This window comes from Streptomyces purpureus, from assembly GCF_014648195.1.
Lineage (GTDB): Bacteria > Actinomycetota > Actinomycetes > Streptomycetales > Streptomycetaceae > Streptomyces > Streptomyces purpureus.
In genome coordinates, this window is sequence record NZ_BMQQ01000002.1 from 172,564 (window position 1) to 230,234 (window position 57,671).

The 57,671-nt window shown below is 71.0% G+C and carries 46 protein-coding genes (1 of these 46 running past the window's edge); 25 read left to right on the forward strand and 21 right to left on the reverse strand.

Annotation, left to right across the window (positions count from 1 at the left end):
* The first annotated feature begins 22 nt into the window (after nt 1–22).
* Both IEZ01_RS04550 and IEZ01_RS04555 read left to right on the forward strand, forming a co-directional pair.
* Nucleotides 23–934, forward strand: a complete 912-nt coding sequence (locus tag IEZ01_RS04550; protein ID WP_019890195.1) for a PPK2 family polyphosphate kinase — start codon at nt 23–25, stop codon at nt 932–934.
* 37 nt (nt 935–971) lie between these two features.
* Nucleotides 972–1,853: a polysaccharide deacetylase family protein gene (locus IEZ01_RS04555; RefSeq protein ID WP_189200018.1), complete on the forward strand. Its 882-nt coding sequence runs from the start codon at nt 972–974 to the stop codon at nt 1,851–1,853.
* Nucleotides 1,854–1,880: 27 nt separating this feature from the next.
* On the opposite strand, the gene IEZ01_RS04560 is transcribed toward IEZ01_RS04555, so the two are convergent.
* The 4 genes from IEZ01_RS04560 to IEZ01_RS04575 all read right to left on the reverse strand — a co-directional run bounded on the left by IEZ01_RS04560 (nt 1,881) and on the right by IEZ01_RS04575 (nt 4,316).
* A complete protein-coding gene (locus IEZ01_RS04560) occupies nt 1,881–2,060 on the reverse strand; it encodes a hypothetical protein (protein ID WP_106960012.1) in 180 nt (59 codons plus the stop codon).
* Nucleotides 2,061–2,128: 68 nt separating this feature from the next.
* On the reverse strand, nt 2,129–2,797 hold the full coding sequence (locus IEZ01_RS04565) for an ABC transporter (protein WP_189200020.1): 669 nt from the start codon (nt 2,795–2,797) through the stop codon (nt 2,129–2,131).
* The gene (locus IEZ01_RS04570) at nt 2,794–3,582 is read right to left on the reverse strand and encodes an ABC transporter ATP-binding protein (protein WP_229832679.1); all 789 of its coding nucleotides are present in this window, start codon (nt 3,580–3,582) and stop codon (nt 2,794–2,796) included. Before IEZ01_RS04570 ends, IEZ01_RS04565 begins: the two co-directional genes overlap by 4 nt.
* Before the next feature lie 56 nt (nt 3,583–3,638).
* Nucleotides 3,639–4,316: an AIM24 family protein gene (locus IEZ01_RS04575; RefSeq protein ID WP_189200022.1), complete on the reverse strand. Its 678-nt coding sequence runs from the start codon at nt 4,314–4,316 to the stop codon at nt 3,639–3,641.
* Between the two features lie 83 nt (nt 4,317–4,399).
* On the opposite strand from IEZ01_RS04575, the gene IEZ01_RS04580 reads away from it, so the two are divergent.
* The 6 genes from IEZ01_RS04580 (at nt 4,400) to IEZ01_RS04605 (ending at nt 11,085) form a co-directional block, all read left to right on the forward strand.
* Nucleotides 4,400–5,122, forward strand: coding sequence for a peptidyl-tRNA hydrolase (locus tag IEZ01_RS04580; protein WP_373287562.1), 723 nt, complete (start codon nt 4,400–4,402; stop codon nt 5,120–5,122).
* 148 nt (nt 5,123–5,270) lie between these two features.
* Nucleotides 5,271–6,047, forward strand: coding sequence for a DUF4142 domain-containing protein (locus IEZ01_RS04585; RefSeq protein WP_019890188.1), 777 nt, complete (start codon nt 5,271–5,273; stop codon nt 6,045–6,047).
* A gap of 134 nt (nt 6,048–6,181) precedes the next feature.
* The gene (locus IEZ01_RS04590) at nt 6,182–7,486 is read left to right on the forward strand and encodes an MbnB/TglH/ChrH family RiPP precursor modification enzyme (RefSeq protein WP_028798098.1); all 1,305 of its coding nucleotides are present in this window, start codon (nt 6,182–6,184) and stop codon (nt 7,484–7,486) included.
* A gap of 7 nt (nt 7,487–7,493) precedes the next feature.
* A complete protein-coding gene (locus tag IEZ01_RS04595; protein ID WP_019890186.1) occupies nt 7,494–8,480 on the forward strand; it encodes a TIGR04222 domain-containing membrane protein in 987 nt (328 codons plus the stop codon).
* Between the two features lie 85 nt (nt 8,481–8,565).
* The gene (locus IEZ01_RS04600) at nt 8,566–9,327 is read left to right on the forward strand and encodes a TIGR04222 domain-containing membrane protein (RefSeq protein WP_189200024.1); all 762 of its coding nucleotides are present in this window, start codon (nt 8,566–8,568) and stop codon (nt 9,325–9,327) included.
* Between the two features lie 147 nt (nt 9,328–9,474).
* The gene (locus tag IEZ01_RS04605; RefSeq protein WP_189200025.1) at nt 9,475–11,085 is read left to right on the forward strand and encodes an alpha/beta hydrolase; all 1,611 of its coding nucleotides are present in this window, start codon (nt 9,475–9,477) and stop codon (nt 11,083–11,085) included.
* A 60-nt stretch (nt 11,086–11,145) separates the two neighbouring features.
* Here IEZ01_RS04605 and hemQ read toward each other — a convergent pair whose 3' ends face one another.
* Nucleotides 11,146–11,859 carry a hydrogen peroxide-dependent heme synthase gene (hemQ, locus tag IEZ01_RS04610; protein WP_189200026.1) on the reverse strand — a complete coding sequence of 238 codons (714 nt, stop codon included), beginning with the start codon at nt 11,857–11,859 and terminating at the stop codon, nt 11,146–11,148.
* Between the two features lie 4 nt (nt 11,860–11,863).
* On the reverse strand, nt 11,864–13,327 hold the full coding sequence (gene hemG / locus IEZ01_RS04615; protein WP_189200027.1) for a protoporphyrinogen oxidase: 1,464 nt from the start codon (nt 13,325–13,327) through the stop codon (nt 11,864–11,866).
* A gap of 127 nt (nt 13,328–13,454) precedes the next feature.
* Here hemG and IEZ01_RS04620 point away from each other — a divergent pair, with 127 nt between their 5' ends.
* Nucleotides 13,455–14,438 (forward strand): DUF4349 domain-containing protein, encoded by a 984-nt coding sequence (locus tag IEZ01_RS04620; RefSeq protein WP_019890181.1) that lies wholly within the window; start codon nt 13,455–13,457, stop codon nt 14,436–14,438.
* A 27-nt stretch (nt 14,439–14,465) separates the two neighbouring features.
* Nucleotides 14,466–15,851, forward strand: a complete 1,386-nt coding sequence (locus tag IEZ01_RS04625; RefSeq protein WP_019890180.1) for an FAD-dependent oxidoreductase — start codon at nt 14,466–14,468, stop codon at nt 15,849–15,851.
* Between the two features lie 181 nt (nt 15,852–16,032).
* Here IEZ01_RS04625 and hemE read toward each other — a convergent pair whose 3' ends face one another.
* Nucleotides 16,033–17,097, reverse strand: coding sequence for a uroporphyrinogen decarboxylase (gene hemE, locus IEZ01_RS04630; protein ID WP_019890179.1), 1,065 nt, complete (start codon nt 17,095–17,097; stop codon nt 16,033–16,035).
* 91 nt (nt 17,098–17,188) lie between these two features.
* Between hemE and IEZ01_RS04635 the strand changes: the two genes are divergently transcribed.
* The 11 genes from IEZ01_RS04635 to IEZ01_RS04685 all read left to right on the forward strand — a co-directional run bounded on the left by IEZ01_RS04635 (nt 17,189) and on the right by IEZ01_RS04685 (nt 32,148).
* Nucleotides 17,189–17,872, forward strand: coding sequence for a DUF3000 domain-containing protein (locus tag IEZ01_RS04635; protein ID WP_028798097.1), 684 nt, complete (start codon nt 17,189–17,191; stop codon nt 17,870–17,872).
* A 301-nt stretch (nt 17,873–18,173) separates the two neighbouring features.
* Entirely contained in the window at nt 18,174–18,836 is a 663-nt protein-coding gene (locus IEZ01_RS04640; protein WP_019890177.1) for a helix-turn-helix transcriptional regulator, read from the forward strand.
* A 78-nt stretch (nt 18,837–18,914) separates the two neighbouring features.
* Nucleotides 18,915–20,207: an HRDC domain-containing protein gene (locus IEZ01_RS04645; RefSeq protein ID WP_019890176.1), complete on the forward strand. Its 1,293-nt coding sequence runs from the start codon at nt 18,915–18,917 to the stop codon at nt 20,205–20,207.
* Nucleotides 20,208–20,427: 220 nt separating this feature from the next.
* Nucleotides 20,428–21,654 carry a thiolase family protein gene (locus IEZ01_RS04650; RefSeq protein WP_019890175.1) on the forward strand — a complete coding sequence of 409 codons (1,227 nt, stop codon included), beginning with the start codon at nt 20,428–20,430 and terminating at the stop codon, nt 21,652–21,654.
* Entirely contained in the window at nt 21,651–23,780 is a 2,130-nt protein-coding gene (locus tag IEZ01_RS04655; protein ID WP_019890174.1) for a 3-hydroxyacyl-CoA dehydrogenase NAD-binding domain-containing protein, read from the forward strand. The genes IEZ01_RS04650 and IEZ01_RS04655 overlap by 4 nt, the downstream gene beginning before the upstream one ends.
* Nucleotides 23,781–24,100: 320 nt before the next feature.
* Nucleotides 24,101–25,003, forward strand: a complete 903-nt coding sequence (locus IEZ01_RS04660; RefSeq protein WP_373287566.1) for a phage baseplate protein — start codon at nt 24,101–24,103, stop codon at nt 25,001–25,003.
* 305 nt (nt 25,004–25,308) lie between these two features.
* Nucleotides 25,309–27,321, forward strand: a complete 2,013-nt coding sequence (locus tag IEZ01_RS04665; protein WP_189200028.1) for a hypothetical protein — start codon at nt 25,309–25,311, stop codon at nt 27,319–27,321.
* 57 nt (nt 27,322–27,378) lie between these two features.
* A complete protein-coding gene (locus IEZ01_RS04670; RefSeq protein ID WP_189200029.1) occupies nt 27,379–28,881 on the forward strand; it encodes a bifunctional cytidylyltransferase/SDR family oxidoreductase in 1,503 nt (500 codons plus the stop codon).
* 34 nt (nt 28,882–28,915) lie between these two features.
* A complete protein-coding gene (locus IEZ01_RS04675) occupies nt 28,916–29,731 on the forward strand; it encodes a rhamnogalacturonan acetylesterase (protein WP_019890170.1) in 816 nt (271 codons plus the stop codon).
* Nucleotides 29,728–30,537: an Ig-like domain-containing protein gene (locus tag IEZ01_RS04680; protein ID WP_019890169.1), complete on the forward strand. Its 810-nt coding sequence runs from the start codon at nt 29,728–29,730 to the stop codon at nt 30,535–30,537. Before IEZ01_RS04675 ends, IEZ01_RS04680 begins: the two co-directional genes overlap by 4 nt.
* A 9-nt stretch (nt 30,538–30,546) precedes the next feature.
* Complete coding sequence (locus IEZ01_RS04685; RefSeq protein WP_019890168.1) at nt 30,547–32,148, forward strand: glycosyltransferase family 2 protein; 1,602 nt, start codon at nt 30,547–30,549, stop codon at nt 32,146–32,148.
* On the opposite strand, the gene IEZ01_RS04690 is transcribed toward IEZ01_RS04685, so the two are convergent.
* Nucleotides 32,125–33,297 (reverse strand): hypothetical protein, encoded by a 1,173-nt coding sequence (locus tag IEZ01_RS04690; RefSeq protein ID WP_158685718.1) that lies wholly within the window; start codon nt 33,295–33,297, stop codon nt 32,125–32,127. The two genes, IEZ01_RS04685 and IEZ01_RS04690, sit on opposite strands and share 24 nt — an antisense overlap.
* Before the next feature lie 228 nt (nt 33,298–33,525).
* Between IEZ01_RS04690 and IEZ01_RS04695 the strand changes: the two genes are divergently transcribed.
* Nucleotides 33,526–34,623, forward strand: coding sequence for an LCP family protein (locus IEZ01_RS04695; protein WP_189200030.1), 1,098 nt, complete (start codon nt 33,526–33,528; stop codon nt 34,621–34,623).
* 76 nt (nt 34,624–34,699) lie between these two features.
* Here the strand turns inward: IEZ01_RS04695 and IEZ01_RS04700 are convergent, their stop codons facing one another.
* Nucleotides 34,700–35,758, reverse strand: a complete 1,059-nt coding sequence (locus IEZ01_RS04700; protein WP_019890165.1) for a PLL family lectin — start codon at nt 35,756–35,758, stop codon at nt 34,700–34,702.
* A gap of 194 nt (nt 35,759–35,952) precedes the next feature.
* Here IEZ01_RS04700 and IEZ01_RS04705 point away from each other — a divergent pair, with 194 nt between their 5' ends.
* Entirely contained in the window at nt 35,953–36,336 is a 384-nt protein-coding gene (locus IEZ01_RS04705; RefSeq protein ID WP_019890164.1) for a PIN domain-containing protein, read from the forward strand.
* 15 nt (nt 36,337–36,351) lie between these two features.
* On the opposite strand, the gene IEZ01_RS04710 is transcribed toward IEZ01_RS04705, so the two are convergent.
* The 9 genes from IEZ01_RS04710 to ngcE form a co-directional block, all read right to left on the reverse strand.
* On the reverse strand, nt 36,352–37,827 hold the full coding sequence (locus IEZ01_RS04710) for an amino acid permease (RefSeq protein WP_040875710.1): 1,476 nt from the start codon (nt 37,825–37,827) through the stop codon (nt 36,352–36,354).
* Between the two features lie 186 nt (nt 37,828–38,013).
* Nucleotides 38,014–39,942 (reverse strand): 1-deoxy-D-xylulose-5-phosphate synthase, encoded by a 1,929-nt coding sequence (gene dxs, locus IEZ01_RS04715; protein WP_019890162.1) that lies wholly within the window; start codon nt 39,940–39,942, stop codon nt 38,014–38,016.
* 195 nt (nt 39,943–40,137) lie between these two features.
* Nucleotides 40,138–41,484: a sugar ABC transporter permease gene (locus tag IEZ01_RS04720; protein WP_019890161.1), complete on the reverse strand. Its 1,347-nt coding sequence runs from the start codon at nt 41,482–41,484 to the stop codon at nt 40,138–40,140.
* Nucleotides 41,481–42,275 (reverse strand): ATP-binding cassette domain-containing protein, encoded by a 795-nt coding sequence (locus IEZ01_RS04725; protein ID WP_040875210.1) that lies wholly within the window; start codon nt 42,273–42,275, stop codon nt 41,481–41,483. Before IEZ01_RS04725 ends, IEZ01_RS04720 begins: the two co-directional genes overlap by 4 nt.
* A gap of 255 nt (nt 42,276–42,530) precedes the next feature.
* A complete protein-coding gene (locus IEZ01_RS04730; protein ID WP_028798095.1) occupies nt 42,531–43,640 on the reverse strand; it encodes a substrate-binding domain-containing protein in 1,110 nt (369 codons plus the stop codon).
* Nucleotides 43,641–43,762: 122 nt separating this feature from the next.
* Nucleotides 43,763–44,974: an ROK family transcriptional regulator gene (locus IEZ01_RS04735; RefSeq protein ID WP_019890158.1), complete on the reverse strand. Its 1,212-nt coding sequence runs from the start codon at nt 44,972–44,974 to the stop codon at nt 43,763–43,765.
* A gap of 195 nt (nt 44,975–45,169) precedes the next feature.
* Nucleotides 45,170–46,102 carry a carbohydrate ABC transporter permease gene (locus IEZ01_RS04740; RefSeq protein ID WP_019890157.1) on the reverse strand — a complete coding sequence of 311 codons (933 nt, stop codon included), beginning with the start codon at nt 46,100–46,102 and terminating at the stop codon, nt 45,170–45,172.
* A gap of 5 nt (nt 46,103–46,107) precedes the next feature.
* On the reverse strand, nt 46,108–47,034 hold the full coding sequence (locus IEZ01_RS04745; RefSeq protein WP_019890156.1) for a carbohydrate ABC transporter permease: 927 nt from the start codon (nt 47,032–47,034) through the stop codon (nt 46,108–46,110).
* 48 nt (nt 47,035–47,082) lie between these two features.
* Nucleotides 47,083–48,534, reverse strand: coding sequence for an N-acetylglucosamine/diacetylchitobiose ABC transporter substrate-binding protein (gene ngcE / locus IEZ01_RS04750; protein WP_019890155.1), 1,452 nt, complete (start codon nt 48,532–48,534; stop codon nt 47,083–47,085).
* A 442-nt stretch (nt 48,535–48,976) separates the two neighbouring features.
* Here ngcE and IEZ01_RS04755 point away from each other — a divergent pair, with 442 nt between their 5' ends.
* Nucleotides 48,977–52,789 carry a GH92 family glycosyl hydrolase gene (locus tag IEZ01_RS04755; protein WP_189200031.1) on the forward strand — a complete coding sequence of 1,271 codons (3,813 nt, stop codon included), beginning with the start codon at nt 48,977–48,979 and terminating at the stop codon, nt 52,787–52,789.
* Here the strand turns inward: IEZ01_RS04755 and IEZ01_RS04760 are convergent.
* The 3 genes from IEZ01_RS04760 to IEZ01_RS04770 form a co-directional block, all read right to left on the reverse strand.
* A complete protein-coding gene (locus IEZ01_RS04760; RefSeq protein ID WP_019890153.1) occupies nt 52,786–53,085 on the reverse strand; it encodes a hypothetical protein in 300 nt (99 codons plus the stop codon). The two genes, IEZ01_RS04755 and IEZ01_RS04760, sit on opposite strands and share 4 nt — an antisense overlap.
* Nucleotides 53,086–53,168: 83 nt before the next feature.
* Nucleotides 53,169–55,883, reverse strand: coding sequence for an aconitate hydratase AcnA (acnA, locus tag IEZ01_RS04765; RefSeq protein ID WP_308427132.1), 2,715 nt, complete (start codon nt 55,881–55,883; stop codon nt 53,169–53,171).
* A 151-nt stretch (nt 55,884–56,034) separates the two neighbouring features.
* A complete protein-coding gene (locus tag IEZ01_RS04770) occupies nt 56,035–57,120 on the reverse strand; it encodes a LacI family DNA-binding transcriptional regulator (RefSeq protein WP_189200033.1) in 1,086 nt (361 codons plus the stop codon).
* 191 nt (nt 57,121–57,311) lie between these two features.
* Here IEZ01_RS04770 and IEZ01_RS04775 point away from each other — a divergent pair, with 191 nt between their 5' ends.
* A protein-coding gene (locus IEZ01_RS04775) for an amidohydrolase (RefSeq protein ID WP_229832681.1) crosses the window boundary here: on the forward strand, nt 57,312–57,671 show its 5' portion. 1,569 nt of this gene lie beyond the right edge of the window; the window shows 360 of its 1,929 coding nt (coding positions 1–360); its start codon is at nt 57,312–57,314; its stop codon lies off the right edge, out of view.

Here is a 57,671-nt window from a genome sequence, read left to right on the forward strand (position 1 = left end):
AGCGCGCGAGCGGAGGAGCCCCATGGCCAGGAAGAAGGACAGCCGCCCAGCCGGGCCACAGCACTCCGCGCGCCTCGGTGACCTGCTGCGCGTACCGGCCGGCGAGCGCCCCGACCTGGCCGCGTATCCGGCCGACGCCCTCCCGGCCGGGCCCACGGACAAGACGGCGGGTGTCGCCGCGACGGACGCGCTCGGCGGGCGCCTCGCCGGGCTCCAGGAGCGGCTGTACGCGGCGAGCACGGCGGGCGACCGCCGACGTCTGCTGCTGATCCTCCAGGGCATGGACACCAGCGGGAAGGGCGGCACGGTCAAGCACGTCATCGGCCACTTCAACCCCTCGGGCTGCCGGATCAAGGCGTTCAAGGCCCCCACCGAGGAGGAGCAGAGCCATCCGTTCCTCTGGCGGATCATGCGGGAGCTGCCGCGCCCGGGCGAGATCGGCATCTTCGACCGCTCGCAGTACGAGGACGTGCTGGTCGCCCGGGTCCGTGAGCTGGTCCCCCGCGCCCAGATCGACCGCCGCTACGAGCAGATCAACCGCTTCGAGCAGTCCCTGACCGAGGACGGGGTGACCGTCGTCAAGGTCTTCCTGCACCTCTCCTACGAGGAGCAGCGCCGCCGTCTGCTGGCCCGGCTCGACAATCCGGACAAGCACTGGAAGTTCAGCCCGGGCGACATCGACGAGCGGGCACTGTGGCCCGCGTACCAGAAGGCGTACGCGCTCGCGCTGGAGCACTGCTCGACGGAGGCGGCGCCGTGGTACCTCGTCCCGGCGGACCGTAAGTGGTACCGCAACTGGGCGGTCAGCACGCTGCTCCTGGAGCATCTGGAGGCGCTGGATCCGAGGTATCCGCGGGCGGACTTCGACGTCGAGGCGTGCAGACGGCGGCTGCTCGCCCAGGAAGGTGACGAGCCGGGCCACAGCGGGGTGTGACCACACGGGAAAGATGATGATCGGATACTTTCCGTGAGTGACCCATTCTGTACGTACGCTCTCCAGCCTGCTGGCTGTGCTGGGGGCCGCCCTCCTCGTCGGCTGCGCTGGTAAGGCGCCCGACACCGCCACACCTCCCGGCCCCGCGCAGCCGTCGGCCGCCCCTTCGGCGTCGGCCTCCGCCTCGGTACCGACATCGGCCGGCGAGCGTCGGCCGCCCACCATGGCGCCTGGCCCCGCCGGGCTGACGCCCGTCTTCGAACGGGCCCCTCAGGGCACGGAGAAGCGGGTCGCGCTCACCTTCGACGCCGACATGACCGCCGACCAGGGCCCGCGCGCGGCGGCCGGTGAGCGCTTCGACAATCCGGCGCTCATCGAGACCCTGCGCAGGCTCAAGGTGCCCTCGACGGTGTTCATGACCGGCCGCTGGGCGGAGGAGTACCCGGACCAGGCGAAGGCGATCGGGAACGACCCGGTCTTCGAGATCGCCAACCACTCCTACAGCCACTACTCCTTCAAGCCCGACTGCTACGGCCTGCCGGTCCTGCCGCAGAAGGAGATGGCCGCCGACGTCGAGCGTGCATTCGCCGCCTTCCGCGCGGCGGGCGCGCGCAATGTGGTGCCGTACTTCCGCTTCCCGGGCGGCTGCTACGACGACCGGGCGCTGCAGTCGCTGGCTCCGGCGAAGGTGACGGCCGTGCAGTGGGACGTGGTCAGCGGTGACGCCTTCGCCAAGGACGGCGACGCGGTCGCCGAGCAGGTCCTGGCCGGCGTGAAACCCGGATCGCTGGTGGTCATGCACTGCACGCGCAGCGCCGCCCCGGTCACGGAGGCGGCGATCCGCAGGATCGTGCCGGAGCTGCGCGCGCGGGGCTACCGCTTCGTGAAGGTCTCCGAACTGATGGCGGAGCGGGGCTGAGCGCCGAGGTCGGCCCGAGGCCTGGGCTCAGCCTGAGCAGGCCGTGCGCTCGGCCTCCCGCCATTCGCAGACCGGGCAGAGCGTGATGCCCTTCGTCGACTCGGGATACTCGGTCGGCTCGCGGCACAGAACGCACTCCGCCCACGGCGGCCCGGCGTCCGGCTGCGGGGCGCCTTCGGCGGCCGTGGGAGCGGGCGCGCAGTACAGGTCTTCGCGCGTGTCGTCTATGTATTCGAGCGTACTCGCCGCCGGACGCGTCTTCCGTACGCCCGTCGTCACTCGCGCCACGCCGTGAGCCGGCAGGCGAGTGCGACCGCGGCGGCCGCGAGGGCGCCAGCGCCGAGGAGGGCGAGCCAGGGGATGTGTACGGTGCCGTCGCGCGAGCCGGTCACCAGGGCCGTCACGGCGTGGTGTGCCGGCGAGCCGGTTGTCACGAGGACCAGCAGCGATCCGAGCAGGGTCGCCGCGGTCGACCAGCCGCGGCCGAGGACGAGCGGTCTGGAGCACAGCGTGCCGAGGGCCGTACCGGTCAGCACCGCGACGCCTGCGGCGACCGCCCCGGCGAGCCCGGCGGGCAGCGGAGCCACGTACGCCGAGTAGTCGGCGCTCGTCGGCCGGCTGACGTAGGTGACCAGGGGGGTCGCGAGGAGGGCGAGGAGTCCCGTGGTCGTGGCGGCGGTCAGTACGGCCGCCAGGTGGCCCCGCTGACGCCCGGCCGCGGCGGCGACGACGTGCCGGGCGGCGGGCGGCTCCTGGTCGAGGCAGATCCGTACCAGCCAGGCGGTGACCGGCACGAGCGCGGCGGCGGCCCAGCCGAGCGCGCCGAGCACCGGCTCGCCGACGCGGACACCGATCCCCAGGAAGATCACGTACAGCAGGACCGGGGGCAGCCAGCGCTGGGAGCGCAGGAGGAGGCCCGTCTGGTAGCGGAGGAGTGCGGTCATCGGGGGCGCCCGGTGGTCGTGGGGGCGCCGGCGGCGCCCACCTGGTGGATGTGCCAGAACGGCCGCGCCGTCAGCAGCGCCCGGAGCAGGGCGTCGGATTCGCTCGCGGCGACGGTGAACACCACCGTGCCGTCCGGGCCGGGGGTGTACGAGGGTGCGCCCGGCAGCTCGTCGGGCAGCAGCGGGCCGGAGGCCACGATCCGTACGCGCGGGACGGGTGCCGGGCCGGGCTCGCTCGCCGCCGTCAGCCGGCCGTGCTCGACGGCGTACACCGCGTCCGGGGCACCGGCGAGGCGCCGCGGGTCGTGGTCGACGAAGACGGCCGTGCCGCCGGCGGCGACCCGTTCGGTGACCGCCCGGTCCAGCTCCCCGCGGGCCGCCGTGTCGAGGCCGGTCCAGGCCTCGTCGAGGACGATCAGGCCGGGGTCGGCGAGCAGGGCCTGGGCGACGGCGACCTTCTGGCTGGTGCCCTTGGAGAGTTCGGCGAGCGGCGTGTGGGCGTGGGCGCCGGCGCCGAGCCGCTCCAGCCACTCGTCGGCGCGGGCGGCCGCGGCCGCCCGCCCGAGTCCCTGGATGCGGCCAAGGTGGACCAGATAGCCGGACGCGGTGAAGGGCAGGGCGGCCGGGAAGCGCTCGGGGACGTACGCCGTGCGGGGCGGGCGGCCCGTGATCCGGCCCTCGGTGGGGGCGTCGATCCCGGCGATCAGCCGCAGCAGTGTGGACTTTCCGGTGCCGTTGGTGCCCTGGATCCGGATCAGCCGGTGCGGGGGCAGGTCGAGTTCCATGCCGCGCAGCACCCACGGCCCCCGGGAACCGTAGCGGCGGCCGACGCCGTCGAGTTTCAGTTTGCCGACGCCTTCTGCGGGGTGAGCTCGCTCGGCCGGACGATCACGAAGCCGTCGCCCTCCAGCTTGAGCTGGACGGCTTCGCCGGATCCGCCCCGGAGCATCGAGCCGACGGACTGGGAGCGGTGCAGTGAGGTGTGCAACTGCGCGCTCCAGCCGACGACGGCGTCGGTGTCGGCGAAGACCGGCGCCTGCGGGCTCACGGGTATCACGATCGGGGTGCCCTCGCAGATCACGGCGAGCTTGCCGTAGCCGGTGAAGAGGCTGTTGAAGAGCCCGCCGCCGGTCATGCCGGCGCCCTTCACCGTCTTGATCTCGTAGGAGAGGGTGGCGTCGAAGCAGAGGACGTTGCGGCCGTTGACGGTGAGGGCGTCGCCCTGGTCGATCTCGACGATGAAGCAGTTCTGTGCCTCGTGGGCGAACCACGCCTCGCCCTGGCCGCGGACGGCCATCAGCGGCAGTCCCTCGCCGGTGACCGCGCGCTTGAGCATGCCGCCTATGCCCTGGCCCTTGCGCTCGAACTGGAGATTGCCACGGAAGGCGATCATCGATCCCTGCCGGGCGTGCATCTCGCCGTTGACGGCGTACTTGACCGACTTGGAGTTCTGCAGGGTCATGCCGGGGGTGGTGGCCTGCTGTGCGAGGTTCTCGGTGGAGAAAAGATCACTCTTCATGCCGGGCATCGTCGCCCGGAATGCTCTGTTCCGCCAAGAACGGCCCCGCTCGCCCGGAAATCGGCGGGTGGCAGACTGGCCAGGTGAGCAGCGACGACACCTCCACCATCCCGAACACCCACGGCGCCCAGGACGCGGCGGCCCGCTCCCGCGACGAGGCACCGCAGTTCGTCCTCCCGCTGGTCGTACGGATCGAGAAGGACGCCCCGCCGGCCCGTACGGACGCGATGGAGACCGCGGCCCGCGCGGTCCTGGAGATCCTCGCCGACGAGCGGTCCCACGGCGAGGGCGAGTGGGCCGAGGCGATGCGGGACTGGCAGGACGCCCGGATCCGCAAGGTCGTGCGCCGGGCGCGCGGCGCGGAGTGGCGCAAGGCGTCGGCGCTGCCCGGTATCACGGTCACCGGTGACACCGCGGAGGTCCGCGTCTTCCCGCCGGTCCCCCTCGACGGCTGGCCGAAGGAACTGGCCAAACTCCAGGTCTCCGGCACGGAGCTGGACGACCCGGCGGAGCCGGACGACCCGGAGTCCGACAAGGCTGCCGTGCTCTGGCTGAACCCCACGCTCGACATGTCGGCGGGCAAGGCGATGGCGCAGGTCGGCCATGGCGCGCAGCTGCTGTGGTGGGAGATGACGGACGCCGATCGGACCTCCTGGCAGGCGGCCGGCTTCCCCCTCCACGTGCGCACCGCGCCCCCGGAGCGCTGGGCGGCGCTGACCACGAGCGGCCTGCCGGTCGTCCGTGACGCCGGTTTCACCGAGATCGCCCCCGGCAGCTGCACGGTGGTGGGGAGTTTCCCGGCGTAGCGGATGAACTGCTCAGTCTCCCCGGGCCGTTGAACGGGATCGTAGAGAAATCCGTACCTCCCGGTACTGCGAAGTAGGTTCTTCGCCCACCGCGGCAGCGGTTGCGTGCACACTGCGGTGTCACACTTCGGATCGGGAGGCAGACTTGTTGCGGCGCATCAACGGGACGGCACTCATCATCGCGGCGCTCGTCGCCACAGTGGGGGCACTCGCTTTCCCCGTCTGGTCCTACGCCGACCGCTCCGGCACCGGCCAGGCCAACCTCAACGCCTCGACGGTCGCCACGCAGTGGGGGCCGCTCTCGGCGACGGACCGGGACTTCCTCGTGAAGGTACGGCTCGCGGGGCTGTGGGAGCTGCCCGCCGGGCAGCAGGCGATCGAGCGGGCGCCCAGTCAGGCGATCAAGGACGCCGGTGACCATCTGGTCGTCGGCCACGCCGACCTCGACCGGCGGGCCCGGGACGTGGCGGCGAAGCTGGGGGTGGAGCTGCCCAACCAGCCCACCGAACAGCAGCAGGGATGGCTGCGGGAGATGTCGGCCGCCCAGGGACGGGAGTACGAGCGGAAGTTCGCCAATCTGCTGCGCAACGCGCACGGCAAGGTGTTCTCGCTGATCGCGCAGGTACGGCACACCACCCGTAACACGCTGATACGGCAGCTGGCGTCCGACGCCAACCAGACGGTGCTCGACCACATCACCATGCTGGAGCAGACCGGGATGGTCGACTTCGACGCCATCGCCAACGAGGCGGCGGGCGGCGCGACCGCGAGCCCGACCGGCCCGCCGCCGCCCAACGGCAACCTTCCGCCCGCGCCGTCCCCGGCCGTGCCGACCGGCGAGGACCAGTCCTTCACCTCCCGGCCCTCCACCGGCCCCGGCGCGCCGACGGCGATCAACACCAACCGGCCGCTGATGGAGCACTGACGCGCCGAACATTGGTGCGGAACCTCAAATGAACCTCTGAACGTCCCCTTGTTCGGATTCACCGCCGCCCGGCGGGGCCATTACCCCTGCACCGCCGCACAACGGGGCGCAGAGGAGGGGACATGACGGGGACCATGGAGCTCGGTATCGGCATCGGCTGGCGTCCGGAGATCGCGGACGCGGTGGAGGCGCTGCCCGGTGTCGACTGGGTGGAGGTGGTCGCGGAGAACATCTGCGCCGGCCACCTCCCCGACTCTCTGGCGCGACTGCGCGCCCGCGGCACGAAAGTGATCCCGCACGGTGTCTCGCTGGGCCTCGGCGGCGCCGACCGCCCGGACCCGGGGCGGCTCGCGGAGCTCGCCGGGAAGGCCACGGCGCTCGGCGCGCCGCTGGTCACCGAGCACATCGCCTTCGTACGGGCCGGAGGCGCGCTCACCGCGACGCCGGCGCTGGAGGCCGGCCACCTGCTGCCGGTCCCGCGCACCTGGGACGCGCTGGACGTGCTCTGCGAGAACGTCCGTATCGCCCAGGACGCGCTGCCGGTGCCGCTGGCACTGGAGAACATCGCGGCGCTGATCTCCTGGCCGGGCGAGGAGCTGACGGAAGGCCAGTTCCTGTCGGAGCTCGTGGAGCGGACCGGCGTACGGCTCCTGATCGACGTGGCCAACCTGCACACCAACCACGTCAACCGTGGCGAGGACCCGGTGAAGGCGCTCGCCGAGCTGCCCGCGGAGGCCATCGCCTATGTCCATGTGGCGGGCGGCGTCGAACGCGACGGCGTCTGGCACGACACCCACGCCCACCCGGTCCCCCGCCCGGTCCTCGACATCCTCCACGAGCTGCGCACCCGCGTGGCGCCGCCGGGGGTCCTGCTGGAGCGGGACGACGACTTCCCTCCGGCGGACGAGCTGGACTCGGAGCTGACGGCGATCCGCGAGACGCTGGCGCGAGCCGCCGACGGGCAGAAGGCCGAGGCAGCGGGCCCGAAGCGGGAGACCACACCCGGGCCGGGCCCGGCCCAAGGCACCGACGCCGCGCGTGAGCGGCTCGGCGTCGCCCAGGCCGCGTTGCTGTCCGCCCTGGTCGCGGGGACGCCCACGCCCGAGGGGTTCGACGCGGGGCGGCTGCGGGTGCAGAGCCGGGCCCTCGCCGCCAAGCGGGCGGACGTGGTGGCCAAGGTGGCGCCGGAGCTGCCGGAGATCCTCGGCGGCGGGTACCGCCCGGCCTTCCTCGCGTACGCCAGGAGCCGGCCGATGCGCGGCGGCTACCGCCGGGACGCGCTGGACTTCGCCGAGCGTCTGCTGGTCGCCGGGGAGCCCGCCGACGCCGCCGCGCGGCGGCGGCTCACCCGCTGGTGGCAGGAGCGCGCCGGGGCCCGCCCGCCCGGCCGGGCCACCCGGATCGTGCGGGCTGCCCGCGCGGCGCTGGTGCGGGGGTGACGGGGCCATGGACGCTCTGCCCGTTCTGATCTTCTTCGCCGTCGTCATCAGCTCCGTCGTCCTGATCGTCCAGGTGCGGTCGGTGCGCCGCGGGTCCGGCGGTTCGGTCCACGACCTGTCCGAGGTCGCCTTCCTCAACGGCGGCCCGGCCAGGGTCGTGGACACGGCGCTCGCCGCCATGCAGGCGGACGGCCGGATCGCGGTCGGCGGCCCCGGGATCCTGACCGTCGTACGCCCGACCGCCTACCACCCCGTCGAGCGCGCCGTCCTCCAGGAGCACGCGACCGCCCCGAACGGCGCCCTGCACACCCTGCGCCTCGCCGTCATGCGCCATCCGGCGGTGCAGGAGATCGGCGACGGGCTGGCCGCCCGCGGGCTGCTCGTCCCGCCGGACGCACGGCGCCGGGGCGTGCGCTGGGCGGCCTGGCAAGGGTTCGGCTGTCTCGGGCTGCTGCTGGTGTCGTTCGTCGCCACCCTCACGGGGGCGAAGGCCGGCGGGGTGCCGTTCGTCGTGATGGTGCTGCCGTCGCTGCTGCCCGGCGGCGTCATCGCGCTGATCTGCGCGGGGTACGCCTCCGGCCGGATCACCGCGGCCGGCCGGCGCGCCGCCCTCCAGTACTACCGGGACAACGTCTACCTCGCCGACGCCGGACACCTCGTGGCCCTGCGCGGACTGCGGGCGCTGCCGGACCCGGTGATGCGCGAGCAGCTGACGGCGGCGGCCCGCCACTACGCCCCCGCGTCCGGCGGTGGTTCGTCGTCGTCCGACGCCGCGTTCCCGGTGGTGGTGTGGTGCGCCGCGAGCTCCGGCGGCTCCTCCTGCGGCGCGTACGGCGGCGGTGGCGGGGGCGGCGGTTCGTCCTGCGGGGTCGGCTCGGGCGGCGGCGGTGGCTCCAGCTGCTCCGGTGCCGGCTCCAGCTGTTCGAGCTCCAGCGGTGGCTCCAGTTGCTCAAGTTCCAGTGGTGGCTCCAGTTGCTCGAGCTCCAGCTCCTGAACCCACCCGCTCCAGATCCCCAACTCTGTCCGGATCGTGGAATATCGGTGGCGCCCGGACCCTTGGGTCCCGTAGAAACTCCGCCATGCTCCTCTGGGTCCCGCTCCTGCTGGTGGCATGTGCCATCGCCGCCCTCAGCTGTGCCCGGCTGTGCCTGGCCGCCGTGGAGGCGGCCGCGCGTCCCGCCCCGCCGCCGGAGCCGGAGCGGGCCCGCGCGCTGAGCCTCGCCGAGGCCGCGTATCTGTCCGGCGGGCCCCTGCGGGTCGCCGATCTGACCCTGCTGTCCATGCACCGCCACCGCCGCCTCCTGCTGGCGCACACCGGCTGGGTCACCGTCGTCGACCCTCGCGGGCGTGACCCCCTGGAGCGTGCGGTGCTCGGGGCGATAGGCCCCGAGGAGCAGTGCCGTACCGCCCCGATACGGCCCCTGGTGGCCGCCGCCGACCCCGTACGTGTGCTCGCGGACCGGCTGGTCGCGAACGGTCTGGCCGTGCCGGACGGCGGGCGGCGCAGCGTGGCGGGCGGGGTCCGCGCCGTGCGCGGCGCGCTGGCGCTGGCCCTTCTGCTGGGCGCGGCCGCACTGCTGACGGCCCCGCAGGCGGACATGGCATCGGTGCTCGGCTGGTTCACGATGCCGGTGGTGCTCACGGGCGGCTGTCTGCTCATCGCCCGCATGGAGGTGTACCCGTACACCCGCTGGGCCTCCCCCGCCGGACAGGCGCTACTGGGGGCGCTGCCCCCCGACGATCCGCTGGCGGTCGTCGCCACACGCGGCGTCCGGGCCCTGGACGACCCGGAGTTGCTGGCGGCGCTCACGGCGGGCCGGGGGGCGCGGCCCGGTCACTGAGCGCCGCGCGCACGACCCGGCCGGGGGCGCATCGGGGGCATTGGCCCCGACACCGTCCGTAGATCCTTTACTCGCGGGGCCGCGCTGCCGACGATCCCTGTGTCCGCGGTGCCGCCAGACGGTGCCGTACCGCACGAAGGGAGCGCGATGCGAGCCGTCGCCCTGTATGGAGTCATCGGATCGCTGGTGCTGTCGGCACTCGCCGCAACGCCCGCCGGGGGGCTCGACACCGGCTCGGCCGAGGCGGCCGGTACGAGGATCGCCACGGCGCGCGCCGCCGAGGCCGGTATCACCTTCGGTCCCTGCCCGGCGGTGGAACAGCTGCCGTCGTCCGTGCGGTGCGGCACGGTCGAGGTCCCGCTCGACTACGCCCGCCCCGACGGCCGCCGTATCTCCCTGACCGTCAGCCGGATCGCGGCGCGCGGCAAGGCCGCCGAGCGGCAGGGCGCGCTGGTGTACAACCCGGGCGGCCCCGGCGCCTCCTCGATGTACTTCCCGATGACCGCCGACCTGCCCGCGTGGAAGCGGCTCGCGGGGGCGTACGACTTCGTGGGGTACGCGCCGCGCGGGGTGGGCCGGTCGGCGCCCGTGTCGTGCCAGGAACCGAAGGAGTTCGTGAAGGCGCCGACGCAGGCGCCCACGCAGCCGTCGGAAGCCTTCAAGCGGGCGCGGATCGCGGACGCCAAGGCCTACGCGCAAGGCTGTGCGCGCCGCACCGGGGACGCACTGCGCCACTACACCTCGCTCAACAACGCCCGGGACCTGGAGGTGCTGCGGGCAGCGCTGGGCGAGGAGAAGATCACGTACATGGGGGCGTCGTACGGCACGTACATCGGCGCCCTGTACGCGACGCTCTTCCCGGGGCATGTGAGGCGGATGGTGTTCGACTCGGCGGTGCATCCGGGCACGGAGCAGGTCTGGTACCGCAACAACCTCGACCAGTCACCGGCGTTCGAGCGGCGCTGGGGGGACTTCCGGGCCTGGGTCGCCAAGCACCACCGGACGTACGCCCTCGGGGCCACGCCCGAGGCGGTGCTGAGCAGCTACGAGAAGGCGGCCGCCCGGCTCGCCAAGGAGCCGGCGGGCGGGAAGGTCGGCCCCGGGGAGCTGCAGGCCGCGTTCCTGACGACCGGGTATTACGACGAGATCTGGCCGACGCGGGCGCGGGCGCTGTCGCGGTATCTCAAGGGTGACCCGAAGCCGCTGATCGAGCAGGCGGCGCCGGACGAGGCAGGCGCCCAGGAGTCCGAGAACGGAAACGCCGTCTACACGGCGGTCGAGTGCAACGACGCGCCCTGGCCGACGGACTGGGAGGTCTGGGACCGCGACAACACCGAACTGGCGAAGGTCGCGCCGTTCGAGACCTGGGACAACGCGTTCCTGAACCTGCCGTGCGCCTACTGGCCGGCGCCGCGGCAGCGGCCCCTGGAGGTCGGTACGGAGCCGGGTGCGCTGCCGCCCGTACTGATCCTCGCCGCCGAGCGGGACGCGGCCACGCCGTACGAGGGGGCCGTGGAGCTTCAGCGGCGGCTGTGGGGCTCGGCCCTGGTGACCGAGGAGGACGCGGGGACGCACGGGATCGCCGTGGGCGCCAACAAGTGCGTCAACGGCCATCTGGAGAACTACCTGCTGAACGGCGAGACGCCGGTGCGGCGCGCGTCATGCGCGCCGCACCCGGAGCCGGACCCGGTGTCGCTGGAACGGCGAGGGGCGCGTGAGCCGGGCATGGCTCTGCCCGGGCGTCCGCCCGCCGTCTGATCTTCCGGGTCAGGAGGTGACGGGGCCCCACCTCCGCGTGGGGCCCGCCACCAGGTCTCGCTAGGCCAGGCCGGCCACGAGGTCCGCGACCGACTTGCGCCGGCCGGTGTAGAACGGGACCTCCTCGCGGACGTGCATACGGGCCTCGGAGGCGCGCAGATGGCGCATCAGGTCGACGATGCGGTACAGCTCGTCGGCCTCGAAGGCGAGGATCCACTCGTAGTCGCCGAGGGAGAACGAGGCGACCGTGTTGGCGCGGACGTCGGGGTAGCCGCGGGCCATCTTGCCGTGGTCGGCGAGCATCCGGCGACGGTCCTCGTCCGGCAGCAGGTACCAGTCGTAGGAGCGCACGAAGGGGTAGACGCTGACGTAGTCACGCGGCGTCTCGTCGGCCAGGAAGGCCGGGATGTGCGACTTGTTGAACTCGGCGGGGCGGTGCAGCGCCATGTTCGACCAGACCGGCTCCAGAGCGCGGCCCAGCTTGGTGCGGCGGAAGAGGTTGTACGCCTCCTGGAGCTCGTCCGAGGTCTCGGCGTGCCACCAGATCATGACGTCGGCGTCGGCGCGCAGACCGGAGACGTCGTAGGTGCCACGGATCGTGATGTCCTTGGCGGCGAGCTGGTCGAACAGCTCCTGGACCTCGTCGGCGTAGCCACCGCGGTCCTCGGGAAGAACGTCGCGCAGCTTGAAGACGGACCACAGGGTGTAGCGGATGACCTCGTTGAGGTCCTTCGCCTTCTTACCGGCGTTCGGGATCTTTTCGGGCGCACTCATACAGCTATTCTCGCCTGTCTCTCCGCGTGCCCCGCGCCAGGGTCGGCGTGGCGATGATCTCGTCCGCGGCGTGGTGCGCGCTCGCGACGCACGCGGGGATGCCGACGCCCTCGTAGACCGCGCCGCAGACCCGCAGTCCGGGCAGGGCGGCGACGGCCTCGCGGATGCGGGCGACGCGCGTGAGATGACCGACGGGGTACTGCGGCAGGCCGCCGATCCAGCGGGTGACCTCGGTGGCGACGGGCCGGGCGGTGAGGCCGGTGGCGGCGGCGAGGTCCTTGAGGGAGGCGGCGACGAGATCGGCGTCGTCGCGGTGCAGCTGCTCCTCCTCGCCGTGGCGGCCGACCGAGGTGCGCAGCACGAACAGGTCCGGGGAGCGGTCGGTGACCCACTGCCACTTCTGGCTGGAGAACGTGGAGGCCTTGATCGTGCGGCCGTCGACGGGCGGTACGAGGAAGCCGGAGCCGGGCAGGCCCTCGATGTCGGCGCGCCGGAACGCGAAGGTGACCAGCGCCATCGACGCGTACTCGACCGCGCCGAGCTCGGCGGAGGCGGTGGGCGAGACGTCGGCGAGGAGCGCGGCGGCCGACCAGGCGGGGGTGGCGAGGACGACGGCGTCGGCGTGGAGGGTCCGTCCGGCGGCGGTGATCTCCCAGCGGTCCTGCGCCGGGGAGCCGTCGGCCGCGGTCCGGCGCAGGGCCGTCACCGGGGCTTCGGTGACGATCTCGCCGCCCGCGGCGCGTACGGCGTCGGCGACCGCGCCCGGCAGGAGGCCGATGCCGCCGTCGATGCCCATGAACGCGGCGGCGGGCTGGGCCGCGCCGGACCCGGCGACGTCGGCGGGCTGGGCACCGGAGCGCTGGACGGCCCGCACTGCGTCGCCGAGGGTGCGGTGGGTGCGGGCCTCGTCGAAGAGCTTCGGCACCGCCGCCCGCATGGAGATCCTGTACGCGTCGCCGGCGTAGACCCCGCCGAGCAGCGGTTCCACGAGCCGGTCCACGATCTCGTGGCCCATCCGCTCGGCGACGTACGCGCCGATGGCGATGTCGTCGCCGATCTCGGAAGGCGGCAGGTCGCGGTCCCGCTCCACCCGGCGCAGGCCCTCCTCGGTGAGCAGGTCGCCGAGGACCGTGGCGTCGGCGGGGACGCCCATCACATGGCCCTTGGGCATCGGGCGCAGCGCGTCACGGGTCCAGACGGCGGCGGAGGTGGTGGCGGGTGCCTGGAGCCGGTCGCCGAGGCCCACGGCGCGGGCGAGGGCGACGGCCTCCGGGCGGCGGGCGAGCATCGACTCGGCGCCCAGGTCGACGGGGGCGCCGGCGATCTCACCGGCCTGGAGCTTGCCGCCGAGCTGGTGGGTGGCCTCCAGCAGGGTCACCGGGACCCCGGCGGTGGCGAGCCGGTGGGCGGCGGCGAGACCGGCGATGCCGCCCCCGATGACGACGACATGACCCGTACGTGTGTGCATGAGCCCACTCTCTCAAACCCGAAACGACTCCTGACCGTGACCGCTTCGGGACCGCCGGAGGGCAACCCGGTGGTGTGGCCTGTACGTCGAACCGGCAACACCCACATCCACCCCAGGGGGAGCACAGATGCGTGGACCGGGAATCGCCGCCGCGGCGGCGCTGGCGGCGGTGCTGGCACTGGCCGGCTGCGGCGCGTCGGACGACACGGGCGGCGACGCGAAGCGGGACCTGAGCGCGGCGGCGCCCGAGCGGGCCGGGCAGGGAGCGGGCGCCGACGAGGGGTACGCGTCCTCCGGCGAGCGGGGCGGGAAGGGGGCGCCGGCCACGTCCGCGCCGAAGAAGCCTGCGCTGCCGCAGCAGCACATGATCCGGACGGCCGAGCTGTCGGTGGAGGTCGACAACGCCGCCAAGGCGCTGGCGCGGGCCCGTACGGCCACCGAGAACGCCGGCGGCCATGTGGCGAGCGAGACGACCGAGCGGGTCGACGGGACGCATGTGACCTCGCGGGTGGTGCTGCGGGTCCCGCAGGCCGGGTACGACTCCGTCCTCAAGGAGCTGGCCGGCACGGGCACGCTGCTGTCCCGCAAGGCGGACGCGAAGGACGTCACCGAGCAGGTGGTGGACGTACAGAGCCGGATCGCCACGCAGCGGGCCAGCGTGGAGCGGGTCCGCAAGCTGATGGACCAGGCCACGCAGCTGAGTGACGTGGTGACGCTGGAGAGCGAGTTGAGCCGCCGTCAGGCGGACCTGGAGTCGCTGCTCGCCCAGCAGGCCTCGCTCAAGGACCGCACGACGCTGGCGACGATCACGCTGGAGCTGTCCGAGCGGGGGAAGACCGCGCCGGAGACGGAGGACGAGGGCCCCGGGTTCCTGGACGCGCTGAGCGGCGGCTGGAACGCGCTGGTGACGGTGGTGACGTGGATCGGGATCGCGCTGGCGGCACTGGCGCCGTGGGCGGCGGCGCTGCTCGTGCTGTTCGCGGTGTGGCGGTGGCTGGTCCGGCCCCGGCTGACCAGGCGCCGTACCGCCGCGGACAGCGCCCCGGCGCCCGCACCGGCAGCCGTCCCGGCACCCGCCCACGCCCCCGACCTGACACACAAGGAGGACTGAACGCCCGCCTCGTCGTAGCGTGTTCGCATGAGCGAGCGACTGGTGGTCATCGGCGGCGACGCGACGGGCATGTCCGCCGCGTCGCAGGCCCGTCGGCACAAGAGCCCGGAACAGCTGGAGATCGTCGCCTTCGAGCGGAGTCACTTCACGTCGTACTCCGCCTGCGGGATTCCGTACTGGGTCGGCGGGGACGTCGAGGACCGCGACGACCTGATCGCGCGGACCCCGGAGGAGCACCGCGAGCGGGCCATCGACCTGCGGATGCGGACCGAGGTGACCGAGCTGGACGTGGCCGGGTCACGGGTACGCACCCGGGATCTGGAGTCGGGCGCCGAGTCGTGGACGGGCTACGACCATCTGGTGATCGCGACCGGGGCGCGGCCGGTGCGGCCGCCGCTCCCGGGGATAGACGCGCCGGGCGTGCATGGGGTGCAGACCCTGGACGACGGTCAGGCGCTGCTCGACTCCCTCTCCGCGCTGGAGCGCACGGACGGCCGCCGGGCGGTCGTGGTCGGCGCCGGATACATCGGTGTGGAGATGGCCGAGGCGCTGCTGCACCGCGGCTACGAGGTGACGGTGCTGAACCGCGGCGAACAGCCGATGGCCACCCTCGACCCGGACATGGGCCGGCTGGTGCACCGGGCGATGGACGGCATGGGCATCACCACCGTCGGCTCGTCGACGGTCACCAAGATCCTCACCGGGGACGACGGCCGGGTCCGCGCGGTGGCGACGGACGACGCCGAGTACGCGGCGGACGTCGTCGTCCTCGGCATGGGGGTGGAGCCGGAGACCCGCCTCGCGCAGGCGGCCGGGCTGCCGCTGGGGACGTACGGCGGGCTGCTCACCGATCTCGCCATGCGGGTGCGCGGCCACGAGAACATCTGGGCGGGCGGCGACTGCGTCGAGGTCCTCGACCTGGTCTCGGGCCGCGAACGCCACATCGCACTCGGTACGCACGCCAACAAGCACGGCCAGATCATCGGGGCGAACGTGGGCGGCGGCTACGCCACGTTCCCGGGCGTGGTCGGCACGGCGGTGTCGAAGGTCTGCGACCTGGAGATCGCGCGCACGGGCCTGCGGGAGAAGGACGCCCGTGACGTCGGCCTGAGGTATGTGACGGCGACGGTCGAGTCGACGAGCCGCGCCGGCTACTTCCCGGGCGCCGCCCCCATGACGGTGAAGATGATCGCCGAGCGGCGTACGGGACGGCTGCTCGGGGTGCAGATCGTGGGCCGCGAAGGCGCGGCGAAGCGGGTGGACATCGCGGCCGTGGCGCTGACGGCGGGGATGACGGTGGAGCAGATGACGGCACTGGACCTGGGGTACGCGCCGCCGTTCTCGCCGGTGTGGGACCCGGTCCTGGTCGCGGCGCGCAAGGCGGTGGCGGCGGTGCGGGCGGCCGGGGTCTGAGAGCCGGGCGGGGCCGCGGGATTCCCCCCGGCCCCGGCCCCCGGCTCAGCGCGCCGCCGCCGTTCTCGCCGGTGTGGGACCCGGTCCTGGTCGCGGCGCGCAAGGCGGTGGCGGCGGTGCGTGCGGGCGGGGTCTGAGAGCCGGGCGGGGCCAGGGGATTCCCCCGGCCCCGGCCCCCGGCTCAGCGCGCGGTCTGCGTGTGGACGTAGTCGACCAGGCGCGTCAGAGCGTCCGGGTCGGTGGTCGGCAGCACGCCGTGGCCGAGGTTGAAGACATGGCCCGGGAGGTCCTTCGCGGCGGCGAGGACCTCGTCGGTCTTGGCCTGGACGGCCTCGGTGGTGGAGAAGAGGACGGCCGGGTCGAGGTTGCCCTGGAGCGCCTTGCCGGGGCCGACGCGGCGGGCCGCCTCGTCGAGCGGGACGCGCCAGTCGACGCCGACGACGTCCGCGCCGGCCTCGCCCATGAGACCGAGCAGCTCGCCCGTGCCGACGCCGAAGTGGATGCGCGGGACGCCGTACGACTCGACCGCCTGGAAGACCTTTGCCGAGGCGGGCATCACGGAGCGGCGGTAGTCGGCGGGGGCGAGCGCGCCGACCCAGGAGTCGAAGAGCTGGACGGCGGAGGCGCCGGCCTCGATCTGCACCTTGAGGAAGGCGGCGGTGATGTCGGCGAGCCGGTCGAGCAGGTCGGCCCACAGCTGCGGGTCGCCGTACATGAGCGCCTTGGTGTGCTCGTGGTTGCGGGACGGGCCGCCCTCGACGAGGTAGCTGGCGAGGGTGAAGGGGGCGCCCGCGAAGCCGATGAGCGGGGTGGCGCCCAGCTCGCCGGTGAGCATGCCGATCGCCTCGGTGACGTAGTGCACGTCCTCGGGGGTCAGGTCGCGCAGCCGGTCGAGGTCGGCGCGGCTGCGGATGGGCTCGGCGACGACGGGGCCGACACCGGGCTTGATGTCCAGGTCGATGCCGATGGCCTTCAGCGGGACGACGATGTCGCTGAAGTAGATCGCCGCGTCCACCTTGTGGCGCCGTACGGGCTGCAGGGTGATCTCGGTGACAAGCTCGGGCATCATGCACGAATCGAGCATCGGGATGCCCTCGCGCACCTTCAGGTACTCGGGGAGCGAACGTCCCGCCTGCCGCATGAACCAGACCGGCGTGTGCGGTACGGGCTCGCGCCGGCACGCCTTCATGAACGGGGAGTCGTAGGTCTGCGTCTGCTGGCCCGACGGCCTTTCGTTGGCACTCACGCCCAGAATCTTCGCATGTGCGCGCAAGCGGCTCGGCCGGGCCGGGTGTCCCTCCCTGCGCGCGGCCCGCGTTCCGCCTACTCTTCCCCGCATGGCTGCGGCTCAGGGACAGTTTTCCGATCATTCCGACGGCGTCGAGGGCACGGAGAGCACGGAGCGGGATTCCGTCCCGCCGGTCTTCCGGCTGGCGGTGGACGCGCTGCGTACGGCGCGGCTGCGGCCGGAGATCGAGGTCGACCCGACCCGCCCGCCGCAGCGGCTCGCCCCGTACGCGTACGCGCTGGAGGCGGCGGTCGTCGACGGCGAGGAGGACCTGGCGGACGGGCGGCTGGTGCTGCTGCACGATCCGGACGGCCACGAGGGCTGGCGGGGCACGTTCCGGCTGGTGACGCTGGTCCGGGCGGAGCTGGAGCCGGAGATGGCGGCGGACCCGCTGCTGCCGGAGGTGTGCTGGTCCTGGCTGACCGGGGCGCTGGAGGCGCGCGGGCTCACGTACGGGGAGGCGAGCGGGACCGTCACCCGGGCCGGGTCTCACTATTTCGGTGGACTCGCCGAGCGGCTGCCGGCCACCCAGATCGAGATCCGGGCCTCGTGGAGCCCGCGTGAGGGCCGGGGCGGAGCGCCGGACACGGCGGCGCACCTCGCGGCCTGGTGCGATCTGCTGTGCCAGGTGGCGGGGCTGCCGCCGTCGGGCACGGGAGGCGGGGAGCCGGCCGGCGGGCCGGGGGCGGGTGTGGTGTCGCTGCCGCAGCGCCGGGGGCCGCACCAGCCGTAACCATGTGTCCGGGCGAGAGGCCCGGCCGGCCGGACCGGCCTACGATGCCGCCGCGGGGCCCTGGCGGGCCTTCCCCCGGCGGCATTCTGCTGCCCGGACCGGCCGTGGACCACGAGGCTCACTCGTAGGATGATCGATCGCCCGTCCGAATTGCCCCGATTGTTACTCACTAAATCGTGATCTTTCTCTAAAGGCGGACGAGGTACCTGCCGAAGAGGTCAATGACCCCTTCAAAGCACGGGTTCCCCCCCCGGCTTCTTCCCCGAGCCGGCTCCGTCCCGCATCCTTCCCAGGAGGCCTGGTGTCCGTTCTCCTCGAGCAGCCCGCAAGCCTGGTCGCCTACCGCCCGAACAAGCCGACGGCCATGGTCGTCGTGGCCGACCCGCGCGTCCGTTCCACCGTCACCCGCCACCTGTGGGCCCTTGGAGTACGTGACGTCATCGAAGCGTCGTCCATCGCGGAGGCCCGTCCCCGCGTCGGCAACCCGCGCGACATCTGCGTGGCCGACGTCCACCTGCCCGACGGTTCCGGGCTGACCCTGCTGTCCGAGACCCGCGCCGCGGGCTGGCCCAACGGTCTGGCCCTCTCGGCCGCCGACGACATCGGCGCCGTGCGCAACGCCCTCGCCGGCGGCGTCAAGGGCTACGTCGTCACCGGCACCCGCACCAACATCGGCCACCCCAGCCGCCCCGGCGCCGCCCCCATCGGCGCGGCCGCCGCCCGGATGCACCGCCGTCCCCCCGGCGCCCCGAGCCATCCGGGCGGCTACCGCGAGCTCTCCGGCCGTGAGGTCGAGGTGCTCCGGCTCGTCGCCGAAGGCCAGTCCAACAAGGCGATCGGCGTCTCCATGGGCCTGTCCGCCCTGACGGTCAAAAGCCACCTCGCCCGGATCGCCCGCAAGCTGGGCACCGGCGACCGCGCCGGGATGGTCGCCGTGGCCCTGCGGACGGGGATCATCCACTGAAAGGTTGACGCAACACCGGCGCCTGTCGACGGAACGTTCCGTCGACAGGCGCTTGCCGTTCACAGATACCCTTGACAGGTGACCGACGCCCAAGAGACCGCAGCAGAGTCAGCACTGCGAACCGCCGGGGGCGCTCCCCCGGACGACGGCGTCGCAGGCGTCATCGTCGGGGAGGCGCCCATTCCCCTGCTCGAGCCCCGCGAGGGCATCCCGCCCGTCGTGGCGAGCGAGGCCGCCCTCGCCGAGGTGATCGCCGCGTTCGCCGCCGGTTCCGGGCCGGTCGCCGTCGACGCCGAGCGGGCGTCCGGCTACCGCTACGGACAGCGGGCCTATCTCGTCCAGCTCCGCCGCGGAGGCGCCGGCAGCGCGCTGATCGACCCCGTCGGCTGCCCCGATCTCTCGGCCCTCGGCGACGCGCTCGACGGCACCGAATGGATCCTGCACGCGGCCACCCAGGACCTGCCGTGCCTGCGTGAAATAGGCATGGTCCCCACCCGGCTCTTCGACACCGAGCTGGCCGGCCGGCTGGCGGGGTTCCCGCGGGTCGGCCTCGGCGCGATGGTCGAGAGCGTGCTCGGGTACGCGCTGGAGAAGGGCCACTCCGCGGTGGACTGGTCCACCCGCCCGCTGCCCGAGCCCTGGCTCCGGTACGCCGCGCTGGACGTCGAGCTCCTCGTCGACCTGCGTGACGCACTGGAGGAGGAGCTCGAGCAACAGGGCAAGCTGGAGTGGGCGCTCCAGGAGTTCGACGCGATCGCCTCGGCGCCGCCGGCCCCGCCGCGCAAGGACCCCTGGCGTCGTACGTCCGGGATGCACAAGGTCCGCCGCCGCCGGCAGATGGCGGTGGTACGGGAGCTGTGGACGGCCCGGGACGCGGTGGCGCAGCGGCGCGACGTCTCCCCCGGGAAGGTGCTGAGCGACGCGGCGATCGTGGAGGCGGCGCTCGCCCTGCCGGCCAACGTGCACGCCCTGACGGCGCTGCCCGGCTTCGGGCACCGCATGGGCCGGCGCCAGCTGGAGCAGTGGCAGGCGGCCGTGGACCGGGCGAGGGCCCTGTCCGACGCCGAGCTGCCGCAGCCCGGCCAGCCGGTGACGGGTCCCCCGCCGCCGCGCGCGTGGGCGGACAAGGACCCGGCCGCGGCGGCCCGCCTGTCGGCGGCCCGGGCGGCGGTCTCGGCGCTGGCCGAGGAACTGAACCTTCCCCAGGAGAACCTGATCACGCCGGACACGGTCCGCAGGATCTGCTGGGAGCCGCCGGTGCTGCCGACGGGCGAGTCGGTCGCCGCGGCGCTGACCTCGTGTGGGGCCCGGCCGTGGCAGGTGGAGCTGGTGACCCCGCTGCTGGTGACGGCGCTGAGCTCGACGGCGTAGCGGCTCGCGCGGCGTTTCGGCGCCGCCGAGGACGGTCATAGGGAAGGGGGCCGGGGGGAAGCCCCCGGCCCCCTTCCGCGTCCGCTCGGGTGTGACCTTCACCGCTCCCGCCACAGGGACTGGGCAGCATGGTTACCCGCAAGTAGCATGGGGGCCAGCAAGCGCACGCTTAGCCGTGCGCCCGCAGCAGTGCCACCCCGCACCCTGGAGGAGAGCCATCGTGCCTCGTACCGTCAGGGACGTCGTCTTCGTCGACGGCGTCCGCACCCCGTTCGGCAAGGCGGGCCCGAAGGGCATCTACCACGAGACCCGCGCCGACGATCTCGTCGTGAAGGCGATCCGGGAGCTGCTGCGCCGCAACCCGGACCTCGACCCGAAGAAGATCGACGAGGTCGCCATCGCCGCCACCACGCAGATCGGCGACCAGGGTCTGACCCTCGGCCGCACCGCGGGCATCCTCGCGGGTCTGCCGCAGTCCGTGCCGGGCTACTCCATCGACCGGATGTGCGCCGGCGCGCTGACCGCCGTCACCTCCGTCGCGGGCAGCGTGGCCTTCGGTGCGTACGACATCGCCATCGCCGGCGGTGTCGAGCACATGGGCCGCCACCCCATGGGTGAGGGCGTCGACCCGAACCCGCGGTTCGTCTCGGAGAAGCTGGTCGACGAGTCCGCCCTCTTCATGGGTATGACGGCGGAGAACCTCCACGACCGCTACCCGACCATCACCAAGCAGCGCACCGACGAGTACGCCGTGCGCTCGCAGGAGAAGGCCGCCAAGGCGTACGCCGACGGCAAGATCCAGCAGGACCTGGTGCCGATCTCGGTGCGCCGCACCAGCCCGGAGGCCGGTGAGACCGGCTGGGGCCTGGTCACCGCCGACGAGCCGATGCGTCCGGGCACCACGCTGGAGAACCTGTCCGGCCTGAAGACGCCGTTCCGTGTGCACGGCCGCGTCACCGCGGGCAACGCCGCCGGTCTCAACGACGGCGCCACCGCCTCGCTGATCGCCTCCGAGGACTTCGCCCGGGAGAACAACCTCCCGGTCAAGATGCGCCTGGTCTCCTACGCCTTCGCCGGCGTGGAGCCCGAGGTCATGGGCTACGGCCCGATCCCGGCGACCGAGAAGGCCCTGGCCCAGGCCGGTCTGTCGATCTCCGACATCGGCCTGTTCGAGATCAACGAGGCCTTCGCCGTCCAGGTGCTCGCCTTCCTTGAGCACTACGGCATCGCCGACGACGACGCCCGCGTCAACCAGTACGGCGGCGCCATCGCCTTCGGCCACCCGCTGGCCTCCTCCGGTGTCCGTCTGATGACGCAGCTGGCCCGCCAGTTCGAGGACCAGCCCGAGGTCCGCTACGGCCTGACCACCATGTGCGTCGGCTTCGGCATGGGCGCGACGGTCATCTGGGAGAACCCGCACCACAAGGACGCCGGAGGCAACAAGTGAGCACCACCGCTGAGCTGCTGAAGGGCGCGGCCGAGCTGTTCCCGGACGAGGTCGTCACGAGCGCCCACGTACGTCACTTCGAGCTGCCCGCGGGTGCGGGCCGGTTCGCGCTGATCACCCTGGACAACGGCTTCGACCACACCAAGCCGACCACCTTCGGCCCCCAGTCGCTGGCGAACCTGAACGCCGCCATCGACCAGGTCGAGAAGGAGGCCGCCGAGGGCGCGATCGTCGGTGTCGGTATCACCGGCAAGCCGTTCATCTTCGCGGTCGGCGCCGACCTCAAGGGTGTCGAGCTGCTGAAGCAGCACTCCGACGCGCTGGCCATCGGCAAGGGCGGTCACGACGTCTTCAAGCGGCTGTCGTCGCTCGCCGTGCCGACCTTCGCGTACTACAACGGCGCGGCGATGGGTGGCGGTGTCGAGGTCGGTCTGCACTGCACCTACCGCACCGTCTCCAAGGCGCTGCCGGCGTTCTCGCTGCCCGAGGTCTTCCTCGGTCTGGTCCCCGGCTGGGGCGGCTGCACGATCCTGCCGAACCTGATCGGTGCCGACAAGGCCGTCTCGGTCATCATCGAGAACTCGCTCAACCAGAACCGCCAGCTCAAGGGCGCGCAGGTCTTCGAGCTCGGCATCGCCGACGCGATCTTCGAGGGCGCGGACTTCCTGGAGCAGTCGCTCATCTGGACGGCGTCGGTCCTCAACGGCTCCGTGACCGTCGAGCGTCCCGAGATCGACCGCGGCGAGGCCTGGGACCAGGCCGTCGCCAAGGGCCGGTTCATCGCCGACTCCAAGGTGCACGGCGCGGCTCCGGCCGCGTACCGCGCCCTGGACATCATCGAGGCGGCCAAGGACGGCGACCTGCAGAAGGGCTTCGACGCCGAGGACACCGCGCTGGCCGACCTGATCATGGGTGGCGAGCTGCGCTCCGGCATCTACGCCTTCAACCTGGTCCAGAAGCGTGGCAAGCGCCCGGCCGGTGCCCCGGACAAGTCGCTGGCCCGTCCGGTCTCCAAGGTCGGTGTCGTCGGCGCCGGTCTGATGGCCTCGCAGCTCGCGCTGCTGTTCCTGCGCCGCCTGGAGGTGCCGGTCGTGCTGACCGACATCGACCAGGAGCGGGTCGACAAGGGTGTGGGCTACGTCCACGGCGAGATCGACAAGCTGCTCGGCAAGGGCCGGATCAACCAGGACAAGGCCAACCGCCTCAAGGCCCTGGTCACCGGTGTCCTGGACAAGGCCGAGGGCTTCGCGGACGCGGACTTCATCATCGAGGCCGTGTTCGAGGAGATGACGGTCAAGCAGAAGGTGTTCGCGGAGGTCGAGGCGGTCGCTCCGGCGCACGCCATCCTCGCCACCAACACCTCCTCGCTCTCCGTCAGCGAGATGGCCTCCAAGCTCCAGCACCCGGAGCGTGTGGTCGGCTTCCACTTCTTCAACCCGGTCGCCGTCCTCCCGCTGCTGGAGATCGTCCGCGGTGAGAAGACCGACGACGCCTCCCTCGCCACCGCGTTCGGCGTGGCGAAGAAGCTGAAGAAGACCGCGGTGCTCACGAAGGACGCCCCGGCGTTCGTGGTGAACCGCATCCTGACCCGCTTCATGGGCGAGATCCAGAACGTCATCGACGAGGGCACCCCGGTGGCCACGGCGGAGAAGGCCATCGAGCCGCTGGGTCTGCCGATGTCCCCGCTGGTCCTGCTGGAGCTCGTCGGCCCGGCGATCGGTCTGCACGTCTCCGAGACGCTCAACCGCGCCTTCCCGGACCGCTTCACGGTCTCCCCGAACCTGAAGGCGGTCGTCGAGGCCGGCAAGCGCGGCTTCTACGTCTACGACTCCGGCAAGCCGGAGCTGGACCCGGAGGTCGCCGCTCTCCTCAAGCAGGGCGACAGCGTCCTGACCGAGGAGCAGGTCCGCGACCGCGTCCTGGACGCGGTGGCGCAGGAGATCGGCCTGATGCTGGAGGAGGGTGTCGTCGCCGAGGCGCAGGACATCGACCTCTGCCTGATCACGGGCGCGGGCTGGCCCTTCCACCTGGGCGGCATCACGCCGTACCTGGACCGCGAGGGTGTCTCCGAGCGCGTCAACGGCAAGCGGTTCCTGCCGCAGGGCGTGGCGAGCGTCCCCGCGTAGTACGTACCGCGCCGGTGCCCGCCTCCACCTCGTGGAGGCGGGCACCCGCTTTTCCGGCCGCCGGCGGCCGGATGGCAGAATGGCGGATCTTGTCCACTTGAGCGGGCCTCCTGCCCGCCCGGCAGAACGGCGGCTCCAGACCGGCCATGGCGAACCCACCACCTCGTTTCAGCCGCAGGACCCTCCTTGTCACCGGTGGGGCCGCGGCCGCCGCGCTGGGTCTGGGCGGCGCGGCGGGCATGGCGCTGTGGGCGGACAAGGAGACCGCCGAGCGCGGAGGCGGCGACGACGGGCGCGGAGGCGACCACAGAGACCCTGAGATGGCCGGTGTCTTCGACATCTCCACCGGCACGCAGGTGTGGCCGCCGACGCCGCTGAACGACGTGACGGGACCGCAGTCGCTCGCCTTCGACGACGTGAACCGTCATGTGTACGTGGCGCAGCTCGCCCAGGGCGGTCTTCAGCTGCGCGGCGAGGACGAGGCGCTGGACGCCCAGGCGCGCAAGCGGGCCGGGGACATGTGCGTGACCAAGTTCTCCCGCTCCGGTGAGCAGCTCGGCACGATGTATCTGCGCGGCTTCGGTCACGGCATCTCGATCGGCGTGGAGCCCGACGGTACGAAGGCCCGGCTGTGGGTGGAGTCGCAGGCCAGTTCGCGGACGGGGTACGGGCGGTCGGTGGCCCGCGTCCGGTTCCGTGACGGGGCCGTCCTGGACAGTTCGGCGGACGCGGTCGAGCACCACCGTCCCGCGCCCGAGGGGGCGACCAGGGTGCATCCGGCGGTGGACATGGCCACCCGCCGGGTCCTGGTCAGTTTCTGGACCGGCGACGAGCACCGCTATTCGGTGCACCGGATGAAGGATTTCCTGGACGGGAATTACGAGCCGCTCCACTCGGTCCGGAATTCCGCCATTCTGGAGGGCGAGACCTTTCAGGGCTGCGCATTGCACGGGGATTTCATCTACCAGCTCACCGGAAATCCGTACAGCAAGCCGGGCGGGCGGAATCCGCGCTCTTCCGGGGGAAATACTTTCGTCTCCGCGATCGATCTGCGGACCGGAAATGCAGCGGGTCGCGAACATGTCACGGTCGATCCGACGCTCCGCTTCCGGGAGCCCGAGGGCATTGCCGTCCGTACCTCGCCGGAGCCCTTGCTCTGTATAGGATTCTCGGTCAAATCGCCCGGCCGCCGGAACATCGCGCTCTACGGCTTCGCCCCCTGACCATGCACGCTCCGTGACTGGTCCGTGACCCTCCGGCACAATTCCGCAGACCGGAAGGTAACGTCACAGACATCCGCCGACAACAGTTCCGCAACCATCCGGGGTGCGTTTACGGTATAACCTTTCGCAGTTCACCCCGGGTCTTCCGAATGCATATACTGCGGCGGGCACTTCACAAGTTCCACACGATCCTGCTGTCACGCCCCACCGTGGCGCGCTTTGGCGTGACGTGACGTGCATCACGAATTCCCGGCAGCACAGTCACGCACGGCACGTAGCAGCGTCGAAGGAGGGCCTCACCGGCCATGGGCAAGCAACACCGTCAGGCCTTCCTGGGGATCGTCATCTCCAGCGCGCTGGTGCTGAGCTTCGTGGGCATGATGGCCGCGGTGGTGATGGCCTCCCTGAAGATCTTCGCCGTGTCGGCGGCGGTCAGCTATCTCGCGGACCTGATGCTGCACTCCACCCAGTCCGCGACGCTGGACCGGCTGCGGGACTCGCGCTTCGGTCTGACCATCCGCTTCCTCATACGCCAGTTCCTGCTGCTTGCCCTGTGCGGGTCCATAGCGGACATCGACTCGTTCGTGGTGCAGATCACCTCGGTCGGCCTGCTGCTGCTGTTCGTGCTCCAACTCGCCTACGGCGCCGTGCTGAAGCATGTGCGCAAGAAGCGCCAGGATCTGCCGTACACCACCCGGGCGCTGGACCTGGAGTCGCTGGGCATCCGGCGTATGCCGCACCCGTTCCTGATGAACAAGCACGTCCGCAAGACGCTCCACCTGGACGTGCCGCTGGTGGCGGGCGCGATCGGCACGATGGCCACGGACAACTGGCGCTATGTCACCTTCGGCGGCATCATCGCCGTCTCGGTGGCCTACCTGGCGCTGCTGGTCCTGCTGCCCGGCGCCCGTAACGCCCTGATCCTGCCCACCGCCGACGAGGCGATCGACGAGCTCAACGAGCAGCTGGCCGACTACCGCCCGCAGGTCGCGCTGTACTTCACCTTCGCCGCCGTCTCCCGGGACTTCATGTACCAGGTGAACATGTGGCTGGAGTCGCTGGAGGCCCTGGATCTGCGGCCCATCATCGTGCTGCGCGAGCGGGCGACGCTGCGCTATCTGGACGCCACCGGTGTGCCGGTGATCTGCGTACCCAAGGCCGAGTACCTGGCCCGGGTCGAGATGCCCGAGCTGCGCGTGACCCTCTACCCCGGCAACGCGGGCAAGAACGTCCACATGCTGCAGCGCGCCGAGGTGAAGCACGTCTTCATCGGCCACGGCGACAGCGACAAGCTCGCCTCCAGCAACCGCGTCAGCAAGGTCTTCGACGAGATCTGGGTGGCCGGCCGGGCCGGCCGCGACCGGTACGAGCGCATCAAGCACGCCGTCAGCCACAACCAGATCGTCGAGGTCGGCCGGCCCCAGCTGATGTCGCTGCACCGCTGGACCGGCTCGGTCGCCCAGCCGATCCCCACCATCATCTACGCGCCGACCTGGGAGGGGTGGACCGACGACGCCTGCTACACCTCGGTCATCCCGGCCGGCGAGAAGCTGATCCAGACGTTGCTCTCGCACGAGCGGCAGCTGCGCATCATCTACAAGCCGCACCCGCTGACCGGCACCCGCTCCCCCGCGGCGGCCGCCGCGCACCGGCGCATCATCACCCTCCTCCAGGAGGACAACGCCCGCCGGTTCGGCCGCAAGGTGACGGACTCCAAGTCCGCGGCCCGCAAGCTGGCCCGGATCGACAAGCGCATCGCCGACCTCTCCGAGCGCGGTGTCCGCTCGCCGTACCCGGACCTCACCGAGCACGAGCGCACCGCCCGTATCCGCCGCAGCCGCAACCAGGCCGGCGCGCTGTACTGGAGCGCCATCCCGGACGAGGCACACCATGTGATCCTCGACCGGATCCCGTCGCTCAACGACTGCTTCAACCACTCGGACCTGCTCATCGGAGACATGTCCAGCGTGGTCTCCGACTTCGTGGCGACCCGGAAGCCGTACGCGATCTTCAACCTGGAAGGCCTGCCGGACAACGAGTTCCGCAACGAGCAGCGCACCGCGTACGCGTCGTACCTCCTGGACTCCGAGTGCAACGGACTGAGCGAGGCCATCGACGCGATGCTCTCCCCCGACCGGGACGTGATGGCGCCTTACCGCGAGCAGTTGAAGGAATACCTGCTGGGTCCGGACTATCCGCCGTCGGTCGTCCGGTTCAACGCGGCGGCGAACGACCTCTACGCGCGCGGGCTCCGGGACTTCCCGATCGAGTATCCGGACACGTCCGAATACCCGCAGACGCCACGCATAAACGCGTAAGTCCTTTCGATTCTTCTCCTTTTACGCTCCACACCCTCATCCAGGAGGCCTGACACCTTGACCAGCCGTGCATCCCGACGCCGTACCTGTGCCGTCGTCCTGGCCGGTGGCACCGGGCAGCGGGTCGGGCTCGCGATTCCCAAGCAGCTGCTGAAGATCGCAGGCAAGTCGATACTCGAGCACACGCTCTGCGTCTTCGAGAACGCCCCCGACGTCGACGACGTCATCGTGCTGATGACCGCCGACTACACGGCCGAGGCCGAGAAGATCGTCGCGAAGGCCGGGCTGACCAAGGTCACCAAAGTGCTGGCGGGCGGCGCGACCCGCAGCGAGACCACCAGCATCGCCATCCGCGCGGTCACCGAGTCGCTGGGCGAGGGCGAGGACTGCAACGTCCTGTTCCACGACGCCGTGCGCCCGCTGCTCTCGCAGCGTGTGGTGAGCGAGTGCGTCGGGGCGCTGGAGCGCCACCAGGCCGTGGACGTGGCCATCCCGTCCTCGGACACCATCATCGTGACCCGGACGCACGGCGACGACGGTGAGTTCATCACCGAGGTGCCGGACCGCTCCCGGCTGCGCCGCGGCCAGACCCCGCAGGGCTTCTGGCTCTCCACCATCCGCCGGGCGTACGAGCTGGCCCTGGCCGACCCGGCCTTCGAGGCCACCGACGACTGCTCGGTGGTCATCCGGTACCTGCCCGACGTCCCGGTCCACGTGGTCCTGGGCGACGAGTACAACATGAAGGTCACCCAGCCGGTCGACGTCTTCATCGCCGACAAGCTCTTCCAGCTCGCCTCGCACACCGCCCCGGCCCAGTCCGGCGAGAACGCCTACCGCGAGGGGCTCGAAGGCCGCACGCTGCTGGTGTTCGGCGGCGCGGAGGGCATCGGCGCGGACATCGCCCGGCTCGCCGGGAGCTACGGCGCCCGGGTGTTCGCCCTCGACTCCGCCACCACCGGCACCCGGGTGGAGAACCCGGACGACGTCGCGGACGCGCTGGCCGACGCCTACACGGAGACCGGCCGGATCGACTACGTCGTCAACACCGCGGGGGTCCTGCGCACCGGCCGTCTGAACGAGACGGACAACGACACGATCCGGGAGGCGACCGCGGTCAACTACCTCGCCCCGGTGAACATCGCCCGCGCCTCCTACAAGTACCTCGCGGAGAGCGGCGGCCAGCTGCTGCTCTTCACCTCCAGCAGCTACACGCGCGGCCGGGCCGAGTACAGCCTCTACTCGTCGACCGAGGCGGCCGTGGTGAACCTGACCCAGGCGCTCGCCGAGGAGTGGGCCGAGGACGGCATCCGGGTGAACTGCGTGAACCCGGAGCGCTCGGCGAGGCCGACGCGTACCCAGGCCTTCCGGCCGGAGTCCGAGGGGGCCGGGCTCTGCTCGGAGTCGGCGGCCCGCAGCTCGCTGGACGTGCTGCTGGCCCCGATGACCGGCCATGTCGTCGACGTACGCCAGCAGGACCCCGCCGACCGGTCCGCCGAGCTCTCGGGCTTCGAGCAGGCGATCGCGTCGGTCCTCAGCCGACAGGAAATACAGGAGCTCTAGGCCCACCGCGGGCCCGGTCCGTCGAGAGAGAAACATGACTTACCCACACGAGCACTCCGGCCACCGGACCAGGATCTTCCTGTCCGGCGGTTCGGGCACGGTCACCCGCCCGGTCAGTCATCTTCCGATGATGGGCTGGGGGCAGGCCCTCGACCTGTTTCTCACCGACGACGTGGAAGTCGTCAACTGCTCCCGGGGCCGGGCCAGCACGAAGAGCTTCCGGGAGCGCGGACGGCTCCAGTGGATCCTCGACAACATGGCCCCCGGCGACTACCTGATCATGGCCTTCGGCCAGATCGACTGGAAGCCGGACCCCGGCATCCACACCGAGCCGTTCGACGACTTCATGGAGCACCTGCGGGCGTACGTCACCGGTGCCCGGGAGGCCCAGTGCCACCCGATCCTGATGATGCCGTTCGAGCGGCGCCGGATCGACCGGCACGGCAACGTCAGCCGCTTCCTCGGCGACTACCCGCTGGCGATGCGGCAGTTGGCGCAGGAGGAGCACGTGCCCCTGGTCGACGTGTACGGGCAGAGCCTGCAGTGGTGGGAGGAGCTCGGCCCGGAGGACACCAAGCACGTGTTCACCTACCTGCGGCCCGGTGAGCCCCTGATGCCGGTCGTGCAGGACGCGGACAACGTGCACCTGCGGGCGGAGGGCGCCATCGAGGTGGCCCGGTTCGTGGCCCGCGCGCTGGCCACCCAGCAGATCATCCCCGCGCACTGGGTCAAGGACCTGGACCGCCGGACCTTCTCCTACGACGAGATGGGCTGGCTCGACGACGCCACCTTCCAGCACCGGACGAAGTCCCGTGTCTCTCCCGTCCGCGATCAGAAGGCCGGAGCATGAACTACGTGATGTGCCGCGGCAGGGCCGTCGGTACCGAGGAGAACTCCCCCGGGGTCGTCCACGCGGCGCTCTACAGCTCCGTCGCCCCCTTCAGCGGCGTCGCCCCGGGCGACATCGTGCAGCTGGGCCTCTCCGTCGCCGTCGAGGGCGCCCCCTTCGGCTATGCGTACCTGCAGGAGAAGTACTTCGCCGACACGGCCGAGATCGTCTCGATCCAGCAGCTGGAGTACTTCCCCCGCCAGCGCTGGTTCCGGGTCCGGGCGGAGCCCGGTGAGACCGGCACGGGTGTGATGGTGATCCGGGTGAAGCAGCCGAAGAAGGAGCCGCGGCTGCGGCCGCAGATCTCGGTGGCCGTACCCGAGCGGGAGACCGGCAAGCTGGTGCGCACCGCCAGCCTGAAGGACCGCGCGCTGATGATCAGTACGGCGTTCGCGCCGGGCCTGCGGATCGTCACCGCGGCCGGCGCGCAGGGCTCGGTCAACGTGCTGGCCGCCGTGGCGCCGGGCAGCACCCCGGTGTCGGTGACCCAGCCCCGCTGCGGCAGCGCGCAGCTCGCCCACGACGGCTGGCTGGCCTATCTGCCCCACCACGGCTTCACCGGCTACGACCGGTTCGAGTACACGGTGGCCACCCCGGACGGCAAGAAGATCACCGCCCCCGTGAATGTTCACGTCGGCGGCTTGGACGGCCGGGCCGGGGTGTTCCCCGAGCAGCAGCTCACCACCGAATTCCAGCAGTGGCAGTGGTCCAACCTCAGCGGCGAGATGCCGTGGCCCCGGACCCCCGTGAACCCGCAGAACGGATAGGCCCCGCCCATGTACCAGTCCGCACCTGTGCACCCGGGCGACATCCGCGACGTCACCGTCGTCCTGCATGTCCGCAACCACGCCCGCACCCTGCCGGCCTGCCTCGACTCGCTGCTCCAGCAGTCGATCGGCACCGACCGCATGGAGGTCATCGCGGTCGACGACGGTTCGACCGACGACAGCGGCTCCGTGCTCGCCGAGGCCCAGCAGCGGCTCGGGGGCCTGCTGCGCGCCGGGCGGCTGCCGCAGGGGCTGTCCACGGCCGAGGCCCGTAACTGGGGCATGAGCCAGGCCACCGCCCGCTACGTCATCTTCCTGACCGGCACGGACCGGCTCACGCCGAAGGCGCTGGAGCTGATGGTGGCCTCGGCGGACGCGAACGAGTCCGACGTGGTGCTCGGCAAACTGGAGAGCTCCGGCCGCCACGCGGTGGCGACGTCGATGTTCCGCAAGACGCAGGCGTCGGCGGATCTGTACACCACGCGCGTGTACTGGTCGCTCACGCCCGACAAGCTGTTCCGTACGAGCATGCTGCGCCGGCGCGGTCTGGAGTTCCCCTCCGACATGCCGACCGGTGAGGACCAGGCGTTCACCGCCGCAGCCTACATCGGCGCCGACAACATCTCGGTCGTCGCCGACGAGCCTTGCGTGATCAAGGGCGCGTCCTCGGCCACTGTGCAGCTCTCGCAGCGGGTGGCCCTGGCGTCCCGGATGATGACGCTGGTCGCGTCGCTGGTGCCGCCCGGCCCCAAGCAGGACCTGCTGTTCTCGCGCCATCTGGAGGCCGAACTCGGCAAGGCCACCGGTCCGTTGCTGCTGGCCTCGGACAACCACGCCGAGCGGGAGCGGGCGCTGTGGGCCGCCTCCGAGGTGCTGCGCGGCCAGGTCACCCCCGGCGCGCTCGCGCTGCTGCCGCGGCCGCTGGCCGTACGCCTCGCGCTGATCGCGGCGGGACGTTACGCCGAGGCCCAGCAGATGGTGGCGTACGAGGCGGACAAGGCGAGCCCGGTGCCGAAGAAGACCGTCGAGAACGGCCGGGTCTACACGATGCTGCCGTTCTTCCGGGACCCGGCCGTCGGGCTGCCGGACGAGATCTTCGACATCACCGACAAGATGACGGTCAATCAGCAGCTGACGAGCCTGCGCTGGAACGGGCCGCTGCTGCTGCTGGACGGTCATGCCTTCTTCGAGCAGCTCACCACCCGGGAGCGGGCCACGAAGGTGGTGCTGCGGCACCGGCAGAGCGGTGCGGAGGAGCGTTTCTCCGTCACGGCTCGGCGGGACGAGAAGCTGGTGAACTCCAAGGGCAAGCCGCGGGCCATGGGCCGTTTCTCGACCCGGATCAACCTGCGGCAGATGTCCAACGGCTGGCCGCTGCCGACCGGTGTCTGGGACGTGCTGCTGGCGGTGAGCTTCGAGGGCGTCACCCAGGAGGTGCCGCTCGGCCTCAAGCGGGCGCCGGAGGTCGACGTGGTGAGCCGGCCGCCGGTGGTCTTCGCGCCGTCGGCGACGACGGCCGGGCACGTCCTGGCCGCGACGCCCTTCTACACCCAGGCCGGCGACCTGTGTCTGGAGATATCCGAGCGGCTACCGCTGCCAGGGGCCCACTGAGCCGGCGTCGGCGCCGCCGTGCCGGGTCCACCCTCCGAAGGCGAGGCCGTCCTGCGTGAGGTCCTGGCGGGCCACCAGCAGGTCGCCCGCCTTGTCGAGGACGGCGACCACGATCCGGCCGGCGCCGTCCACGGCGACCTGCGGGGCGGAGGAACCCGGTCCGGTCTCGCCGAGCGACGCCCACCAGGCGCCGTAGCCCTCGTTCTCGGTGACGTACGCGCTGACCTCCACACCGCCGTGGCCGCCGCGCTGCGCGAGGACGGTGCAGTCGTAGCCGCCGATGGTGGTGCGGGCGGCGCCGGGCCGGCCGCCGCCACCCGCGCCGCCGAGGGCCATCAGTCCGCCCTGGGAGGTGCGGCTCTGGGCGCGCCAGGCGACCAGGGAGTCGTCGCCGGGGTAACGCCAGAAGTACGTGGTGCGCTTGGGGCCGGTCTCGACGGCGGTCTGGGTGCCGTCGGCGATCGGAGTGGTGAAACGATCCCTCAGTTCGAAGCGGCCGCCGCTCGCGCCCACCCAGCGGTCCACCCCGGCCCGTCCGACGGCCAGCACCTCCAGCGACCCGCCGGCCGGCATGGCCGCCGCGAACTCACCCGTGTACGGGTCGGTGGTGACGCTCTTCCAGCGGCCCCAGCGGCCCTCGCCGCTGCGGACGCGCCGTACGATCCCGCCGGCGCGCAGCGAGACCAGCACATGCACGCCGCCGGTGACCGGATTGACCACGACGACGGGTCCGAAGACGACCGTGTCCTCGCCCTCGACGCCGGGGGCGGCGGGCACACCGAGGTCGTACCAGTCCATCAGCCCGCGGCCGCTCTGGAACTGGGCACTGACGACGACATGGGCGGGGCCGCCGCCCACCGGCCAGCGAAGTCCGGCGAAGTGGACATATCCCTCACCACTGCGGGACAGGGTGAGCGGCCCGACCCAGCGGGGCACCTCGATCGACTCGGGGCCGGTGAAGGCCCCGGAGGGGGTTTCGGTCCAGCGGATCAGCCCCTCGGGGCCGCTCGCGTACGCCGTGACGAGCCCGTCGCTGCCGGTGAACAGCCAGCGGCCGGAGGGGACTTGAAGCAGTCCGTCGGTCGCGGCGTCCTGGTGTGTGGCCGCGCCGAAGTCCGCACCGCGGCCTCTGTTCCTCCCACGGATCACGACCACATTCCGCCTCTCCGTCTTCCCCCGTCTTCCCGTAGTGTCCGAAGTTTGTCACACGCTTCACCGCGTGTTCACAGGGAAGCAGCCACCCCCAAGGCCCCTCGCGCTATGCGATCTGCATATTATTCACAGCGTCCTGAAGCTGACAGGTGGGCCGGTCCTCGACACCGCCCGTTCCTCTCGCACGCCACGCACAGCGTCCCGACGGAAGGGGCTCGACCAGCCATGACCGACCAGAACACCGCGGTGAAACCCTCCGGTTCGCGCGGCGCGCCGCCCCGGCGCGCTCAGCGCCGCAGCGGCCGCAAGCGCCGCCCGCTGCGCATCGTGCTGCTGGTCCTGCTGGTCCTGGTGCTCGCCGCCGGCGGTGGCGCGTGGTGGATGTACAGCAGCCTGGACAGCAACATCAAGGGTGTCGATCTGGACAAGGCGCTCGGCGACGACCGTCCGCAGAAGCTGCCCACGGCCGGCCAGAACCTCCTGGTCCTCGGCTCCGACTCGCGCGCGGGCGAGAGCGGCGACCTCGGCGGCGGCAAGGGCTCGGTCAGCGGCGCCCGTTCGGACACCGCGCTGGTGGTGCACATACCCGAGGGCCGGACCCGGGCCACCGCGGTGAGCATCCCCCGCGACACCCTGGTCACCCGGCCCGCGTGCACCGAGCGCGACGGCGGCAGCATGCCGGCCAAGGACCGCGTGATGTTCAACTCGGTCTACGCGCAAGCCGGCCCGGCCTGCGTCGTCAAGACCGTCGAGAAGATGTCCGGCGTGCGGATCGACCACTACCTGGAGATCGACTTCGCCGGATTCAAGGAACTGGTGGACGCCATAGGCGGGGTCACGATCAAGATCGACGAGCCGATCAAGGGCGGCGCCGGCGGTCTCAACCTGGAGGCCGGGACGCAGAAGCTCGACGGCACCCAGTCCCTCCAGTACGTCCGCACCCGCCACGGTGTCGGCGACGGCAGCGACCTCGGCCGGATCGGGCTCCAGCAGAAGTTCCTGATGGCCCTGCTGACCGAGGTCAAGAAGCAGGACCTGCTCGGCAGCCCGGCCAAGTCGTACAAGATCGCCAACTCCGCGACCAAGGCGCTCACCACCGACTCCTCGCTGGCCTCGCTCAGCGCGCTCAGCGACTTCGGCCGCAGCATGAACGGCGTCGACCCGCAGAACATGGAGACGATCATGCTGCCGGTCGCGTACGACAAGAAGGACCCCAACCGCGTGGTGGCCGCCGAGCCGCAGGCCACCCAGTTGTGGAAGGCGATCCGCAACGACGAGCGGATCCCCGCATCGGCGAAGAAGTCCCCCGCCACGGGCGGCTGATCACCGCCGACCAAGGCGAACGCCCCGGAACTCCAGCGGAGTTCCGGGGCGTTTGTCCGTCGTGGGCGCGCCTTGCTCAGACGCGGGTCCAGGCGTCCAGCGCGAGGCCCGACTCGTCCTTCTGCCGGGTGACGCGCAGCGTGCCGTCCGTACCGATCGCCGCGAGGACCACCCGGCCACGGGCGTCGATCGCGAGGGCGGGCACGCCGACGCAGACGTCGCCGGTGAGCGACCAGTCGGCGCCGGTCTCCTCACGCTCGGCCGGGTAGGCGGTCAGGGCCGGGCGGCCGGTGGCGTCGCGCTGGGCGAGGAGCACACAGTCGACCCCGTCGACCGGGGTGCGCAGCAGCGAGACGGGGCCGGTGCCGCTCGCTCCGCCCAGCGTGCGCGGTGCGGTGCCGGGCCGCCAGGTCCGTACCTCGCCGGTGCCGGCGTCCCGCCAGAAGCGGGTGACGCTCTCCTTGCCGGTGCGTACGGCGGTGAAGGTGCCGTCGGCGACCTCGGCGGCCTGGTCCTCGCCGCGGGCGAACTCGGCGCCGGGCTTGGGCTGGCTCCAGCGCAGGACGGTGGTGCCGGTGGGGCCGTAGAAGTCGACGTTGCCGTCCTCGTTGACCGTGGCGGCGACCGTGCCGGTGACGTTCGAGCCCTTGAGGTCGGCCCACTTGGACAGCCAGCGGCCGGTCGGCGCCTGGCTGCGGGCGCACAGGCCGCCGCCCGCGTTACGGATCGCGATGTGCAGCGCGCCCGCCGAGTCGAGGGCCGAGACGGGCAGGCCGATGTTGGCGGCGTGGTGGCGGTTGCGCGGCGTCAGGTAGGGGGTGCCGAGCGCGTGCCAGTCCCGCATGGGGCGGCCGCTCTGGTACTGCACCCCGTAGACGATGTCGACGTTGAGCTGGCCGTCGGCGCCGGGGCGGCGGCGCAGACCCGTCAGGTACACATAGCCCTCGGGGCTCTGGGTGATCGACAGGTAGGGCACGAGCCCGTGCGCCGGAAGGAACGTGGCCGCCCACTCGGGGCCGCCGGGCGTGGTCTCCGTCCAGCGCAGCACGCCGCCCTCGACGGGGGCGTAGGCGGTGAGCCGGCCGTCCTTGCCGCGCAGCAGCCAGTTGGTGGTGGCGGGCAGCGGGGCGTCCATCGGAACACCGGCCTCCGGCCGGCCGGAGCGGGAGGACGGCGGCGGTTCGGACTTCCGACCCTGTGATTTACGTGCGGACCACACGGCCATGGTCTGTCGGCCACCTTCCCTGACACCCTTGAATCCTGGCGACAATAGCATTGGGAGGCTTCCCGGCATCGGTCGGGAGGACCCCCGACCCGAGGGCAGGACGCATGGCTGAGCGGACCGGACCGGTCCTGATCGTCGACGGCGCCAATGTCGTGGGGTCCGTCCCCGACGGGTGGTGGCGCGACCGCAAGGGCGCGGCCGAGCGGCTGCGCGACCGGCTTGTCTCCGTCGCGCGGACGGGGGTGGAGGCCCTGCCGGGGCCGGTGGAGGTGGTCCTCGTGGTCGAGGGCCAGGCGCGCGGTGTCGCGCCGGTTCCGGAGGTACGGGTCGAGTCGGCGCCCGGCAGCGGTGACGACCGGATCGTGGAGCTGGCCCGTGAAGCGGCCGGCCGGCCGTGTGTGGTGATCACGGCCGACCGGGAGCTGCGGAGGCGGGTCGAGGAGCAGGGCGCGCGGTGTGCGGGGCCGGGCGCGGTGCGCCGGGCCTGAGACGGCCCCGGGGGGTCAGAAGATGGCGTCCTTGCCGAGCTTGCCGAGGCGGCTGTGCCGGCGCCCGTACAGGAAGTACACGACGATGCCGGCGGCCATCCAGACGGCGAACCGGAACCAGGTCTCGCCCGGCAGGTTGAGCATCAGCCAGACCGAGGCGGCGATGGACAGGATCGGGAGCACCGGCACCCACGGGGTGCGGAAGGCGCGAGGCAGGTCGGGCCGGGTGCGGCGCAGCACCATCACACCGACGGCGACGACGACGAAGGCGAAGAGGGTGCCGATGTTCACCAGCGTCGCGAGCTCGTCGATGCTGGTGAAGCCCGCCACGATGGCGATGATCACGCCGAGCAGGATGGTGGGGCGGTAGGGGGTGCGGAAGCGCGGGTGCGTGACGGAGAAGAAGCGCGGCAGCAGTCCGTCGCGGCTCATGGCGAAGAACACCCGGGTCTGGCCGAGGAGCAGGATGAGGCAGACGGTGGTGAGGCCGACGGCGGCGCCGAAGCTGATCACGCCCGCGAAGAAGGGGCGCCCGACGGACTTGAAGGCGTCGGCGAGCGGGGCGCTGACCGACAGTTCCGTGTAGTGCTGCATACCGGTCACGACGAGGGCGACGGCGACGTACAGCACGGTGCAGATGAAGAGGGAGCCCAGGATGCCGCGGGGCATGTCGCGCTGCGGCAGCTTGGTCTCCTCGGCGGCGGTGGCGACCACGTCGAAGCCGATGAAGGCGAAGAAGACGACGGACGCGGCGGTGAAGATGCCCATGACGCCGAAGTTGGTGGGCTCGTAGCCGAACATCAGCTGGACCAGAGGGGCGTCCCAGCCGGAGCCGGCCTCGGGGGTGACCGCGGGGGGGATGAACGGCGAGTAGTTGTCGCCGACGACGAAGAACAGCCCCGCGATGATCACGATCATGACGACGGTGACCTTGATGGCGACCACCAGGGCCGTGATCCGGGCGGACAGCTTCATGCCGACGACCAGGATCGCCGTGAGGACCAGGACCAGCAGGAAGGCCAGCAGGTCGAAGACGCCGTCGGGCGTGTCCGGCCCTTGGATCACCGCGGGTAGGTGCCAGTCGACGTTGTCCATCAGGGATCGTACGTAGCCGGACCAGCCGACCGCGACGACGGCCGTGCCGAGCGCGAACTCGAGGACGAGGTCCCAGCCGATGATCCAGGCCGGCAGCTCGCCGATGGAGGCGTAGGCGAAGGTGTAGGCCGATCCGGCGACCGGCACGGTGGAGGCGAATTCGGCGTAGCACAGCGCCGCCAGCGCGCAGACGATGCCGGCGGCGACGAAGGCGAGCGCGGTCGCCGGCCCGGCGTTCTCCTTGGCCACCTTGCCGGTGAGCACGAAGATGCCGGTGCCGATGATGACACCGACGCCGAAGACGGTCAGATCCCACGCGGACAGGGATTTCTTGAGTGCGTGCTCCGGTTCCTCGGTGTCCCGGATGGACTGTTCCACCGTCTTGGTCCGGAACATCGAGCTGCCGTTCGACTGCTGGTCCGTGCTCACCGGCGTACCTCCGTACCCATGGCCGTATGCCCATGATCGGAAGGGGTGAGGGACGGCGCCCGCCGAGGGAGACCGTTTCACACGAAAGGGCCGGACGGAACCCCGGAGGGTGGTCCGTCCGGCCCAATGCGCGGGGCGCCGCGGCGGCGGCGGTCAGTCGCGGGCGGGCTCGACGATGCCGGCGCCGCCCGCACTGTCGGCGAAGCGGCCGTCGATCCGCGAGACGAGGCCGGTGACCTGGCGGGCGATGTCCGGCGCGGTCAGGCCGATCTCGGCGAGGACCTCGGCGCGTGAGGCGTGGTCGAGGAAGCGCGGCGGGATGCCGAAGTCCCGCAGCGGGACGTCGACGCCCGCGTCGCGCAGGGCCTGTGCCACGGCGGAGCCGACACCGCCGACGCGACTGTTGTCCTCGACGGTGACGACGACGCGGTGGCGGTCGGCGAGCGGGGCGAGGGCCTCGTCGACCGGCTTGACCCAGCGGGGGTCGACGACGGTGGTGGAGATGCCCTGCTGGTCGAGGAGGCCGGCGATCTCCAGGCACATCGGTGCGAGCGCGCCGACGGAGACCAGCAGCACGTCCGGGCGGTCGGTGCCGGGCTCACGCAGGACGTCCATCCCGCCGATACGGCCCACGGCCGGGACGGCCGGGCCCACTGCGCCCTTGGAGAAGCGGACCACGGTGGGGGCGTCGTCGACCTCGACGGCCTCGCGGAGCTGGGCACGTACCTGGTCGGCGTCGCGCGGGGCGGCCAGCCGCAGGCCGGGCACGACCTGGAGGATCGACATGTCCCACATGCCGTTGTGGGAGGCGCCGTCGGTGCCGGTGATGCCGGCCCGGTCGAGCACGAAGGTGACACCGCACTTGTGCAGGGCCACGTCCATCAGGACCTGGTCGAAGGCACGGTTGAGGAAGGTGGCGTAGACGGCGAAGACGGGGTGGACGCCGCCGGTGGCGAGGCCGGCCGCGGAGACCGCGCCGTGCTGCTCGGCGATGCCGACGTCGTAGACCCGCTCGGGGAAGGCCTTCGCGAACTTGTCGAGGCCGACCGGCTGGAGCATGGCGGCGGTGATCGCCACGATGTCCTCGCGCTCCTCGCCCAGCTTGACCATCTCGTCGGCGAAGACGCCGGTCCAGTCGGCGCCGGAGGAGGCGATGGGCAGGCCCGTGTCGGGGTGGATCTTGCCGACGGCGTGGAAGCGGTCGGCCTCGTCCTGGAGGGCGGGCTGGTAGCCGCGGCCCTTCTCGGTGAGGCAGTGCACGATGACCGGCCCGCCGAAGCGCTTGGCACGCGTCAGCGCGGACTCCAGGGCCTCGATGTCGTGGCCGTCGATGGGGCCGACGTACTTCAGGCCGAGGTCCTCGAACATGCCCTGCGGGGCGATGAAGTCCTTCAGGCCCTTCTTGGCGCCGTGCAGGGTCTCGTAGAGCGGCTTCCCGACGACGGGGGTGCGCTCCAGGATGTCCTTGCCGCGGGCGAGGAAGCGCTCGTAGCCGTCCGTGGTGCGCAGGGTGGCCAGGTGGTTGGCGAGGCCGCCGATGGTGGGCGCGTAGGAGCGCTCGTTGTCGTTGACGACGATGACGAGCGGGCGGTCCTTGGCGTCGGCGATGTTGTTCAGCGCCTCCCAGGCCATACCGCCGGTGAGCGCGCCGTCACCGATGACCGCGACGACGTGGTCGTCCTTCTTCAGCACCTCGTTGGCCTTGGCGAGGCCGTCGGCCCAGCCGAGCACGGTGGAGGCGTGCGAGTTCTCGATGATGTCGTGCTCGGACTCGGCCCGGGCGGGGTAGCCGGAGAGGCCGCCCTTCATCTTGAGCCGGGAGAAGTCCTGCCGTCCGGTGAGCAGCTTGTGCACATAGGACTGGTGGCCGGTGTCCCAGAGGACCTTGTCCTTCGGGGAGTGGAAGACGCGGTGCAGCGCGATCGTCAGCTCGACCACACCGAGGTTCGGTCCCAGGTGGCCGCCGGTCTTGGAGACGGCGTCCACGAGAAATGTCCGGATCTCCGCGGCCAGCTGGTCCAGCTGTTCCGGGGAGAGCCGGTCCAGATCGCGCGGTCCCCTGATACGGGTCAGCAGAGCCACCCGTGCCTCCTTGCCTTTGAGCTGGTCGAGCTTGTCGATTTTGCCGAGTCTAATGTTCCGCTCCGGACGATGGTCATCGGGCGGGGCGTTCTGCGTCACTCCACCGGCCGAATCGAGGGTGACGAACCGGTGACGGGGATGGAGACGCGAATGTGCCCGGCGCCGGTTCTCGGCGCCGGGCACGAAGTGGCCGGGCTAGGCGCGACCAGCGGTCTTCTGCGTACGGCGGGAGACCGAGTCGATCACGACGGCGGCCAGCAGGACCGCGCCGGTGATCATGTACTGGATGGCGTTCGCCATACCGATCATGTTGAGACCCTGCTGGATCGACTGAATCACGATCATTCCCAGGAGGGCCGACCAGACCTTGCCCCGGCCGCCGAAGAGGCTCGTACCGCCGATCACGGCCGCGGCGATCACCAGCATCAGGGTGTTGCCGCCGCCGACGCTCTTGGTCGCGCCGCCGGAGAGGCTGGCGATGAACAGGCCGCCGAAGGCGCCGAGCAGGCCGGAGAGACCGAAGACGGTGATGCGGACCCGGTCGACGTTGATACCGGCGCGGCGGGCGGCCTCGGGGTTGCCGCCGACCGCGAAGACCTGCCGGCCGAAGGTGGTGCGGCGGGCGACGAAGTCGGCGACGACGAGGACGGCCAGGAACAGCACCAGGGCCAGCGGCAGGCCACGGGCGCCCGCGGGCTCGTTCAGGACGTACGCGACGACGAAGCAGAGCACCGCGACGACCGCCGTGCGCAGCACGATCTCGCTGGTGGGACGGGCGGGCAGGGCTGCGGCCCGGCGGCGCCTGGAGTCCATGACCAGCGAGGCGGCGTAGGCGAGTACGGCGACCAGGGCGAGGCCGTAGGCGGCGGCCTTGTCCTCGAAGAAGTAGTTGGTCAGGTTCTCGACGACGCTGCCGGAGGGGGTGTTGATGGAGCCTTCCCCGCCCATGAGCCAGTCCTGCAGACCGCTCCAGCCGAGGAAGCCGGCGAGGGTGACCACGAAGGCCGGGACGCCGATCTTGGCGAAGAAGAAGCCGTGCAGGATGCCCAGCGCCATTCCGGCGAGGACGGCGATGCCGATGGCCAGCCAGTCGTTCATGCCCTGATTGACGTTGAGCACGGCCCACACGGCGGCGCCGACACCCGCGACGGAGCCGACCGAGAGGTCGATCTCGCCGAGGATCAGCACGAAGACGATGCCGACGGCCATGATGCCGAGGCCGGAGCTGTAGACGGCGATGTTGGCGACGGAGCTCGCCGAGAGGAAGTTGCTGTTCTGGAGCTGGAAGACGATCGCGATGACGATCAGGCCCAGGACGACGGGCAGGGAGCCGAGCTCTCCGCCGCGGACCTTGCGGGTGAACTCGGTCCAGTAGCCCTTGATGCCCTCCTCGCGGATGAGCAGGCGCGGGTCGACGGCCGGGACGGGCGCGGCGGATGCCTCGGGGGCCGGCGGCGCCGTGTCGTCACCGGGGCCGAGCGCGGTTCCGGGCGTCTGCGGACCCTCGGGGGTCTCGGGGGTCTTCTTGGCGAGGTCGCTCACTTCGCGTCCTCCTTCGTGGCCGTGCGCGCCTGCCGACGGGTCACGGCGTTGTCCGTGGCTCCGGTGATGGCCGCGATGATCTCTTCGTGGCTGGTGGTCTTCACGTCGAAGACGCCGTTGTTACGGCCCAGGCGCAGCACCGCGACCCGGTCGGCGACCGCGCGGACGTCGGCCATGTTGTGGCTGATGAGGATGACGCCGTGGCCGCGCTCGCGCAGCCGCTCCACCAGGTCGAGCACCTGAGCGGTCTGCTCGACGCCGAGGGCGGCGGTGGGCTCGTCCAGGATGACGACCTTCGGGTCGCCGATCAGCGCGCGGGCGATGGCGACGACCTGCCGCTGACCGCCGGAGAGCGCCGCGACGGGGATGCGGACGCTGGGGATGCGGATGGACAGGGTGTCCAGGAGCTCCTTGGCGCGCTTCTCCATCGCGATCTCGTCCAGGATCGCGGCGCTGCGCAGCTCGCTGCCGAGGAAGAGGTTGGCGACGACGTCCAGGTTGTCGCAGAGCGCCAGGTCCTGGTAGACGGTGGCGACGCCGAGGGCCTGGGAGTCCTGGGGACGGTGGATGGGAACGGGCGTGCCGTTCCACTCGATGGAGCCTTCGTCGATCGGGTGGACACCCGAGATGGTCTTGACGAGGGTCGACTTGCCGGCGCCGTTGTCGCCGACCAGGGCGACCACCTCACCGGCGTGGATCTCCAGCTCTACGTCGGTCAGCGCCTGGACGGCGCCGAACCGCTTGGAGACTCCGCGCAACGCCAGCACGGGCGTAGCGGACACGTGAATCATCTCCTTCGCCGCCTGACCGGCGGGGATGGTGGTGCGTTGTCGAGCACGAGGGGTGCGAGGAAGTCCGGCGCCCCGCCCCCGCTTGCGGGGCGTTGAACGGGGCGGGGCCGCCGGACCGGTACGAGAAGGCTTCCGTCCGGGTCTGGGCCCGAACCGCCTTGTCGTCAGCGGGTGTTGCTCCTGTGGCAGCGGCGGCGGGAGGAGCCGCCGCCGCCTGACCCGGCTGCCGTACGGAGGGCCGCCGGGGTGGGCCGGCTACTTGATGCCGGCCGCCTCGCAGGCCGCCTTGTACTCGGCGGTGCAGATGTCCGCGGCCTTGTAGACCTGGTCCTTGATGATCGTGCCGGCGATGTCGGCCTTGGTGACGATCTGGGCGTCGTACAGCTTCGCCGGGATGCCCTTGAACTCGCCGGTGAGGCTGTCGACCTTGACCGGGGCGAGGTCGTCGATCTTCTCGCCCTTGAGCAGGCGGACGGCGATCTCGGCGGTGGTCTCGGCCTCCGGCTTGATCTGCTTGTAGATCGTGAAGGCCTGGTCGCCCTTGAGGATGCGCTGCAGACCCGCGAGCTCGGCGTCCTGGCCGCCGACCGGGACCTTGATGCCCTGCTTGGACAGGGCGGTGATGATGCCGCCGGCCATGCCGTCGTTGGCGGAGTAGACGCCCTGGAAGCCGCTCTTGCCGAGCGAGTCGATGGCGGCACCCATCTTCTTGTTGGCCTCGTCCGGCGACCAGTCCGGGATGTCCTGCTCGTAGACGACCTTCTTGACCTGCTTGTCGAGGACGCTGTGGGCGCCCTTCTTGAACAGCGGGGCGTTCGGGTCGGTCGGCGAGCCGTTGATCATGACGACGTTCGCGTCCTTGGCGCCGGCGCCCAGCGCCTTGACCAGGCCCTCGCCCTGGAGGCGGCCGATCTTCTCGTTGTCGTAGGAGACGTAGGCGGCGATCGGGCCCTCGGCCAGCCGGTCGTACGCGACGACCTTGACGCCGTCGGCCTCCGCCCGCTGCACCCAGGACTTGGTCGCCTTGTAGTCGACCGCGTCGAGGATGATGACCTTCACGCCCTGCGTGACGAGCGCGTCGAACTGCTTCTTCTGGGTCTCGGTGTCCTGGGCCGCGTTGTTGTACTTCACGGTGCAGTCCGAGCAGAGCGTCTTGATCTTCGCCTCGATGATCGGGCGGTCGAAGGTCTCGTAGCGCGTGGTCTTGTTCTCCGGCAGGAGCAGACCGATGGTCTTGCCGTCACCGCCGCCGCCCTCCGCGCCCGTCTTCGCACCGCCATCGCCCGCCTTGCCGCACGCGGCGAGGGAGAGGGCCATGGACACCGCTGCCGTACCTATGACGACGCGTCGCGTCACTGCGTTCATATGGGGTTGCCTCCCTGACGAGGCCGCGTCGTTGCGGCCGAGGTGGCAGGAAGTCAACTCGGCCGCACCCACACCGTCAAGGAGTAAATCCTTAACGAGATGACAACGGTGCCATTCGTTATCTAAGTGAAGGCAAGGCTGGAGGCAGGCGTCGACGCCGGAAGTGCGCTCTCAAGCAGGGTCGAATCACCCATTTCGCTCAGTGCGAGCGCCAGGGCGCCCAACACCTCGGCGCGGCCGCCCAGTGCACCGGGCGCCACCGACAACTGCCGCGCGGCGCTGGGGATCGCGTACCGCGACACCGAGTCCCGGATGGGGCCGAGCACCAGCTCACCGGCCTCCGCGAGGTCTCCGCCCAGGACCACCCGGCTGGGGTTGAGCAGGTTGCAGAGGTTGGCGACACCGCTGCCGACGTGCCGTCCGACGTCGGCGATCACCCGGCGGCAGCCCGGGTCGCCCTCGCGGGCCAGCTGGACGACCCGCTCCATGGTGAGGTCGGCGCCGTGGCTGGGCTGGAGCAGCGGCAGTACGTACCGGGCGGCGGCGAAGGTCTCCAGGCAGCCGCGGTTTCCGCAGCGGCAGACCGGCCCGGACTCGTCGAGCGTGATGTGCCCGATCTCGCCCGCGGTGCCCCCCGGGCCCCGGTAGATCTGCCCGTCGATGACCAGCCCGGCGCCCACACCGCTGGCCACCTTGATGTACGCCAGGTCCTTCACGCCCCGGCCGCTGCCCCAGACCAGCTCCCCCAGCGCGCCCAGGTTGGCGTCGTTGTCGACGTACACCGGCACGCCGAGCCGGCCGGAGAGCTCCTCGGCGGGATTGATCCCGCTCCAGCCCGGCAGGATCGCGGTGGAGCCGAGCGTTCCGGAGGAGACGTCGATCGGACCGGGGACGCCGAGACCGACCCCGATCACCTTCTCCTGACCGATGCCGGTGGCCCCGATCAGCCGCTTGACCAGCTGTTCCGCCCGGTCGAAGCCCTCCGCGGCGGAGGCGTCGACATCGAGCGGCTCGGACTCCTCGGCCAGCACCTGATGGGCCAGGTTGCCGACCGCGACGCGCAGGTGGGTGTGGCCGAAGTCGACCCCGATCACGATCCCGGCGTCCCCGCTGAGCGAGACGCTCCGGGCCCGGCGGCCGCCCGCCGAGGTGGGCGTGACCTCGACCGTTCCGCCGTCCTTCAGCTCGCGGACGATGTTGGAGACGGTGGCCGCCGACAGGCCCGTGGCTCTGGCGATCTCGGCCTGGGTGAGCGACCCGGCCATGCGCACCGCCCGTACGACCCGCTCGAGATTGGCCCGATGCAGAGATGTCTGCGACCCCGGAGTCTCCATCGACTCACTCACTCCTGCCGTTTTCTCCAACATGTGAACTCTAAGGGGAGCCGTTGGGGTGCGACCCCGTCAAGACCTTGAGCGACCGGAGCCTCGGATGAGCGATCACCGGCGGGCGGAAAACGGCATGGACGGCGAAGGGCCCCAGTGAGCTGTGCTCACCGGGGCCCGTACGTGTCCGGGGCTTCGCCGCGGCTACTTCAGCGCGCCGGCTGTGAGGCCCGCCACCACCTGCCGCTGGAAGACGATGTAGGCGGCGAGGACCGGCAGCATCGCCATCACCAGGCCGGCGAAGAGGCCCGACCAGTCTCCCTTGTACCCCTGGCTGGTGGCGAGCTCGACCAGGCCCTGGGAGAGGACCCGCTTGTCCGGGTCGGTGTTGAGCACGGTCGGCAGCATGTACTGGTTCCACTGCCCGAGGAAGTTGAAGATCCCGACACTGATCAGGCCCGGCTTGGCCATCGGCAGCATGACCTGGAAGAAGGTCCGGGTGTGCGAGGCGCCGTCGATCATCGCGGCCTCGGCGATCGAGGTGGGGAGCGTACGGAAGAACGCCGTCAGGAAGAAGACGGTGAACGGCAGCGAGTACGCGATGTAGACCAGGATCAGGCCGTGGATGGTGTTGAGCAGCCCGGTGTTGTCCAGCACGTAGAAGAGCGGGACCAGCGCGAGCATCACCGGGAAGCTCATGCCGCCGACGAACAGGTAGTAGATGAAGCGGTTGCCGGGGAAGTCGAAGCGGGCGAGGACGTACGCCGCCATCGAGCCGAAGAGCAGCGTGCCGGCGAGCGAGCCGCCGACCACCACGATGGTGTTCAGGAAGTAGTCGCTCATATGCGCCTGGGACCAGGCCCGCGACCAGTTCTCGAAGTGCAGGGTGTCCGGCAGGGCCCAGGGCGAGTTGAAGATGTCCGCGTCGGTCTTGAAGGAGGTCATCACCGCCCACACCAGGGGCAGGACGACCATGAAGGCCCACAGGATCAGCATGCCGTGGGAGAAGACGTTGAGGACCGTGCCCTCGCTCTTGCTCTCCTTGGCCTTGGCGGCGCCGCCGGGGACGCCCGTGGTGCGCTGGGCGGGCAGGCCGGTCTTGCCGAGGCCGGCCGGAGGGGTGTCGGTGGTCTTCATCTGGTTCAGAACTCCAGCCGCTCGCGCCGGCCCACCCGCATCACGACGGCCGCGAAGGCCAGGGTGACCACGAGCAGGGCGACACCGATGGTGGTCGCGTAGGCCGCCTGGCCGTCCCGGAACGCCGCCTGGTACACGTACAGCGGCAGGACCGTCGTCGCGTAGTCGGGGCCGCCGGGGCCGACGGACATGATGTGGACGACGGCGAAGGCCTCGGCGCCGAGGGCCAGGATGCCCATGTAGACCCAGCCGGACTGGACGGTGTCCCAGAGCAGCGGCAGGGTGATCCGGAAGAAGGTGGTGATCCGGCTCGCGCCGTCGAGCAGGGCGGCCTCGTAGAAGTCCCGGGGGATCGAGGCCATGCCCGCGGAGAAGAGGACGACGAAGAAGCCGACGGTGCACCAGACGAGGACGGCCACGATGCACCAGAGCGCGAGCTGGGGGTCGCCGAGCCAGTTCGGCAGGGAGTCGCCCTCGACACCGGCGCTCCTGAGCAGGCCGTTGATCATGCCCTGGGCGGGGTCGAAGGCGAACTGGAAGAGGATCGCGACGATGGCGATCGACAGGACCTGCGGGACGAAGTACGCGATCTTGTAGAAGCCCGAGCCACGGACTCCCTGGATGGCGGCGCCCCGGCGGCGCCGCCCGCCGACGTTGATCATGAAGGCGAAGAAGAGGGCGAGGCCGAGCGTCACCAGCGGCAGCAGAAGCGCCAGCAGCACGCTGTGCCACAGGGACTTCCAGAAGATGTCGTCCTCGAACATCTTCGTGTAGTTGTCGAAGCCGACCATCTGGAAGTCGGGGCTCAGACCGGTCCAGTCCGTGAACGAGTAGTAGATGGACTGGACGAAGGGCCAGATGACGAAGACGGCGTACAGCGCCAAGGGGATCGCCAAGAACCCGAGAATGAACCGGTACTTACCGTGCTGCATCGTGTCCGACTCCGACCTTCCTGTGCTGCCGCCGCTGGTGACGAGCCATCACTTCTGGTGCTTGAAGTGCTTGATGGACGAGTCCTTCGCCACGGCGTCCGCGTAGCCCTGGATCTTCTTGATGGTCTCGGCGGGGGTGAGCCGTCCGGCCATCATCTCGCCGAGGCCGGCGACGCCGATCTGCTCCTTCTGGAGCTTGACGTACCAGTCCTGAAGGCGCGGGTTGACCACGTTCTGGCCGGCCTTCTCCAGGGCCGCGACACCGGACTTCAGGCCGTCGGAGAGGGTGATGCCGGTGGTGCCGCCGTTGAAGGCGGTCAGCGACTTGGTGTTGGCGGTGAAACTCTTCGAGGACGCCTCGCTCAGCATGATGCGCAGCTGCTCCATGCCGCCCTCGACGTTCTTCGCCTGCGCGGGGACGATGAAGGGCTCACCGCCCGACGCCCAGATGGTGCCGAAGGGCAGCTTGTCGGAGGAGTCGAGACCGGACGGCGCGCCCACGGACAGCTTGAAGTCCTTGGGGATGATGGCGGCCTCCTCGTTCTCGACCCAGGAGCCGTTGGGGATGAACAGCGCCTTGCCACGGGCCCAGGCGCCCTGCGAGCCCCGGTGGTCGAGACCGGGGGTGCCCTGGAGGACGTACCCCTTCTTGTAGAGCTCGTAGTACGCCTCGAAGGCGGCCTTCACGGCCGGGTGCTCCCAGGCCTTCGGCTCCAGGTTGTCGATGGCGTCGAGAACCTCCACCCCGCCGATCTTGGCGATGAAGGGGTAGAGGGAGAAGGGCAGGTAGTACGGGTGCTTGCCGGGGTACGTCCAGCCGGCGATGCCCTGCTTCTTCGCCTTCTCGCACAGGGCGAGCATCTCGTCCCAGGTCTCGGGGTACTTCGCGTCGAGCTTGTCCAGCGCGGTCTGGGAGTACCAGACGCCGTACACGGTGTAGGCGTAGTACATGATCCAGACGGGCGCGCCGTCGAACTGGCCCATCTCCACGATGCCGGGGCGGAGCGTGTCGCGGACCTTCTTGGACGGGTCGTCGACGGAGGGCGCGTCGAGCAGCGGGGTGAGGTCGGCGAGCTGCTTCTTGCCGACCAGGACGCCCATGTCCATCTGCTGGGCACCGGAGTTGTCAATCAGGTCCGGCGGGGTGCCGCCGTTGAAGCGGGGCTGGAGGACGGACTGGATCTTCTGGGTCTTCGAGAACTTGACCTTCGCCTTGGGGAAGTTCTTCTCATAGATCTTGTTGGCGTCCTCGGCGTACTGCGTGCCGAATCCGCCGTCGAAGATGACGACTTCGAGGGGGGCCGACTCGTTGACGGCCAGCGGGTTCTTGTCGGACTTCGTGCCCTTCTCGACCTTCCCCTTGTCCTCGCCGCCGGAGCCGCTGGCGCACGCGGACAGGAAGCTCATGGTGGGGACGGTGATCAGGCCGAGCGCGGCCGAACGCTTGATCAGATCGCGACGGCCAAGGCCCTCGTTGTCGCGGGCGGAGGTGGATCCCATGCTCAAGTCCTCGCCTTCTCCAGGACTCAGGCGGTGTACCGGTCGCCCGTTTCGTCGCCTGAGCGAAGGGCCCCGCCACCGCGTTCCAGTGCAGCTTGAGGTGGTGCGTCTGGTGCGTCGAAAGCTTGGGTCGTGACATTGGCGTATGAGTGGTGCAGGGTAGTCCGGTCGGCCGGACGCCGACAGGTATAGTCCACTTCCCGCCAACTGAGCAAGATCGAAAGCAGTTTTCGGCGGCAGTCTTTCCCGAGTTGAGACCTCCGGTATGTCCGTGGCGATTTTGCGCCCTTACGGCCACCGGTGAACTCCCCGAAATGGCCGAATCCACCCTTTCGGCGCTGTCAACACCCTTGACATCACGGGCCACTTAACTCCCTACTGGACCCTGCGCATCGCAGTTGACAACGTTGTCTCATCTCTTCGTCAGGAGATATGACTCCGCATGCAGCCCAGACCACGACCCCCTCAGAGACACCTTCGCGCGGCCGCCCTCGTGGCGGCCGCCGCGCTGCTCCTCGGCGGCGCACCGTCGACCGCCCTCGCCTCGCCGACCCAACCGGGCGGCTTGGAACGGGAGTTCCGCACCTCCTTCGAAGCGGACGAACCGCAGCCGACCTGGCGCAACACCGTCGAGACGGCTCCGGACGGCGTGAAGCGCGCGTCCGGGGTGGACGGTGGCTTCTCCACCGGAATACCGGGCAATGTCACCGACAAGGTCGTGGCGGTCCGGGCCAACGGCGAGAACGCGGGCGCGGGTGAGACCAAGGAGAATCTCGTCGATCTCCAGCCCAGCACCAAATGGCTGGTGTTCGAGCCGACCGGCTGGGCCGAGTTCGACACGGACGAACCGGTCAAGGTGGTGACCTATGCGCTGACCTCGGCGAATGACGCCGCCGAGCGCGACCCGCGGAACTGGACGCTCAAGGGTTCGGCGGACGGGAGGGAATGGACCGTCCTCGACAACCGGGAGGGCGAGACCTTCGCGAAACGCTTCGAAACGAAGACGTATTCGTTCGAGAACTCAACTCCGTATGCACATTACCGGCTTGAGATCACCCGGAACAACGGTGCCGCGGGGATCACTCAACTCGCCGACGTTCAGTTCTCGAACGGCGACACGTCCTCCCCGGTCCCCGAGGACATGCGCACGCACACCGACCGCGGCCCGGGCGGCTCCCCCACGGCCAAGGCGAATGCCGGGTTCACCGGCAAGCGGGCGCTGCGGTACGCCGGCCGCCACACGCCCGGTGGCCGGGCCTGGTCGTACAACAAGGTCCTCGACGTGAACACGGCCGTCGCCAGGGACACCGAGCTCTCCTACCGGATCTTCCCGTCGCTGCCCGAGACGGACCTCAACTACCCCGCCACGAACGTCTCGGTCGACCTGGCGTTCACCGACGGCACCTATCTGAGCGAGCTGGGGGCGGTCGACTCCCACGGCGGGGCGCTGACCCCGCAGGGCCAGGGCGCGGCCAAGCGGCTCTACGTCAACCAGTGGAACCAGGTCACCTCGGGCATCGGCACCGTCGCGGCGGGCCGGACCGTCGACCGGATCCTGGTGGCGTACGACTCCCCCAAGGGCCCGGCGGCGTTCCAGGGCTGGATCGACGACCTGGAGCTGCGGCCGAAGGGGCCGGAGCGGTCGCCCGGACGGCTCTCCGACTACGCGTCGACGACCCGGGGCACCAACTCCAGCGGCTCGTTCTCGCGGGGCAACACCTTCCCGGCGACGGCGGTCCCACATGGCTTCAACTTCTGGACGCCGGTGACCAATGCCGCTTCCAAGAGCTGGCTGTACGAGTACGCGCGCGGGAACAACGCGGACAATCTGCCCACCGTGCAGGCCTTCTCGGCCAGCCATGAGCCGAGTCCCTGGATGGGCGACCGGCAGACCTTCCAGCTGATGCCGTCGGCCGCGGCGAGCACCCCGGACACCTCGCGGACGGGCCGCGCGCTGCCGTTCCGGCACGAGCGGGAGACCGCGCGGCCGCACTACTACGGTGTGACGTTCGAGAACGGGCTGAAGGCCGAGATCGCCCCGTCGGACCACGCGGCGATGATGCGGTTCACCTATCCCGGCGAGGACGCCTCGGTGCTGTTCGACAACGTCACCGACGAGGGCGGTCTGACCCTGGATCCGGCGAGCGGCTCCTTCACCGGCTTCTCCGACGTGAAGAGCGGCCTGTCGACGGGGGCGACCCGGATGTTCGTGTACGGCGTCTTCGACGCGCCGGTCACCGCGTCCGGTGGGCAGGGGGTGCGCGGGCATCTGCGGTTCGACGCGGGTGCGGACCGTACGGTCACGTTGCGCATCGCCACCTCACTGATCAGCGTGGACCAGGCGAAGGCGAACCTGGCGGCCGAGATCCCGGCGGGTTCACGGTTCGAGCGGGTGAAGGAACGGGCGCAGAGCGCCTGGGACGCGCTGCTGGGGCGGGTCCGGGTGGAGGGCGCGACCCGCGATCAGCTGGTCACGTTGTACTCCAGTCTCTACCGGCTCTATCTGTACCCGAACTCCGGCTTCGAGAAGGTGGGGTCGGTCTTCAAGTACGCGAGCCCCTTCTCGCCGCAGACGGGCCCGGACACGCCGACGCACACCGGCGCGAAGATCGTCGACGGGAAGGTGTACGTCAACAACGGCTTCTGGGACACCTACCGCACGACCTGGCCGGCGTACTCCTTCCTCACCCCGCGCAAGGCGGGCGAGCTGGTGGACGGGTTCGTGCAGCAGTACAAGGACGGTGGGTGGATCTCCCGCTGGTCGTCGCCGGGGTATGCCGATCTGATGACGGGGACCTCTTCCGACGTCGCCTTCGCCGACGCCTATGTGAAGGGCGTGGACTTCGACGCGGCGGCGGCGTACGAGGCGGCGCTGAAGAACGCGACGGTCGTGCCGCCGAGCCGGGGCGTGGGCCGCAAGGGCATGGAGACCTCGCCGTTCGTCGGATATGCCTCGACGGCGACGCACGAGGGTCTGTCCTGGTCGCTGGAGGGCCATCTCAACGACTACGGCCTGGCGAAGATGGCCGAGGCGCTCCACCGCGGGACGAAGAAGGAGCGGTACAAGGAGGAGGCCGCCTACTTCCTCAACCGTGCGCGGAACTATGTCACGTTGTTCGACGCGAAGGCGGGCTTCTTCCAGGGCCGGGATCCGGGCGGTGGCTGGCGGGTGCCGTCGGAGCGGTACGACCCGAGGGTGTGGGGCTACGACTACACCGAGACCAACGGCTGGGGCTATGCCTTCACCGCGCCGCAGGACTCCCGCGGCCTGGCCAATCTGTACGGCGGCCGCCCGGGCCTGGCGAAGAAGCTGGACACGTACTTCGCCACGCCGGAGACCGCGAGCCCGGAGTTCGTGGGCTCGTACGGCAGTGTGATCCATGAGATGACCGAGGCCCGTGATGTGCGGATGGGGATGTACGGGCACTCCAACCAGGTGGCCCACCATGTGACGTACATGTACAACGCCGCCGCGCAGCCGTGGAAGACGCAGGAGAAGGTCCGCGAGGTGCTCTCCCGGCTCTACACCGGCAGCGAGATCGGGCAGGGCTACCACGGCGACGAGGACAACGGCGAGCAGTCGGCCTGGTACCTCTTCTCGGCGCTCGGCTTCTATCCGCTGGTGATGGGCAGCGGGGAGTACGCGATCGGCTCGCCGCTCTTCACCAAGGCGACCGTCCGCATGGACAACGGCCGCACGCTCGTGGTCCGGGCGCCGGAGAACAGCGCGCGGAACATCTACGTGAAGGGCCTGCGGGTGAACGGCAAGCCGTGGCACTCGACGGCGCTGCCGCACGATGTGATCGCCCGGGGCGGGGTGCTGGACTTCGCCATGGACGACAAGCCGTCCGCGTGGGGTACGGGACCGGGCGCCGCGCCGGTCTCCATCACCCGGGACGACAAGGTGCCGGTGCCGCGCGCCGATCTGGTGCGGGGCGCGGGGCCGCTGTTCGACGACACCTCGGCGACGAAGGCCCCGGTCGGGCCGGTGGAGCTGCCGGTGTCGGGTGAGGTGCGGGCGGTGCAGTACACGTTGACATCGTCCGACCGGGCGAAGGCTCCGGCGGCGTGGGTGCTCCAGGGCTCGTCGGACGGTGTCACCTGGCGGGATCTGGACCGGCGTACGGGCGAGACCTTCGCCTGGGACCGGCAGACCCGGGTGTTCTCGGTGACCGCGCCGGGCTCGTACGCGACGTACCGGCTGGTGCCGGCGGGTGCGGGCAGTGAGCTGGCGGAGGTGGAGCTGCTCGGCTAGGCGCCTGGTGCCTGGCGGTCCTGGGGGCCGTACTCCCGGTCGAGCACGGGCGCGTCCGGGAGTTCGCGGTCCAGGGCCTCGCGGTAGCGGACGCAGCCGCGCAGGAACCGGGGCCAGGGCGGGACGGCAACCTCGGGGGCGGCGGGTTCGGGCAGCAGCCCCCACAGCTGGGGGTGGTGCCAGCACAGGTCGTGGCCCGAGCTGTCGCGGTGGGCGCGGATCCCGGCGCGCAGCCGCCGCACCTCGGCGACGAGCGCGTCTCGGTCGAGCCCGTCGAGATCGTGGTCGAGGTCCATGGCGCGCAGGATAGGGGCCCGGAGCAACGCGGACCGGCCGCCACCCCGAGCGGGGTGACGGCCGGTTCGTACGACCGAGGGGGTCAGCCGCGGATGAGGTTGCGCAGCACGTACTGCATGATGCCGCCGTTGCGGTAGTAGTCCGCCTCACCGGGGGTGTCGATGCGGACGACCGCGTCGAACTCGACACCGGTGTCGGTGGTGACCTTGACCGTGCTCGGCGTGGTGCCGTCGTTCAGCTCGGTGATACCGGTGATGGAGAAGGTCTCCTCACCGGTCAGGCCGAGCGAGTCGGCCGACTGGCCGGCCGGGAACTGCAGCGGCAGGACGCCCATGCCGATGAGGTTCGAGCGGTGGATGCGCTCGTACGACTCGGTGATGACGGCCTTGACGCCGAGGAGGGCCGTGCCCTTGGCCGCCCAGTCGCGGGACGAGCCGGAGCCGTACTCCTTGCCGCCCAGGATGACCAGCGGGGTGCCGGCGGCCTGGTAGTTCTGCGAGGCGTCGTAGATGAACGACACCGGAGCGCCGTCCTGGGTGAAGTCGCGGGTGTAGCCGCCCTCGGTGCCCGGCGCGATCTGGTTGCGCAGGCGGATGTTGGCGAACGTACCGCGGATCATGACCTCGTGGTTGCCTCGGCGCGAGCCGTAGGAGTTGAAGTCACGACGCTCCACACCGTGCTCGGTGAGGTACTGGCCGGCCGGGGTGTCGGCCTTGATGGCACCGGCCGGGGAGATGTGGTCGGTGGTGACCGAGTCGCCGAGCTTCGCCAGCACGCGGGCGCCGGTGATGTCGGTGACCGGGGTGGTCTCCATCGTCATGCCCTCGAAGTACGGGGGCTTGCGGACGTAGGTGGACTGGGTGTCCCACTCGAAGGTGTTGCCGGTCGGGATCGGCAGCGCCTGCCACTGGGCGTCGCCCGCGAAGACGTCCTGGTAGGACTTGGAGAACATGTCCTCGCCGATGGCGTTGGCGACGACGTCGTTGACCTCGGCCTCGGAGGGCCAGATGTCCTTGAGGTAGACCGGGTTGCCGTCGGTGTCGGTGCCGAGGGCGTCCTTGGTGATGTCCACCTTCATGGAGCCGGCGAGGGCGTACGCGACGACCAGCGGCGGGGACGCCAGATAGTTCATCTTGACGTCGGGGTTGATCCGGCCCTCGAAGTTCCGGTTGCCGGAGAGGACCGAGGTGACCGCGAGGTCGTGGTCGTTGACGGCCTTGGAGACCTCCTCCGGCAGCGGGCCGGAGTTGCCGATGCAGGTGGTGCAGCCGTAGCCGACGAGGTTGAAGCCGACCTTGTCGAGGTAGGGGGTCAGGCCCGCCTTGTCGAAGTAGTCGGTGACGACCTTGGAGCCCGGCGCGAGGGTGGTCTTGACCCACGGCTTGCGGGTCAGGCCCTTCTCCACGGCCTTCTTCGCGACGAGCGCGGCGGCGACCATGACGTACGGGTTCGAGGTGTTGGTGCAGGAGGTGATCGCGGCGACGGTGACGGCGCCGTGGTCGATCGTGTAGGTGGAGCCGTCGGGGGCGGTCACCTGGACCGGGTTCGACGGGGTCGTGCTGGAGACGGCCGGGGCGTCGGAGGCCGGGAAGGACTCCTGGCCGGCCTCGTCGACGCTGTCCACGTAGTTGCGGACGTCCTGGGCGAACTGCTCGGCGGCGTTGGCGAGGACGATACGGTCCTGCGGACGCTTCGGGCCGGCGATGGAGGGGACGACCGTGGAGAGGTCGAGCTCGAGCTTCTCGGAGAAGTCGGGCTCGGCGGACGGGTCGAGCCAGAGGCCCTGCTCCTTGGCGTACGCCTCGACGAGCGCGACCTGCTGCTCGGAGCGGCCGGTGAGCTTGAGGTAGTTCAGGGTCTCGCCGTCGATCGGGAAGATCGCGGCGGTGGAGCCGAACTCGGGCGACATGTTGCCGATGGTGGCGCGGTTGGCCAGCGAGGTGGCGGCGACGCCCTCACCGTAGAACTCGACGAACTTGCCGACGACGCCGTGCTTGCGCAGCATCTCGGTGATCGTGAGGACGAGGTCGGTGGCGGTGGTGCCGGTGGGCAGCTCGCCGGTCAGCTTGAAGCCGACGACACGCGGGATCAGCATGGAGACCGGCTGGCCGAGCATGGCGGCCTCGGCCTCGATGCCGCCGACGCCCCAGCCGAGCACACCGAGGCCGTTGACCATGGTGGTGTGGGAGTCGGTGCCGACGAGGGTGTCGGGGTACGCCTGGCCGCCCCGGACCATGACCGTACGGGCCAGGTGCTCGATGTTGACCTGGTGGACGATGCCGGTGCCGGGCGGGACGACCTTGAACTCGTCGAAGGCGGTCTGGCCCCAGCGCAGGAACTGGTAGCGCTCCTTGTTGCGGCCGTACTCCAGCTCGACGTTCTGGCCGAAGGCGTCCTTCGTACCGAACTTGTCGGCGATGACGGAGTGGTCGATGACCAGCTCGGCCGGGGCGAGCGGGTTGATCTTCGCCGGGTCGCCGCCGAGCTCCTTGACGGCCTCACGCATGGTGGCGAGGTCGACGACGCAGGGCACACCGGTGAAGTCCTGCATGATCACGCGGGCCGGCGTGAACTGGATCTCCTGGCTGGGCTGGGCCTGGGAGTCCCAGTTGCCGAGGGCCCGGATGTGGTCGGCGGTGATGTTCGCGCCGTCCTCGGTGCGGAGGAGGTTCTCCAGGAGAACCTTCAGGCTGTAGGGGAGGCGCGCCGAGCCCTCCACCTTGTCCAGCCGGAAGATCTCGTACGACTCGTCGCCCACGCGCAGCGTGCTGCGGGCGTCGAAGCTGTTCGCCGACACGACAGTCTCCTTCATCAATGTGCGCGTTACTACCGCATCCTGCCGCGATGGCTCCTGGCCGATCCGCTAAGGTAAGACTTAGTTAGGTAACCCTTACCGGTGGCGCGGCTGCGGTGCGTCTTTCGGCAGATATCTCGATGTCGAGATAACTCTAGTACATCCCCCCGCCTCGCGACGAGGCACGCACCCGTAGGGCTGCGGGAACGACGACCGGGTGGGGTGTTTCGGCCTGCCCGGAGGCGGCGTGCCCGGACCCGGCGAGGCCGGATTCGGGGTGCCCGGGGGCGCCGGCGAGCTGGGGATTCCCGGCGAGCTCGACCAGGCGGGCGAGCAAGGTCACGGCCGTGCTCGCGGTGATCTCGGGGTGCAATGTCACCGTGCTCACGGGCGGGTCGGTCTCCGCGTACCCAGGATCCTCGCTGGCGCACACCAGACGCAGCGCATCCGGTACGGCAAGTCGGTGGCGCCGGGCCGCGGCGAGGAGCTGGCGGCCGCCGGGGTCGTAGAGGGAGTAGACGGCGTCGGGCCGCTCCTCGGGGCGGCGTCCGAGCAGCGGGTCGAAGGCGTGGCCGTCGGTGTCCGACGGATCGAAGTCGACCAGCAGCGGCGGCTCGCCCCGCTCGGCGCACCACTGCTCGTAGGTCTCGGTGACGGTGTACGTGTAGTGGTCGTGGCCCCAGCCCGCGTGCAGTGCGACATTGCGCGAGCCGGCCGCCGCGAGATGGCCGAGGACCTCACGGGTGGTGACGCGGTGGTCGTTGTCGACCCACAGGTCGCCGGGGAGCGCGTCGGCCGGGACGCCGTCGAAGACGACCGGGATGCCGCGGGCGCGCAGGGCCCGCAGCACCGGGTCGCCGGCCGGGCTGTCCACGAGGAGCATGCCGTCGACGGCGAGGGTGTGCCAGAGCTCCTCGGCGCCACGCTCCGAGGGGAGAGTGGTCAGGGCGTAGCCGTGGGCGTGGGCCGCGGCGGTCGCGGCGGTGATGGCCCGGGAGAAGAAGGGGATCTCGGCGAGGTCCCAGGCGACACCGGCGTTGGTGGTGACGGCGAGACCGAGCGTGCGGGTGCGCGGAGCCCGGGACGGCCCGTACCCGAGACCGGTGGCGAGCGCGCGGATCCGCCGGCGGGTGGCCTCGGCGATCCGGCCGGTGCCGTTGAGGGCGTGCGAGACGGTGGCCGTCGACACCTCGGCGGCGCGGGCGATGTCGGCGAGGGTGGGTCCGGACACGCGCGTCATCGTACGGATCCGGTGGCGGCGGGGGCAGCGCGCGGAGGGAATTCGTCGTCCGGGGCGTCTTCTGGTTAAGGGGTTAATCACGGAGTGTTCGGGCCATCGGGGCCGGGGCGTGTGCGGCGTTGGTGGGTTGCGTCCTCCCCGCTGCTTCCGTTCCGCGGCTGTCCGTTCCGTGCTCTTGTCTGGAGTGGTCCATGAGTTCTTCTGAGTCCCGTCCGTCCCGGCGTTCCCTGCTCGCGTCGTCGGGGGCGGTGGCCATGGCGGCCGCGGCCGGTGTGGCCGCGGGAGGGCCCGCCGCGGCGGCAGGTCCGGCAGCCGGTCCATCGGCGGGGCACGGGCGGCGCGGGTCCGCCGCGCTGATCGTGCATCACGCGCGGGTGTTCACGGGGCTGCCCGGCGGTCGGCCGGTGGAGGCGGTGGCCGTGGGCCGGGACGGGCGGATCCTCGCCACCGGTCGCGACGGCGAACTGCGGCGCCTGAGCGGCCGGGACACCGAGGTCGTCGACGCCCGGGGGGCGACGGTGATGAGCGGGATCCATGACGGGCATGTGCAT

What these genes read in the sequence shown, in the direction of transcription:
- IEZ01_RS04550 (WP_019890195.1), top strand. Translation starts at nt 23, where the DNA reads ATGGCCAGGAAGAAGGACAGCCGCCCAGCCGGGCCACAGCACTCCGCG.
- IEZ01_RS04565 (WP_189200020.1), bottom strand. Translation starts at nt 2,797, where the DNA reads ATGACCGCACTCCTCCGCTACCAGACGGGCCTCCTCCTGCGCTCCCAG.
- IEZ01_RS04570 (WP_229832679.1), bottom strand. Translation starts at nt 3,582, where the DNA reads ATGGAACTCGACCTGCCCCCGCACCGGCTGATCCGGATCCAGGGCACC.
- IEZ01_RS04575 (WP_189200022.1), bottom strand. Translation starts at nt 4,316, where the DNA reads ATGAAGAGTGATCTTTTCTCCACCGAGAACCTCGCACAGCAGGCCACC.
- IEZ01_RS04590 (WP_028798098.1), top strand. Translation starts at nt 6,182, where the DNA reads ATGGAGCTCGGTATCGGCATCGGCTGGCGTCCGGAGATCGCGGACGCG.
- IEZ01_RS04595 (WP_019890186.1), top strand. Translation starts at nt 7,494, where the DNA reads ATGGACGCTCTGCCCGTTCTGATCTTCTTCGCCGTCGTCATCAGCTCC.
- IEZ01_RS04600 (WP_189200024.1), top strand. Translation starts at nt 8,566, where the DNA reads ATGCTCCTCTGGGTCCCGCTCCTGCTGGTGGCATGTGCCATCGCCGCC.
- IEZ01_RS04605 (WP_189200025.1), top strand. Translation starts at nt 9,475, where the DNA reads ATGCGAGCCGTCGCCCTGTATGGAGTCATCGGATCGCTGGTGCTGTCG.
- hemQ (WP_189200026.1), bottom strand. Translation starts at nt 11,859, where the DNA reads ATGAGTGCGCCCGAAAAGATCCCGAACGCCGGTAAGAAGGCGAAGGAC.
- hemG (WP_189200027.1), bottom strand. Translation starts at nt 13,327, where the DNA reads ATGCACACACGTACGGGTCATGTCGTCGTCATCGGGGGCGGCATCGCC.
- IEZ01_RS04620 (WP_019890181.1), top strand. Translation starts at nt 13,455, where the DNA reads ATGCGTGGACCGGGAATCGCCGCCGCGGCGGCGCTGGCGGCGGTGCTG.
- IEZ01_RS04625 (WP_019890180.1), top strand. Translation starts at nt 14,466, where the DNA reads ATGAGCGAGCGACTGGTGGTCATCGGCGGCGACGCGACGGGCATGTCC.
- IEZ01_RS04635 (WP_028798097.1), top strand. Translation starts at nt 17,189, where the DNA reads ATGGCTGCGGCTCAGGGACAGTTTTCCGATCATTCCGACGGCGTCGAG.
- IEZ01_RS04660 (WP_373287566.1), top strand. Translation starts at nt 24,101, where the DNA reads ATGGCCGGTGTCTTCGACATCTCCACCGGCACGCAGGTGTGGCCGCCG.
- IEZ01_RS04665 (WP_189200028.1), top strand. Translation starts at nt 25,309, where the DNA reads ATGGGCAAGCAACACCGTCAGGCCTTCCTGGGGATCGTCATCTCCAGC.
- IEZ01_RS04675 (WP_019890170.1), top strand. Translation starts at nt 28,916, where the DNA reads ATGACTTACCCACACGAGCACTCCGGCCACCGGACCAGGATCTTCCTG.
- IEZ01_RS04680 (WP_019890169.1), top strand. Translation starts at nt 29,728, where the DNA reads ATGAACTACGTGATGTGCCGCGGCAGGGCCGTCGGTACCGAGGAGAAC.
- IEZ01_RS04685 (WP_019890168.1), top strand. Translation starts at nt 30,547, where the DNA reads ATGTACCAGTCCGCACCTGTGCACCCGGGCGACATCCGCGACGTCACC.
- IEZ01_RS04695 (WP_189200030.1), top strand. Translation starts at nt 33,526, where the DNA reads ATGACCGACCAGAACACCGCGGTGAAACCCTCCGGTTCGCGCGGCGCG.
- IEZ01_RS04700 (WP_019890165.1), bottom strand. Translation starts at nt 35,758, where the DNA reads ATGGACGCCCCGCTGCCCGCCACCACCAACTGGCTGCTGCGCGGCAAG.
- IEZ01_RS04705 (WP_019890164.1), top strand. Translation starts at nt 35,953, where the DNA reads ATGGCTGAGCGGACCGGACCGGTCCTGATCGTCGACGGCGCCAATGTC.
- IEZ01_RS04710 (WP_040875710.1), bottom strand. Translation starts at nt 37,827, where the DNA reads ATGTTCCGGACCAAGACGGTGGAACAGTCCATCCGGGACACCGAGGAA.
- IEZ01_RS04725 (WP_040875210.1), bottom strand. Translation starts at nt 42,275, where the DNA reads ATGATTCACGTGTCCGCTACGCCCGTGCTGGCGTTGCGCGGAGTCTCC.
- IEZ01_RS04730 (WP_028798095.1), bottom strand. Translation starts at nt 43,640, where the DNA reads ATGAACGCAGTGACGCGACGCGTCGTCATAGGTACGGCAGCGGTGTCC.
- IEZ01_RS04735 (WP_019890158.1), bottom strand. Translation starts at nt 44,974, where the DNA reads ATGGAGACTCCGGGGTCGCAGACATCTCTGCATCGGGCCAATCTCGAG.
- IEZ01_RS04740 (WP_019890157.1), bottom strand. Translation starts at nt 46,102, where the DNA reads ATGAAGACCACCGACACCCCTCCGGCCGGCCTCGGCAAGACCGGCCTG.
- IEZ01_RS04745 (WP_019890156.1), bottom strand. Translation starts at nt 47,034, where the DNA reads ATGCAGCACGGTAAGTACCGGTTCATTCTCGGGTTCTTGGCGATCCCC.
- ngcE (WP_019890155.1), bottom strand. Translation starts at nt 48,534, where the DNA reads ATGGGATCCACCTCCGCCCGCGACAACGAGGGCCTTGGCCGTCGCGAT.
- IEZ01_RS04755 (WP_189200031.1), top strand. Translation starts at nt 48,977, where the DNA reads ATGCAGCCCAGACCACGACCCCCTCAGAGACACCTTCGCGCGGCCGCC.
- IEZ01_RS04760 (WP_019890153.1), bottom strand. Translation starts at nt 53,085, where the DNA reads ATGGACCTCGACCACGATCTCGACGGGCTCGACCGAGACGCGCTCGTC.
- IEZ01_RS04770 (WP_189200033.1), bottom strand. Translation starts at nt 57,120, where the DNA reads ATGACGCGCGTGTCCGGACCCACCCTCGCCGACATCGCCCGCGCCGCC.